Source organism: Pseudotabrizicola sp. 4114 (assembly GCF_031457365.1).
In the GTDB taxonomy this organism is placed as follows: domain Bacteria; phylum Pseudomonadota; class Alphaproteobacteria; order Rhodobacterales; family Rhodobacteraceae; genus Pseudotabrizicola.
Genome location: NZ_JAVDWP010000001.1, coordinates 224412 through 278611 on the forward strand (window position 1 = coordinate 224412; position 54200 = coordinate 278611).

The 54200-nt window shown below is 64.1% G+C and carries 63 protein-coding genes (2 of these 63 cut by a window edge); 40 read left to right on the top strand and 23 right to left on the bottom strand.

Annotated features, from left to right (window positions below; genetic code table 11):
- On the top strand, positions 1-533 hold the 3' portion of the coding sequence (locus tag J2X53_RS01090; RefSeq protein ID WP_349035640.1) for a glutathione S-transferase family protein. The gene continues 85 nt to the left of window position 1, outside the view; only the last 533 of its 618 coding nucleotides appear in the window; its start codon lies off the left edge, out of view; the stop codon is at positions 531-533.
- Here J2X53_RS01090 and J2X53_RS01095 read toward each other — a convergent pair.
- Both J2X53_RS01095 and cbiB read right to left on the bottom strand, forming a co-directional pair.
- Positions 530-1681 carry a lytic murein transglycosylase gene (locus J2X53_RS01095; RefSeq protein ID WP_349035641.1) on the bottom strand — a complete coding sequence of 384 codons (1152 nt, stop codon included), beginning with the start codon at positions 1679-1681 and terminating at the stop codon, positions 530-532. The two genes, J2X53_RS01090 and J2X53_RS01095, sit on opposite strands and share 4 nt — an antisense overlap.
- A gap of 9 nt (positions 1682-1690) precedes the next feature.
- Entirely contained in the window at positions 1691-2590 is a 900-nt protein-coding gene (gene cbiB / locus J2X53_RS01100) for an adenosylcobinamide-phosphate synthase CbiB (RefSeq protein WP_349035642.1), read from the bottom strand.
- Positions 2591-2813: 223 nt separating this feature from the next.
- Here cbiB and J2X53_RS01105 point away from each other — a divergent pair, with 223 nt between their 5' ends.
- Positions 2814-3164, top strand: coding sequence for a hypothetical protein (locus J2X53_RS01105; protein ID WP_349035643.1), 351 nt, complete (start codon positions 2814-2816; stop codon positions 3162-3164).
- Between the two features lie 42 nt (positions 3165-3206).
- Here J2X53_RS01105 and J2X53_RS01110 read toward each other — a convergent pair whose 3' ends face one another.
- The gene (locus J2X53_RS01110) at positions 3207-4379 is read right to left on the bottom strand and encodes a MalY/PatB family protein (protein ID WP_349035644.1); all 1173 of its coding nucleotides are present in this window, start codon (positions 4377-4379) and stop codon (positions 3207-3209) included.
- A 175-nt stretch (positions 4380-4554) separates the two neighbouring features.
- On the opposite strand from J2X53_RS01110, the gene def (J2X53_RS01115) reads away from it, so the two are divergent.
- The 5 genes from def (J2X53_RS01115) (at position 4555) to J2X53_RS01135 (ending at position 7264) form a co-directional block, all read left to right on the top strand.
- On the top strand, positions 4555-5070 hold the full coding sequence (gene def / locus J2X53_RS01115) for a peptide deformylase (RefSeq protein WP_349035645.1): 516 nt from the start codon (positions 4555-4557) through the stop codon (positions 5068-5070).
- A gap of 2 nt (positions 5071-5072) precedes the next feature.
- A complete protein-coding gene (gene def, locus J2X53_RS01120) occupies positions 5073-5573 on the top strand; it encodes a peptide deformylase (RefSeq protein WP_349035646.1) in 501 nt (166 codons plus the stop codon).
- A complete protein-coding gene (def, locus tag J2X53_RS01125) occupies positions 5570-6070 on the top strand; it encodes a peptide deformylase (protein WP_349035647.1) in 501 nt (166 codons plus the stop codon). Before def (J2X53_RS01120) ends, def (J2X53_RS01125) begins: the two co-directional genes overlap by 4 nt.
- A complete protein-coding gene (gene fmt / locus J2X53_RS01130; RefSeq protein ID WP_349035648.1) occupies positions 6067-6963 on the top strand; it encodes a methionyl-tRNA formyltransferase in 897 nt (298 codons plus the stop codon). Before def (J2X53_RS01125) ends, fmt begins: the two co-directional genes overlap by 4 nt.
- Positions 6964-7027: 64 nt before the next feature.
- Entirely contained in the window at positions 7028-7264 is a 237-nt protein-coding gene (locus tag J2X53_RS01135) for a GlsB/YeaQ/YmgE family stress response membrane protein (RefSeq protein ID WP_349035649.1), read from the top strand.
- Here J2X53_RS01135 and J2X53_RS01140 read toward each other — a convergent pair.
- From J2X53_RS01140 to J2X53_RS01170, 7 genes are all read right to left on the bottom strand, one after another.
- Positions 7257-7778, bottom strand: coding sequence for a transcriptional regulator (locus tag J2X53_RS01140; RefSeq protein ID WP_349035650.1), 522 nt, complete (start codon positions 7776-7778; stop codon positions 7257-7259). The two genes, J2X53_RS01135 and J2X53_RS01140, sit on opposite strands and share 8 nt — an antisense overlap.
- Before the next feature lie 21 nt (positions 7779-7799).
- On the bottom strand, positions 7800-8462 hold the full coding sequence (locus tag J2X53_RS01145) for a trimeric intracellular cation channel family protein (RefSeq protein ID WP_349035651.1): 663 nt from the start codon (positions 8460-8462) through the stop codon (positions 7800-7802).
- The gene (rnhA, locus tag J2X53_RS01150; RefSeq protein WP_349035652.1) at positions 8459-8920 is read right to left on the bottom strand and encodes a ribonuclease HI; all 462 of its coding nucleotides are present in this window, start codon (positions 8918-8920) and stop codon (positions 8459-8461) included. The genes J2X53_RS01145 and rnhA overlap by 4 nt, the downstream gene beginning before the upstream one ends.
- 59 nt (positions 8921-8979) lie before the next feature.
- The gene (locus J2X53_RS01155; protein WP_349035653.1) at positions 8980-9432 is read right to left on the bottom strand and encodes a DUF3429 domain-containing protein; all 453 of its coding nucleotides are present in this window, start codon (positions 9430-9432) and stop codon (positions 8980-8982) included.
- A gap of 106 nt (positions 9433-9538) precedes the next feature.
- Complete coding sequence (gene ispH, locus J2X53_RS01160; RefSeq protein ID WP_349035654.1) at positions 9539-10498, bottom strand: 4-hydroxy-3-methylbut-2-enyl diphosphate reductase; 960 nt, start codon at positions 10496-10498, stop codon at positions 9539-9541.
- A gap of 89 nt (positions 10499-10587) precedes the next feature.
- Positions 10588-11025, bottom strand: a complete 438-nt coding sequence (locus J2X53_RS01165; protein ID WP_349035655.1) for a VTT domain-containing protein — start codon at positions 11023-11025, stop codon at positions 10588-10590.
- A 151-nt stretch (positions 11026-11176) separates the two neighbouring features.
- Positions 11177-12019: an isocitrate lyase/phosphoenolpyruvate mutase family protein gene (locus tag J2X53_RS01170; RefSeq protein ID WP_349035656.1), complete on the bottom strand. Its 843-nt coding sequence runs from the start codon at positions 12017-12019 to the stop codon at positions 11177-11179.
- 169 nt (positions 12020-12188) lie between these two features.
- Here J2X53_RS01170 and J2X53_RS01175 point away from each other — a divergent pair, with 169 nt between their 5' ends.
- Complete coding sequence (locus J2X53_RS01175) at positions 12189-12653, top strand: GNAT family N-acetyltransferase (RefSeq protein WP_349035657.1); 465 nt, start codon at positions 12189-12191, stop codon at positions 12651-12653.
- Between the two features lie 41 nt (positions 12654-12694).
- Here the strand turns inward: J2X53_RS01175 and J2X53_RS01180 are convergent, their stop codons facing one another.
- The gene (locus J2X53_RS01180) at positions 12695-13273 is read right to left on the bottom strand and encodes an NYN domain-containing protein (RefSeq protein WP_349035658.1); all 579 of its coding nucleotides are present in this window, start codon (positions 13271-13273) and stop codon (positions 12695-12697) included.
- Between the two features lie 160 nt (positions 13274-13433).
- Between J2X53_RS01180 and folK the strand changes: the two genes are divergently transcribed.
- From folK to J2X53_RS01240, 12 genes are all read left to right on the top strand, one after another.
- On the top strand, positions 13434-13997 hold the full coding sequence (gene folK / locus J2X53_RS01185) for a 2-amino-4-hydroxy-6-hydroxymethyldihydropteridine diphosphokinase (protein WP_349035659.1): 564 nt from the start codon (positions 13434-13436) through the stop codon (positions 13995-13997).
- 87 nt (positions 13998-14084) lie between these two features.
- Positions 14085-14438, top strand: a complete 354-nt coding sequence (gene rpoZ / locus J2X53_RS01190) for a DNA-directed RNA polymerase subunit omega (RefSeq protein WP_118150331.1) — start codon at positions 14085-14087, stop codon at positions 14436-14438.
- Positions 14439-14479: 41 nt separating this feature from the next.
- On the top strand, positions 14480-16597 hold the full coding sequence (locus tag J2X53_RS01195) for a bifunctional (p)ppGpp synthetase/guanosine-3',5'-bis(diphosphate) 3'-pyrophosphohydrolase (RefSeq protein WP_349035660.1): 2118 nt from the start codon (positions 14480-14482) through the stop codon (positions 16595-16597).
- Between the two features lie 39 nt (positions 16598-16636).
- Positions 16637-17314: a DUF2062 domain-containing protein gene (locus J2X53_RS01200; RefSeq protein ID WP_349035661.1), complete on the top strand. Its 678-nt coding sequence runs from the start codon at positions 16637-16639 to the stop codon at positions 17312-17314.
- Positions 17315-17478: 164 nt separating this feature from the next.
- The gene (locus tag J2X53_RS01205; RefSeq protein WP_349035662.1) at positions 17479-18192 is read left to right on the top strand and encodes a DUF2062 domain-containing protein; all 714 of its coding nucleotides are present in this window, start codon (positions 17479-17481) and stop codon (positions 18190-18192) included.
- A gap of 46 nt (positions 18193-18238) precedes the next feature.
- Positions 18239-19006: a pyridoxine 5'-phosphate synthase gene (locus J2X53_RS01210; RefSeq protein ID WP_349035663.1), complete on the top strand. Its 768-nt coding sequence runs from the start codon at positions 18239-18241 to the stop codon at positions 19004-19006.
- Positions 19007-19080: 74 nt separating this feature from the next.
- Complete coding sequence (locus J2X53_RS01215; RefSeq protein WP_349035664.1) at positions 19081-19521, top strand: hypothetical protein; 441 nt, start codon at positions 19081-19083, stop codon at positions 19519-19521.
- 4 nt (positions 19522-19525) lie between these two features.
- On the top strand, positions 19526-19978 hold the full coding sequence (gene acpS, locus J2X53_RS01220) for a holo-ACP synthase (protein ID WP_349035665.1): 453 nt from the start codon (positions 19526-19528) through the stop codon (positions 19976-19978).
- A gap of 56 nt (positions 19979-20034) precedes the next feature.
- Complete coding sequence (gene lepB, locus J2X53_RS01225) at positions 20035-20823, top strand: signal peptidase I (RefSeq protein WP_349036272.1); 789 nt, start codon at positions 20035-20037, stop codon at positions 20821-20823.
- Entirely contained in the window at positions 20820-21506 is a 687-nt protein-coding gene (gene rnc, locus J2X53_RS01230; RefSeq protein ID WP_349035666.1) for a ribonuclease III, read from the top strand. Before lepB ends, rnc begins: the two co-directional genes overlap by 4 nt.
- On the top strand, positions 21503-22417 hold the full coding sequence (gene era, locus J2X53_RS01235) for a GTPase Era (protein ID WP_349035667.1): 915 nt from the start codon (positions 21503-21505) through the stop codon (positions 22415-22417). The genes rnc and era overlap by 4 nt, the downstream gene beginning before the upstream one ends.
- A 2-nt stretch (positions 22418-22419) precedes the next feature.
- Positions 22420-22758, top strand: a complete 339-nt coding sequence (locus tag J2X53_RS01240) for a DUF1491 family protein (RefSeq protein ID WP_349035668.1) — start codon at positions 22420-22422, stop codon at positions 22756-22758.
- Here the strand turns inward: J2X53_RS01240 and J2X53_RS01245 are convergent.
- Positions 22750-23343: a Pr6Pr family membrane protein gene (locus J2X53_RS01245; protein WP_349035669.1), complete on the bottom strand. Its 594-nt coding sequence runs from the start codon at positions 23341-23343 to the stop codon at positions 22750-22752. The two genes, J2X53_RS01240 and J2X53_RS01245, sit on opposite strands and share 9 nt — an antisense overlap.
- Positions 23344-23433: 90 nt before the next feature.
- On the opposite strand from J2X53_RS01245, the gene recO reads away from it, so the two are divergent.
- Together recO and J2X53_RS01255 are read left to right on the top strand one after the other, a co-directional pair.
- The gene (gene recO / locus J2X53_RS01250) at positions 23434-24159 is read left to right on the top strand and encodes a DNA repair protein RecO (RefSeq protein ID WP_349035670.1); all 726 of its coding nucleotides are present in this window, start codon (positions 23434-23436) and stop codon (positions 24157-24159) included.
- A gap of 89 nt (positions 24160-24248) precedes the next feature.
- A complete protein-coding gene (locus tag J2X53_RS01255) occupies positions 24249-25469 on the top strand; it encodes an MFS transporter (protein WP_349035671.1) in 1221 nt (406 codons plus the stop codon).
- 217 nt (positions 25470-25686) lie between these two features.
- Here J2X53_RS01255 and J2X53_RS01260 read toward each other — a convergent pair whose 3' ends face one another.
- On the bottom strand, positions 25687-27354 hold the full coding sequence (locus J2X53_RS01260) for an acyl-CoA dehydrogenase family protein (protein WP_349035672.1): 1668 nt from the start codon (positions 27352-27354) through the stop codon (positions 25687-25689).
- 226 nt (positions 27355-27580) lie between these two features.
- Here J2X53_RS01260 and J2X53_RS01265 point away from each other — a divergent pair, with 226 nt between their 5' ends.
- A complete protein-coding gene (locus J2X53_RS01265; RefSeq protein ID WP_349035673.1) occupies positions 27581-28342 on the top strand; it encodes a sulfite exporter TauE/SafE family protein in 762 nt (253 codons plus the stop codon).
- Between the two features lie 142 nt (positions 28343-28484).
- On the opposite strand, the gene J2X53_RS01270 is transcribed toward J2X53_RS01265, so the two are convergent.
- Complete coding sequence (locus J2X53_RS01270; protein ID WP_349035674.1) at positions 28485-30083, bottom strand: phosphoenolpyruvate carboxykinase; 1599 nt, start codon at positions 30081-30083, stop codon at positions 28485-28487.
- 362 nt (positions 30084-30445) lie between these two features.
- On the opposite strand from J2X53_RS01270, the gene J2X53_RS01275 reads away from it, so the two are divergent.
- From J2X53_RS01275 to J2X53_RS01305, 7 genes are read left to right on the top strand one after another with little or no spacing between them, the layout of a single operon-like run.
- Positions 30446-31147: a response regulator transcription factor gene (locus tag J2X53_RS01275; RefSeq protein ID WP_349035675.1), complete on the top strand. Its 702-nt coding sequence runs from the start codon at positions 30446-30448 to the stop codon at positions 31145-31147.
- Entirely contained in the window at positions 31144-32832 is a 1689-nt protein-coding gene (locus J2X53_RS01280) for a sensor histidine kinase (protein ID WP_349035676.1), read from the top strand. Before J2X53_RS01275 ends, J2X53_RS01280 begins: the two co-directional genes overlap by 4 nt.
- Before the next feature lie 9 nt (positions 32833-32841).
- The gene (locus J2X53_RS01285; RefSeq protein WP_349035677.1) at positions 32842-33264 is read left to right on the top strand and encodes a serine kinase; all 423 of its coding nucleotides are present in this window, start codon (positions 32842-32844) and stop codon (positions 33262-33264) included.
- Entirely contained in the window at positions 33248-34213 is a 966-nt protein-coding gene (gene rapZ / locus J2X53_RS01290; protein ID WP_349035678.1) for an RNase adapter RapZ, read from the top strand. The genes J2X53_RS01285 and rapZ overlap by 17 nt, the downstream gene beginning before the upstream one ends.
- A complete protein-coding gene (locus J2X53_RS01295) occupies positions 34210-34605 on the top strand; it encodes a PTS fructose transporter subunit IIA (RefSeq protein WP_118150349.1) in 396 nt (131 codons plus the stop codon). Before rapZ ends, J2X53_RS01295 begins: the two co-directional genes overlap by 4 nt.
- Before the next feature lie 2 nt (positions 34606-34607).
- The gene (locus J2X53_RS01300) at positions 34608-34877 is read left to right on the top strand and encodes an HPr family phosphocarrier protein (RefSeq protein WP_349035679.1); all 270 of its coding nucleotides are present in this window, start codon (positions 34608-34610) and stop codon (positions 34875-34877) included.
- A 5-nt stretch (positions 34878-34882) separates the two neighbouring features.
- Positions 34883-35791: a lysophospholipid acyltransferase family protein gene (locus J2X53_RS01305; RefSeq protein WP_349035680.1), complete on the top strand. Its 909-nt coding sequence runs from the start codon at positions 34883-34885 to the stop codon at positions 35789-35791.
- Positions 35792-35880: 89 nt separating this feature from the next.
- Here the strand turns inward: J2X53_RS01305 and J2X53_RS01310 are convergent, their stop codons facing one another.
- The gene (locus J2X53_RS01310) at positions 35881-36756 is read right to left on the bottom strand and encodes a 3-hydroxybutyryl-CoA dehydrogenase (RefSeq protein ID WP_349035681.1); all 876 of its coding nucleotides are present in this window, start codon (positions 36754-36756) and stop codon (positions 35881-35883) included.
- 186 nt (positions 36757-36942) lie between these two features.
- On the opposite strand from J2X53_RS01310, the gene J2X53_RS01315 reads away from it, so the two are divergent.
- Positions 36943-37770 carry a DUF6473 family protein gene (locus tag J2X53_RS01315; protein ID WP_349035682.1) on the top strand — a complete coding sequence of 276 codons (828 nt, stop codon included), beginning with the start codon at positions 36943-36945 and terminating at the stop codon, positions 37768-37770.
- Between the two features lie 54 nt (positions 37771-37824).
- Here J2X53_RS01315 and J2X53_RS01320 read toward each other — a convergent pair whose 3' ends face one another.
- From J2X53_RS01320 to J2X53_RS01340, 5 genes are all read right to left on the bottom strand, one after another.
- Positions 37825-38748 carry an electron transfer flavoprotein subunit alpha/FixB family protein gene (locus tag J2X53_RS01320; protein ID WP_349035683.1) on the bottom strand — a complete coding sequence of 308 codons (924 nt, stop codon included), beginning with the start codon at positions 38746-38748 and terminating at the stop codon, positions 37825-37827.
- Positions 38748-39509: an electron transfer flavoprotein subunit beta/FixA family protein gene (locus J2X53_RS01325; protein WP_349035684.1), complete on the bottom strand. Its 762-nt coding sequence runs from the start codon at positions 39507-39509 to the stop codon at positions 38748-38750. Before J2X53_RS01325 ends, J2X53_RS01320 begins: the two co-directional genes overlap by 1 nt.
- A gap of 116 nt (positions 39510-39625) precedes the next feature.
- Positions 39626-40198, bottom strand: coding sequence for a cob(I)yrinic acid a,c-diamide adenosyltransferase (locus tag J2X53_RS01330; RefSeq protein WP_349035685.1), 573 nt, complete (start codon positions 40196-40198; stop codon positions 39626-39628).
- A 3-nt stretch (positions 40199-40201) separates the two neighbouring features.
- Positions 40202-40408: a twin transmembrane helix small protein gene (locus tag J2X53_RS01335; protein ID WP_118150357.1), complete on the bottom strand. Its 207-nt coding sequence runs from the start codon at positions 40406-40408 to the stop codon at positions 40202-40204.
- A gap of 287 nt (positions 40409-40695) precedes the next feature.
- The gene (locus tag J2X53_RS01340; RefSeq protein WP_349035686.1) at positions 40696-41520 is read right to left on the bottom strand and encodes an SDR family NAD(P)-dependent oxidoreductase; all 825 of its coding nucleotides are present in this window, start codon (positions 41518-41520) and stop codon (positions 40696-40698) included.
- A gap of 88 nt (positions 41521-41608) precedes the next feature.
- On the opposite strand from J2X53_RS01340, the gene J2X53_RS01345 reads away from it, so the two are divergent.
- Together J2X53_RS01345 and J2X53_RS01350 are read left to right on the top strand one after the other, a co-directional pair.
- Positions 41609-41770 carry a hypothetical protein gene (locus J2X53_RS01345; protein ID WP_349035687.1) on the top strand — a complete coding sequence of 54 codons (162 nt, stop codon included), beginning with the start codon at positions 41609-41611 and terminating at the stop codon, positions 41768-41770.
- A 14-nt stretch (positions 41771-41784) separates the two neighbouring features.
- A complete protein-coding gene (locus tag J2X53_RS01350) occupies positions 41785-44001 on the top strand; it encodes a glycosyltransferase family 2 protein (protein ID WP_349035688.1) in 2217 nt (738 codons plus the stop codon).
- 17 nt (positions 44002-44018) lie between these two features.
- Here J2X53_RS01350 and J2X53_RS01355 read toward each other — a convergent pair whose 3' ends face one another.
- The gene (locus J2X53_RS01355) at positions 44019-44480 is read right to left on the bottom strand and encodes an SH3 domain-containing protein (RefSeq protein ID WP_349035689.1); all 462 of its coding nucleotides are present in this window, start codon (positions 44478-44480) and stop codon (positions 44019-44021) included.
- Positions 44481-44623: 143 nt separating this feature from the next.
- Between J2X53_RS01355 and parC the strand changes: the two genes are divergently transcribed.
- The gene (gene parC, locus J2X53_RS01360; RefSeq protein ID WP_349035690.1) at positions 44624-46927 is read left to right on the top strand and encodes a DNA topoisomerase IV subunit A; all 2304 of its coding nucleotides are present in this window, start codon (positions 44624-44626) and stop codon (positions 46925-46927) included.
- Positions 46928-46973: 46 nt separating this feature from the next.
- On the opposite strand, the gene bhcR is transcribed toward parC, so the two are convergent.
- Positions 46974-47789 (bottom strand): HTH-type transcriptional regulator BhcR, encoded by an 816-nt coding sequence (gene bhcR, locus J2X53_RS01365; protein WP_349035691.1) that lies wholly within the window; start codon positions 47787-47789, stop codon positions 46974-46976.
- 154 nt (positions 47790-47943) lie between these two features.
- On the opposite strand from bhcR, the gene bhcA reads away from it, so the two are divergent.
- From bhcA to J2X53_RS01395, 6 genes are all read left to right on the top strand, one after another.
- Positions 47944-49134, top strand: a complete 1191-nt coding sequence (gene bhcA / locus J2X53_RS01370; protein ID WP_349035692.1) for an L-aspartate--glyoxylate aminotransferase BhcA — start codon at positions 47944-47946, stop codon at positions 49132-49134.
- Between the two features lie 103 nt (positions 49135-49237).
- Positions 49238-50209 carry a beta-hydroxyaspartate dehydratase BhcB gene (gene bhcB, locus J2X53_RS01375; RefSeq protein WP_349036273.1) on the top strand — a complete coding sequence of 324 codons (972 nt, stop codon included), beginning with the start codon at positions 49238-49240 and terminating at the stop codon, positions 50207-50209.
- 3 nt (positions 50210-50212) lie between these two features.
- Positions 50213-51376 carry a 3-hydroxy-D-aspartate aldolase BhcC gene (bhcC, locus tag J2X53_RS01380; RefSeq protein WP_349035693.1) on the top strand — a complete coding sequence of 388 codons (1164 nt, stop codon included), beginning with the start codon at positions 50213-50215 and terminating at the stop codon, positions 51374-51376.
- Between the two features lie 94 nt (positions 51377-51470).
- Positions 51471-52430 (top strand): iminosuccinate reductase BhcD, encoded by a 960-nt coding sequence (gene bhcD / locus J2X53_RS01385; protein WP_349035694.1) that lies wholly within the window; start codon positions 51471-51473, stop codon positions 52428-52430.
- 84 nt (positions 52431-52514) lie between these two features.
- Entirely contained in the window at positions 52515-53489 is a 975-nt protein-coding gene (locus J2X53_RS01390; protein WP_349035695.1) for a glyceraldehyde 3-phosphate dehydrogenase NAD-binding domain-containing protein, read from the top strand.
- Positions 53490-53725: 236 nt separating this feature from the next.
- Complete coding sequence (locus J2X53_RS01395) at positions 53726-54163, top strand: GNAT family N-acetyltransferase (RefSeq protein ID WP_349035696.1); 438 nt, start codon at positions 53726-53728, stop codon at positions 54161-54163.
- A 19-nt stretch (positions 54164-54182) separates the two neighbouring features.
- Here the strand turns inward: J2X53_RS01395 and J2X53_RS01400 are convergent, their stop codons facing one another.
- Positions 54183-54200, bottom strand: the end of a protein-coding gene (locus tag J2X53_RS01400) for an ureidoglycolate lyase (protein WP_349035697.1). Its footprint extends 459 nt past the window's final position; the window shows 18 of its 477 coding nt (coding positions 460-477); the start codon falls outside the window, past its right edge; it ends in the stop codon at positions 54183-54185.

The following is a 54200-nucleotide window of genomic DNA, read 5'->3' on the forward strand; positions in this document are numbered from 1 at the left end:
AGATGGGCATTGCGGACCGGATCGTGGTGAAAACCACCGACATCCCCCGCATCGACGGTTCCGGTGCGCCCGATCCCGCCAATCCCCACCCCGAGGCCAAGGTACCCGCGCTGCTGCATGACGGCACGCTGATCACCGAAAGTGCGGCGGTGATCCTGTATCTGACCGACCTGTTCCCCGAGTCCGGCATGGCCCCCAAACCCGGTGACCCGGCCTATGGTGCCTATGTCACATGGCTGTTCTGGTACGGCAATGTGATGGAGCCGGTGCTGATCCATCAGGCCGCTGGCCTGAGCCACCCCATCCTCACCGCCACGTTCCGTGGTGTGCCGGAACTCGAGGCCCGCATCCATGCCGCGCTCACCAAAGGGAGGTGGCTGCTGGGCGACCGCTATTCCGCGGCCGATCTGCTGATCCATTCGCCCTATGCCTGGTTCGGCAACACCCCTGATGATCCGCTGATCGCCGATTGGGTGACGCGCTGTATGGCCCGGCCCGCAGTGGAAAAAACCAAGCTGAAAGACGCCGCTTAAAGCGCGTCCAGCAGCGCTTTGGTCGGCCAGGCATCGGCGGGCAGGCCAAGGCGCTGTTGTTCCTTTTGCACCGCCGCTCGGGTGCCGGACCCCAGAATTCCGTCGATCTTGCCCACGTCATGCCCGCGCGCCGCCAGCTTTTCCTGCAACTGCATCATCTGCGCGTCCTCCAGCCCCGGCTCCGGGTTGCCCGCGTCATAGACCGGCGCGCCTTCCAGCCGGGTCGCAAAATAAGCACCGGTCAGCACATAGGTAAAGCTTTGGTTCCAGTCGAACAGCGTGTGAAAGTTCGGATAGGCGAGGAAGGCCGGGCCGAACCGCCCCTGCGGCAGGATCAGCGCGGCGCTGCCCTCCGGCAGTGCCGCGCGCCCCGTGACCCCCATCGCCTGCCATTCGGCTACCGGCAGCCGCACCTCCAGCCCCGACAGCGCCCAATCCATCTGCGCGGGCACCACCACTTCGGCCAGCCACGGCTGCCCGGCCTGCCAGCCATGGTGCTGCAGCAGCCGCGCGCCAGACAGCAGCGCATCGGCGACAGAGGTTTTCAGTGTCACATGCCCGTCGCCATCGCCATCCACCCCCCGCGCCAGAATATCGGCGGGCAGCATCTGGACCATGCCAATCTCGCCCGCCCATGCGCCCGTGGTATCGGTCGGCAGATCACCCTTGGCATGCAGCGCAATCGCCGCCAGGATTTGCGGCTGAAATAGCTCAGGCCGCCTGCAGTCATGGCCCAGCGTCACCAGTGCATCGCGGGTGTTGAAATCGCCCTGCACCGCGCCGTAATCGGTCTCGAACGCCCAGAACGCCAGCAGGATGCCCTTCGGCACCCCATACTCCGCCGCCGCCCGGTCAAAGATCGCCGCATGTTGCGCGGCCAGAGCGCGCCCCTTTTCCAGCCGGTTCTGCGAGATCAGCCGCCGGGAAAAGTCGATGAAACTCATGCGGAACACGCCCTGCGAGCGATCCGCCTTCAGCACCCGCGCATCGATCTGCGCGCCCGCCAGATAGCGGCGCGCGGCATCTTCAGGCAGACCCGCAGCCACTGCCTCGGCGGTCATCGCGGTGGAGAAATCAGACAACGCGCCACCGCAGGGGGCAGCAAGGGCGGGGCCGCTCATCAGAGCCAGGGCAAGGGCAATACGCATGGCCAGACCCTAGATCAGCGCCACGCAGCCGACAAGCACCAGCATCAGCCCCCAGGTCCGCCACAGCGCCCGGCAGGCGGCGTCCACATCGGCAGGCCCGGCATCACGTCGCCCCTCGGGCCAGACCCATGGGAACTCCGACATCACCCCATGATAGGCGCGCGGCCCCGACAGCGAGACATTCAGCACCACCGCCATCGCCGCCTCGGGCCAGCCCGCATTCGGGCTGCGGTGCAACGGCGCGTCGCGCAGAATGGGCCGCGCATTCGTCCAGCCATGGGAGACCGCAATCAGCACCGCCGTCAGCCGCGCCGGGATCAGGTTCAAAAGGTCGTCAAACCGGGCCGAGGCCCAGCCGAATTGCTCGTGCCGGGGGGTGCGATGGCCGATCATGCTGTCGGCGGTGTTGGTGATCTTGTAGACCAGCATCAACGGCAAACCGCCGATCAGAAACCAGAACGCCGGGGCAATCACCCCGTCCGACAGGTTTTCCGCCGCACTCTCGATCGCCGCCCGCGCCACGCCGGGCGCGTCCAGCGCCGCCGTGTCGCGCCCCACGATCATCGCCACCGCCTGCCGCCCCGCAGGCAGCGACTGGCGCAGGCCGGTCGCCACCGCGCGCACATGATCGACCAGCGATTTCTGCGCCAGCAGGATTGCGGCCGCGATGCCCTCCAGCACCCCGAAATCCGGCACCAGCGCGATCACATGCCCCAGCCCGTAGGCCCCCAGCACCATCGCCACCAGCGCCACCACGCCCTTGGCCTTCCGCGCCCGCCCGGTGTTGAACCGCCGGTCCAGCGCGCCCACAACCCGGCCCATCAGCACTGCCGGATGTGGGAAACGGTCCCAGATCGCACGCGGTTCGCCAAACGCGGCATCCAGCAGCATCGCAAGGAACAGGGTCATACCGGCGCAATCCCTCTTACCGCAGGACAGGCCCTGCACTGTCAGCGCTTTACACCGCTGATTCGGCTGGCGACAGGGGGCAGCGCCGGGCGCGGGACATGAAACACCGGGAAAATCCGGGTGCAGCAGCCCGATTTCACACTTCTCTACGCCCAGTCACCTGTTTGACTTGATTTTAAGCGAATGTAGATCAGACTGTTAGCAGGCGGCTTGGGAGGGCGACGTGCTGGAATTTTTGCCTCAGGAGATCCGGGACGGGCTCGATGCCGCGCGCAAGCGCGAAGCAAAGCGCAAATCCCGTCTGCGGGTGCAGGTGGGTGAGGCTGTGTTTCCGGTGCTGCGCTTCTGGCATGACGGCTTTGTGCTCGATGGCGACCTGACCCCGCATCTGCGCGGGCTGGTCGATGTCTACGACGGGGCCAACCACATTTTCCAATGCCTGATCGTGGCCTCCACGCTGGAAAACGGCGAGCTGGTCTGCGATTTCAAACGCTCCACCGCCGTGACCGACAAGGCCCCGCTGGATTTCTGGCGCGATGAGAATGCGCCGGTGGCTTACCTGCCGCGCGCCTGACCCGCGACAGGGCAGGGGCCACGACGGCTCCCGCCTGTCGCTTTATTGCAGATCGCCAAAGGCGCTTTTCAACCGCGCCACCGCCTCTTCGACCCGCGCGCGGGGCGTGGCGATGTTGAACCGCAGGAAGCTTTCTCCCCCGGTGCCGAATGTCTCGCCATGGTTGGCACAGATCTGCGCCGCCTTTTCCACCCGCGCCTTGAACTCGGCCGGGGCCATGCCAGTGCCGGTGAAATCCACCCACGAAAGGTACGTCGCCTCCAGCGGCATTGACCGCAGGCCGGGAATGGCGTTCACGCTCGCGTCGAACAGCCGCCGGTTGCCGTCCAGATAATCCACCAGCGCATCGACCCAGACCGCGCCCTCGGGCGAATAGGCCGCCTCGGCCATATGCATGCCAAAGGAGTTGGGCGAAATGCCCAAGGCCATGATTCTGCCCGCAAACTTTGCCCGCAACGCCTCATCCGCGATGATCACGTTGCCGATATGCGCGCCTGCAATGTTGAAGGTCTTGGTCGTCGCGGTCAGCATGATCAGCCGGTCGGCGCAGTCGGGGGCGACCACCGGCATGGCAAGGTGCTTGTGCCCCGGCATCACCAGATCATGGTGGATCTCGTCTGACACCAGAATCAGATCGTGGCGCTCGCAGAAATCGGCCACGCCGCGCAGTTCATCGCGCGTCCAGACCCGCCCGCCCGGATTGTGCGGCGAGCACAGGATCAGCATCCGCTCGCCCCCGGTCATCTGCGCGTCCCAAGCCGCGAAATCCATCTCATAGCGCCCGTCCACCAGTGGCAGCGCGCATTCCACCAGCACACGCCCGGCCGCTTTGATGGTGCGGGCAAATGCGTGATACACCGGGGTCATCAGCACCACGCCATCGCCCGGCTGCGTAAAGGCATCAATCACCAGCCCGGTCGCATTCACCAGACCATGCGTGGTGAAAATATGCGCGGGGTCCAGCGACCAGCCGTGCCGCGTCTGCATCCACCAGCGGATCGACTCACGATAGGCGGCATCATCGCCGTAATAGCCGTAAACCCCATGCGCCGCCATTTTCTCGACTGCCGCCTGCACGCAAGCCGGCGGACGGAAATCCATATCGGCCACCCACATCGACAACCCCTTGTCCGCAGGCACGCCATACAGACGCTCCATCATGTCCCATTTCACGGAATGGGTGCCAAAGCGGTTGATCTGATCGTCGAAATCCATAAGCCAGCCTTTTCTTTCGGGGTGTTTGTTCCGGGTGCAGCGCTTAAGGCAGAAAGTCAGTCTGATCCGGTCCTGTCAACAGGGGCAATGATCCGAAAGCGTGGTATGAGCCGGAACATCCTTCCCTCCGCCTCAGCCTCTTGCGCGAACCCGGCCTGCGCCGTAAATCATCCCCATGATCCGCCCCATTCTGATCCATCCCGATCCGCGCCTCAAGAAGCCCTGTGAAACAGTGGCGGTCTTTGACGGTGAATTGCGCAAACTCGCCGAAGATATGTTCGAGACGATGTATGACGCCCCCGGCATCGGCCTTGCCGCCCCCCAGATCGGGGTGATGCAACGGGTTCTGGTGATGGACTGCATCAAGGATGGCCCGCCGCGCCCGATGGCACTGGTCAATCCGCGTGTGGTCTGGGCGTCGGAAGACCTGTCGAGCTATGAGGAGGGGTGCCTGTCGATTCCCGACCAATATGCCGAGGTGCGCCGCCCGGCCGAGGTACGGGTGGTGTGGCAGGCGCTGGATGGATCGGAGCAGGAAGAGCAGTTTTCCGGCCTGTGGTCCACCTGCGTGCAGCACGAAATCGACCATCTGAACGGCAAGCTGTTCATCGACTATCTGGGCCCACTCAAGCGCCAGATGATCACCCGCAAGATGGAAAAGCTGAAGCGTGAACGCGCGCGGCAGGGTTGAGGATGGCCCGCCTGCCGATCCTGACATGGCCCGATCCGCGCCTCGCCACGCCCTGCGACCCGGTAGGCGATGAGGATGTGGCCGGGCTTGCCGCTGACATGCTGGAGACCATGTATGCCGCCCCCGGTCGCGCGCTGGCGGCCCCGCAGGTCGGCGTGCTCAAGCGTTTGTTCGTGATGGATGTGTCATGGAAAGAGGGCACCCCCGCGCCTCGCATCATCATCAACCCGCAGATCCTCTGGCGTTCCGACAGCATGGCGACCGGCCCCGAAGGCTGCCTGTCGATCCCCGGTGTGACCACCGACATCACCCGTGCCACGCAGATCCGCATGTCATGGACCGATCTGCACGGTCAGGGGCATACCGAAATCCTGACCGGGTTCGCCGCGATCTGTGCCCAGCACGAATACGATCACCTTGACGGGCTTGTCACCTTTGACCGCCTGTCGCCCGATCTGCGCGCCGCGACCGAAGCGGCCTATCTGGATACCATGCCCACATGACCCGCCCCTGCATCCCTTGGCCCCACCCGGTGCTGCGCACCCCCGCCGCCGATGTGACGGAAATCACCGACGAGATCCGCGCGCTCTGGGCCGAGATGACCGAGGTGATGGATGCCATGCCCGGCTACGGCCTCGCCGCCGTGCAGATCGGGGTGCCGCTGCGGCTGGCGGTTGTCGATTGCTCCGACCAGCGCGGGCAGGCGATCCGCATGGCCAACCCCGAAATCCTGCACGCCAGCGGGCAATTGCGTGAGCATGAAGAGGCCAGCCCGAACCTTCCCGGCGTTTCTGCCGTCATCAAACGCCCCCGCGCGGTGACGGTGCGCTATCTGAACGATCAGGGCGTGATCGAGGATCGTGATTTCGTCAATCTCTGGGCCACCTCGGTCCAGCATCAGATCGACCATCTGGCGGGCAAGATGTATTTCGACCGCCTCTCACCGCTCAAGCGCAAGATGCTGATCGCAAGGGCGGAAAAGGCGCGCAAACGGCTATGAAACTTATTTTCATGGGCACGCCCGAATTTTCCGTGCCCGTCCTGCAAGCCCTCGCCGCCCGGCACGACATCCTCGCCGTCTACACGCAACCCCCACGCCCCGCCGGTCGCGGCAAGGCTGACCGCCCAAGCCCGGTACACCAGAAGGCGCTCGCGCTTGGTCTGCCGGTGCGCCATCCCGCACGGCTGAAAGACCCCGCCGATCAGGCCGACTTTGCTGCGCTCGATGCGGACATCGCCGTGGTGGTCGCCTATGGCCTGATCCTGCCGCAAGCGGTGCTGGATGCCCCCCGCCTCGGCTGTCTGAACATCCATGCCAGCCTGTTGCCACGGTGGCGCGGGGCCGCGCCGATCCACCGCGCGATCATGGCGGGCGATGCGACCACCGGCATCTGCATCATGCAGATGGCGGCGGGGCTGGATACCGGCCCGGTGCTGCTGCGTCAGGAAACCCTGATTGAGCCGCAGGACACCACCGCCGATCTGCACGACCGCCTGTCGGCGATGGGAGCCGCGCTGATCGTGCAGGCGCTCGACCAGCTTCCCGGCCTGACGCCCGAGCCGCAGCCGGAAACCGGCGTCACCTACGCCACCAAGATCGACAAGACCGAGGCGCGGATCGACTTCGCCCAACCTGCGGAAACCGTAGATCGCCAGATCCGTGGCCTGTCGCCCTTTCCCGGCGCATGGGTGCAGATCGGGGCCGAGCGGGTCAAACTCCTGCGCTCCCGCCTTGCCGATGGCTCAGGCGAACCGGGGCAGGTGTTGCACGGCTTTACCATCGCTTGCGGCAGCGGCGCGGTCGAGATCGTGGAGGCGCAACGCGAAGGCAAACGCCCGATGCCCGCCGCAGAGATCCTCAAAGGTCTGCGCCTGCCCGACCGGCTGGCGTAGCGTCTGGCCTAGCCATTCCGCCCCCGGCCCCCCATATGTATGCTGACGCAACCGGAGGCCCGCCATGCCCATCATCGCCCTGATCATCATCGGTGCCGCCGCCGGATTTCTGGCGACGCGGATGATGAAACTTGAAACCGATGTGCTGACCACCGTGGCCATCGGTGTCTTTGGCGCGCTGATCGGCGGCTTTGCGCTGCGCTTTCTGATCACCATCACCGGCTGGATGGCCGGTTTTGTCGGCGCGGTTCTGGGGGCCATGGTGTTGATCTGGCTATGGAAAACCTACATCGCTAAGTAAGCCGCTTCACCGCGTCTTTCAGCTTGAATGCCTTGTCGCCGACCGCCTGCCACAGCAACTGCCCCTGCCAGGCCGCAAACAGCAGCGCCGCCGCCTCGCGTCCCTTGGCGCCGCCGCCCAGACGCACCGCCAGCGCCTGTTCCACCCGCACCCGCCAGCCGATGGCCCGCAGCCGCAGCGTGGGGTCATCCAGATGCCGCACCAAAAGCGGCAGGCCCGCCGCATCGCCGCTCTCCTCACTCAGCGCCTTGAGCAGCATCTGCGCGCCCTTGACCGACAGGTCAGACGCGCCCTCGGCTTCATCCGCCGCCCGGTCCAGCGCATCCCAGCCATCCAGCAGCGCCGCGCGCACCATGCCTTCCTGACTGCCATAGCGCTGCACCAGCGTCGGCGCGGCCAGCCCGGTCGCGCGCGACACCGCGCCAAAACTGGCCGCCCGCTCGCCCGACAGCAGCATCAGGGCGCGGATACGGGCAAAAACCAGCGGGTCAGGGATAAGCTTGGTGCGTGACATGGCGCGAATATAAACGCCAGTTCACTTGTCGCGCAAGTCCTGACGCTTGGGCGGCAGGGTCCGTGCCGGGCGGGGCCGGTACACCGGCAAGCGCCAGCCCAAGAGCAGACTGCCCGCGCGCAGCGTAAGCGTTACCGCCGCACAGGCCAGCAGCTCCAGTCCGCCCGCCACCCCGGCGCGCTCGGCCAAAATCGCGGCCAATGCCCCGGCAAAGGCGCAAGTGACATACAACTCGCCCTGTTTCAGCACCAAGGGCACCTCGTTGCACACCACATCGCGCAGGAGCCCGCCCATGCAGCCCGTGACCATCCCCATGATCAGGATCACCGGCCAGCCCATGCCCGAGGCCGTTGCCGCCGCCACCCCGGCAGGCACCGCCACCGCCAGCGCGCAGGCATCCAGCCACAGGATCGCGCGATAGCGGCTTTCCAGCAGATGCGCGGCAAAGAACACGCTCACCGCCGCCAGCGTGGCCACGCCCAGCATCCACGGGTCCACGATCCAGAACACATCGCGGTCCAGCAGCACATCGCGCAGCGTGCCGCCACCCGTGGCGGTCAGGCTGGCGATAAAGATAAAGCCCACAATATCCAGCTGCGCCCGGCTGGCGACCAGCGCCCCGGTCAGCGCAAACACCGCGACCGAAGCGTAATCGAGGAACGGCAGCAGCCAGAGCAGGGTCATGGCTTGCCCGGCTTGAATGGGGCCATGCCCGCACGGGCCAGCGCATCGGCGCGCTCATTCTCGACATGGCCGGCATGGCCCTTGATCCAGCGCCATTCTACCTTGTGCCGCGCCTGCGCCGTCTCCAGCCGTTGCCACAGCTCGATATTCTTGACCGGCTTGTTGTCGGCGGTCTTCCAGCCCCGGCGTTTCCAGCTGTGAATCCAAGTGGTTACGCCGTTCTTCACATAGGCACTGTCGGTGACGATGATCAGATCCGACGGGCGCGACAGCGCCTCCAGCGCCGAAATCGCCGCCATCAGCTCCATCCGGTTGTTGGTGGTGTCGGCCTCGCCGCCGTACAACTCGCGCTCTTTCAGCACCGCCGCGTCGTCACGGGCGATCATCAGCACCCCCCAGCCACCGGGGCCGGGATTGCCGGAACAGGCACCGTCAGTATAGGCGTAAAGTTGTGGCATCGGACCCCTCATCTCGTCACGCCGGGATAGGCCGGGGCGGGGCAGGGGTCAACGCCCGATCAGCCGAGGATCGGCACCAGCAGGCAGATCAGCACCACGCCGGTCAGCCCGGCGCGGAACCGCAGCCACCAGTCCGGCGCGGTGCCCATCTTCCAGAAATGCCAGTCCAGCAGCAAAAGCCCGAGGAAACCGGCAAACAGGTTGACCGCCGCATCCCCCGCGCTGCCGTTCACCATGAAAAACGCCCACAAGGCCGGGGCCACCGACAGGATATAGCCCGTCGCCGCCTCTGGCCCGCTGGCCTTGGTGGCAAAGCCCCAGAGCACGCCGGACATGAACGACAGGATCACGGTGCCATAGGTCAGGCTGACGTAGCTGCCGATGAACAGCGGCCCCATGTATTGCGCGCCCCACCCGGCCAGCCCCGGCAAAAGCCCGGTCGCCGCACCCCAGACAAAGGGAAACAGCCCGGCCACCCCAAGGATCAGGGCCGTTCTCGGAATAGGCTCCACCGCACCACCTGCAACAACTTCTTGGCCGCAAGTGATAGCCCGCTCTGGTGCGGGGTCCAGCCATGCGCGGCAAAATGGCGGCGCTGTTGCCGCCCTGCCATGCGGCTCAGGTCTGAACCGGCTCGCGCAGAATGCGCGGCACCTTGAACTCGATGTTCTCCTGCGCGGTCTCGACCAGTTCCACCGTGGTCGCAAACCGGGCACGGAACGCGTCGATCACCTCGTTCACCAGCACCTCCGGCGCGGATGCGCCTGCGGTGATGCCCACCGACCGGATGCCGTCCAGCGCGCGCCAGTCGATATCCGTCGCCCGCTGGATCAGCTGCGAATAGCCGCAGCCGGCCGCTGACCCCACCTCGACCAGCCGCTTGGAGTTCGACGAATTCGGCGCGCCGATCACCAAGAGCGCATCAATGCGCGGGGCAATCGCCTTGACCGCCATCTGCCGGTTGGTGGTGGCGTAGCAGATATCCTCATGCGCGGGGGCATGGATCGCGGGAAACCGCGCCTTCAGCGCCGCTGCGATATCCGCCGTGTCATCGACCGACAGCGTGGTCTGGGTGATGAAGGCCAGCTTTTCCGGATCGCGCACGCTCAGCCCCGCCACATCGGCCACCGTCTCGACCAGAAGCACCTCGCCATCCGGCAACTGCCCCATGGTGCCCACGGTTTCCGGGTGGCCCGCGTGGCCGATCATGATCATCTGCAAGCCGGCCTCATGATGCCGCGCCGCCTCGTTATGCACCTTGGTCACCAGCGGGCAGGTGGCATCGACCGCAATCATCTCGCGCCGGGCCGCTTCGGCGGGCACGGCTTTTGGCACGCCATGCGCGGAAAACACCACCGGGCGGTCGGGCGGGCAATCGTCCAGTTCTTCGACAAAGACAGCGCCTTGGGCGCGTAGCGCATCGACGACAAACTTGTTGTGTACGATCTCGTGCCGCACATAGACCGGCGCGCCCCATTTGAGCAAAGCCAGTTCGACAATCTTGATCGCCCGGTCCACCCCGGCGCAAAATCCGCGCGGCGCGGCAAGGTAGAGATGGAGGGGCGGCAGATCGGTCATGGCAGGCCTACAGGGTCAGGGTCTGGTCCAGAGGTAAGGCGATGCAGCCCCGAGGTCCAGTCCCAGATACACCGGCCCCGCCAAAGTGATCAGCTCCAGATCCCCAGCCCGATCAGCGCCACCACCGTGTAGCGCACGGTCTTGGCGATCGTGACCAGCACCACAAACCGGGGCAGGGGCACCCGCAACGCCCCCGACAGCGCCACAATCAGATCGCCCCCCGGCGCCCAGCTGAACAGCAGCGCCCAGATCCCCCAGCGCCCGAACCAGCGCTCGGCCTTTGCCTGCCGCGCCGGGGTCAGCCCCAGCCACCGCGCGCCCCGGTCGCCGCCCAGACCTCGGCCCAACGCATATGTCACGCATGACCCAAGGATATTGCCCACCGATGCCACCAGAACCAGCGCGACCACCGGCACCGTGCCCTGCGCCATCAGCGCCAGAAATACCACCTCGGATTGAAACGGCACCGGCGTTGCCGCCAGAAACGCCGCCACAAACAGCCCGGCCAGCGAGGAGCCGGTCAGCATGCTGCACCCAGCCGTTGGCCGCAACGGCCCGGCACCCTATGACCCGTCATACGCATGATGCCCGCCCTAATGCGGTTTCGCGCGACCGTCTATCGAAAGCGGTGTTGGCGAAAGCGGTGCAGGCGCACCGCTCTGCGGCTCACCGTCGCGGTCACGCCCTGTCGCCGCCGCTATCACGCGCCATCAGATCTGCGATGACCTTCGCGGGCAGGGCATCCGCTGCATAACCGAACGTGCCACTGGTCCTGACTTCCACCGCCGCGCGCATCAGTGCACCCAGCGCTGCACGCGCAAAGGATCCGCCAACACTGATCCGCCGCACCCCCGCAGCTGACAGGTCTGCCACCGAATAGTGTGGCCCGCGCAAGCCCATGACCACATTCACCGGCCGGTCGACAGCGGCGCAAACCATGCGGATAGCATCAATATCCGGCAATCCGGGCGCATACAGAACCTGTGCCCCGGCTGCAGAAAACGCCTGAAGCCGCCGGATCGTGTCATCCAGATCGGGCTTGTCCCAAAGGAAATTCTCGGCCCGGGCGGTCAGCAGAAACGGCAGATCCCGCGCCGCCTCTGCCGCAGCGTGGATACGTTCAACCGATTGGGAAAAATCGTAAATCGGATGCAACGGATCGCCGGTCGCATCCTCAACCGATCCACCGACAAGACCGGCCGCACAGGCCAGACGCACGGTTTCGGCACAGGTTCCCGGTGCCGCGCCAAAACCATCTTCCAGATCGGCAGAGACCGGCAGGCCGGTGGCCGCGACAATTTCTGCGGCATTGGCCAGAATTTCAGCACGCGACAGGTTGGCGGATGAATCCAGCTTTCCCTTTGAAAACGCATATCCCGCGCTGGTTGTCGCCAGCGCCTCAAACCCCAGACTTGCAAGCAACCGCGCCGATCCCGCGTCCCAGGGGTTGGGAATGACAAACGCATGATCTCTGGCATGTAGCGCGCTGAAGCGCGCGAACTTATCCTGTTGATCCGACAAGATTGCCTCCTCAGCGGTGTGGTCAGATCATATCAGGTGAGAACAAAAAGGAAACATGAATTTTGTCAGACTCATTGCCACCTCACTACACAAAGTGTGCCTTGCGCGTCAGGCGAATTTGATCAAATTGTTCAGTCCTGCAGTCGTCACCCGGGCACAAGGAATTGATATGAAATCCGTTACCATTCACCGCGCGGGCCAGAATGAAACCGCAACCGTGGCCCGTTTTGTTCACGCTCTGCTTGATGAGTTGACCGCAGGTGCCCCGCCTTCGCTGCAAGATGTCACGGCGCGCGCGGGTTCTGTCCTTGCGGGCCCCGGCGTCATAGCGCTGATCGCATCGGTGGATGCAAAGCCTGTCGGCGTCATGACGTTGAACGAATGTGCCGCGATCTATGCCGGAGGCCGGTTCGGCGAAATTTCCGAGCTTTATATCCGCCCGGACATGCGGTCACAGGGTATAGCAAAACGCCTGCTGGACCATGCGCAGGCCGAAGGGATTGCGCGGGGGTGGCATCGCATCGAAGTCGGCGCACCCGGTCAGCCGGAATGGCACCGTACGCTTGCGTTCTATCGGTGCAACGGGTTCACTGAAGTCGGGCCGCGCCTGCGCCGTCTGTTGCAGGATCAATGACCCCGCAAAAAAAAAACGGGGCGCCGCTGCGCCCCGTTGTCTTACTTCACCATCTCGCCCGCGTCTTCCCGCTCGTTCAGGGCGCGCGGTTCGCGGGGCGGGCGGCCGATCACGTCGCGCAGCTCATCCAGCTCGATAAAGTTGTCGCACTGACGCCGCAACTCGTCGGCAATCATCGGTGGCTGGCTGCGGATGGTCGACACCACCGACACCCGCACGCCCTGCCGTTGCAGGCTTTCGATCAGCGGCCGGAAATCCCCATCCCCGGAAAACAGAACGATGTGGTCCACCCGTGGGGCCAGTTCCATGGCATCGACGGCCAGCTCGATATCCATGTTGCCTTTGACCTTCCGGCGGCCCTGACTGTCGGTATATTCCTTGGCGGGTTTGGTCACCATGGTAAACCCGTTGTAGTGCAGCCAGTCCACCAGCGGGCGGATCGGCGAATACTCGTCATTCTCCAACAATGCGGTATAGTAAAATGCCCGCAGCAACTTGCCCCGCCGCATGAATTCCTGCCGCAAGAGCTTGTAATCGATGTCAAACCCCAGCGATTTGGCCGCAGCGTAAAGGTTTGAACCATCAATAAACAACGCAAGCCGTTCGTCTTTGTAAAACATCTATAATTCCCCTCGAAAATCCTGTTCCGGCCGCGCCGTCTGCGAGTGGTCTGCTGGCGAACGGATATGGCGCGATCAAAACACAGGAGCTAGTATCAGGTCAGAACTTTGCGCTGCAAGCTGCTCTATACGAAAGTGTAAGATATTTATGACGAACAAAATGCAGGCTTTAGTAGCGTTTGGCGCCAACCTTCCCCATGGTGACACCTTGCCAGAGCAGACCCTCGCTTCAGCGATGGCAACTCTTGGCAACACTGAAGTCAGAGTTATGTTCCAGAGCCGACTATTCAAGACGCCCTGCTTTCCAAAAAATGCCGGTCCCGATTATGTGAACGCGGCAGCGGTGCTGGATCTGGCACCGTCGGTCACGCCACTCGCCCTCTTGCACCACTTGCACGCCGTCGAATCCCGCTTTGGCCGCAGCCGTGAGACCCGCTGGGGCATGCGCACGCTGGACATCGACCTGCTGGCGTTCGGCGATCTGGTGTTGCCTGACGCCGCCACCCAGACCCATTGGCGTGACCTGCCCCCGGGCGATCAGTCGCGGCTGACGCCAACCGAGCTGATCCTGCCGCACCCCCGGCTTCAGGACCGCGCCTTTGTGCTGGTGCCGCTGGCCGAGGTCGCGCCTGATTGGGTTCACCCCCTGTTGCAGCGCAGTGTTGCGCAGATGCTGGCCGCCCTTCCGGCGACAGATCGCGCCGAAGTGCAGGCGCTTTCCTGACTCCCGGCCGGAATCCGGGGTTGTCAAGGCCCGGCATCGCGCGTAAACACTCACTTTCCATGCCCCCAAGACCTACTGGAGTCGTCCATGGCCCGCGTGACGGTTGAAGACTGCGTTGACAAGGTTCCGAATCGGTTCGAACTGGTGATGCTCGCCGCCCACCGGGCGCGCGAAATCCAGTCCGGGTCGCCGCTGACCATTGATCGCGACAATGACAAAAATCCGGTCGTCGCCCTGCGCGAGATCGCCGATGAAACCCAGTCGGCAGAATCGCTGCGCGAGCGGATGATCGAAAGCCATCAGACCCAGATCGAGGTCGATGAGCCTGAAGATGATCAGATGGCGCTGCTGATGTCGGGCGAGATTGACCGCCCGATGCAGGACGATATGTCCGAAGAAAAGCTGCTGCGCGCCCTGATGGAAGCACAAGGCGAGCTTTGAGCAGCGAACTCTAAGGGGAGAACCCCGCATCAGGGGCGATGATGATCGACGTAGAAGACCTCATCGCCCTTGTCCGCAACTACAATCCGCGCACCAACGCCGATCTGATCCGCCGCGCCTATGCGTATGGCATGCAGATGCACGAAGGACAGATGCGCAAATCGGGTGAACCCTATTTCACCCATCCCGTCGCCGTCGCCGCCATCCTGACCGAACAACGGCTGGATGATGCCTCGATCGTGACCGCCCTGCTGCACGACACCATCGAGGACACCAAATCCACCTATTCCGAGGTCGAGCGTCAGTTCGGGCAAGAGGTGGCCGAACTGGTCGATGGCGTCACCAAGCTGACCAACCTGCAACTCTCCAGCACTGAAACCCAGCAGGCGGAAAACTTCCGCAAGCTGTTCATGGCAATGTCAAAAGACCTGCGGGTGATTCTGGTCAAACTCGCCGACCGCCTGCACAACATGCGCACGATCAAAAGCATGCGGGTGGAAAAGCAGGCGCAGAAGGCCCGCGAAACCATGGAAATCTATGCCCCGCTGGCCGGGCGTATGGGCATGCAATGGATGCGGGAAGAGCTGGAGGATCTGTCCTTCAAGGTGCTCAACCCCGATGCGCGCAACTCCATCATCCGCCGCTTTCTGACCCTGCAACGCGAAGCCGGCGATGTGGTTCACAAGATCACCGCCGACATCCGGCACGAGCTGGAAAAGGTCGATCTGGAAGCGACGGTTTACGGGCGCGCCAAGAAACCCTATTCGATCTGGCGCAAGATGCAGGAAAAGGATCTGGCGTTTTCGCGCCTGTCCGACATCTACGGGTTCCGCATCATCTGCAATTCGGTGGCCGATTGCTACCGCATCCTTGGCGTGATCCACCAGCGCTGGCGCTCGGTGCCGGGCAGGTTCAAGGATTACATCAGCCAGCCAAAGTCGAACGGCTACCGGTCGATTCATACCACCGTTTCAGGCCGCGATGGCAAGCGGGTCGAGGTGCAGATCCGTACCCGCGAGATGCACGAAGTGGCCGAAGCGGGCGTCGCGGCCCACTGGTCGTACCGCGAAGGCGTGCGCGCGCAAAACCCCTTTGCCATTGATCCCGGCAAGTGGATCGCGTCGATGACCGAACGCTTTGACGAAGGCAATCACGACGAGTTTCTCGAACACGTCAAGCTTGAGATGTATTCCGATCAGGTGTTCTGCTTCACGCCAAAGGGCGATGTGGTGCAGCTGCCGCGCGGGGCGACCCCGCTGGATTACGCCTATTCGATCCACACCCGCATCGGCAATTCCTGCGTTTCGGCCAAGGTCGATGGCATCCGCGTGCCGCTCTGGACCCGGCTGAAAAATGGCCAGTCGGTCGAGATCATCACCGCCGAAGGCCAGCGCCCGCAGTCCAGCTGGATCGACATCGTGACCACGGGCCGCGCCAAGGCCGCGATCCGCAAATCCCTGCGCGAAGAAGACCGGGGCCGCTTTATCAAGCTGGGGCAGGAACTGGCGCGCGCGGCCTTTGATCACGTCGGCAAAAAGGCCAGCGAAAAGGCCCTGCGCACCGCCGCCAAGATGCTGGGCCTGAACGATCAGGAAGATCTGCTGGCCCGGCTTGGCTCGGCCGAGCTGACTGCGCGCCGCGTGGTCGAAACGCTGTATCCCGAACTGGCCCGCGCCGATCTGGAGGTGGTCGATGCCACCCGCCCTGTGCTGGGCCTGTCCGATGATCAGGCGTTCCGCCGCGCGCCCTGCTGCCAGCCGGTGCCGGGCGAACGGATCGTCGGCATCACCTATCGCGGCAAGGGCGTGGTGGCCCATTCCATAGACTGCCCCGCGCTTGAGGAGTTCGAGGAGCAGACCGACCGTTGGGTTGATCTGGCCTGGCACTCCGGCCGCCATGCCGCAGTGCACACCGTGACCATGGAAATGACGATTGCCAATGATGCCGGTGTTCTTGGCCGCATCTGCACCTTGATTGGCGAGCAGCGCGCCAATATCTCTGATCTGCGCTTTACAGACCGCAAACCAGACTTTTATCGTCTGATTGTCGATGTTGACCTGCGCGATGTCGAACATCTGCATATGGTGATGACAGCGCTTGAAGCGGAAACCGATGTTGCGCAGGTGACGCGCTATCGTGATAAAACCCGCAAGCCATAGCGCAAGCGTGCGGCAGATGAGGGAAAAGGGAGCTGAAAGGTGGTGTTTCGTCGCCGCAACAAAAGGTCGTGGCCAGATCGGCTCAAGGCCTTGGTCTATCCGCAAGGCGGGTGGCTGCGCGCGGCGTATTACGTCTGGCACCGGCTGACCCGGCTGCCCGATCCGCCGCACCGGATCGCGCGCGGTATCTTTGCCGGGGTGTTCATCTCTTTTACCCCCTTGTTCGGCCTGCATTTCTTTGCCTCGGCCCTGATGGCGTTCCTGATGCGCGGCAATATGATTGCCGCGATCTTTGCGACGTTTTTCGGCAATCCGATCACCTTTCCCCTTATCGCGGTGAGCTCTGTTCAGCTTGGGCACTGGATTCTGGGCACCGGGGTGGATGCTGTGCCGGCGCGGCTGATCCTGTCGGCCTTTACCAATGCCGGGGGCGAGATCTGGACGAATATTGTCGCCATTTTTACCGATACCCCGACGCAATGGGCGCAGCTGCGGCACTTTTACTACGGGTTGTTCAAACCCTATCTGGTCGGCGGCATCGGCCCCGGCCTGATCGCGGCCACCGTATGCTATTACATCAGCCTGCCCATCATTCTTGGCTATCAGAAACTGCGCCAGAAAAAGCGCCGCGACCGGGCCGAAGCGTTGCGCGAACGCGCCGCCGCCCGCTTGCGCGCGCGCTCTGCGGCCGATGACGGCACTGCCGGAGAAAGCTGATGCTGCGACCGATTGTCCCGCGCCTCTGCGCAATCTTCACGAAACCCTGTCCGCCGCAGGTATTTTCTGACGTGCCAGTCATTGCCAAGTCATGTATTCCGGCACATGTCTGGCCAAGCCCTCCGCCGCTCTTTGGCGCGGCAGCGGCCTAAGCGAGGAAGAACGTGGTTTTCAAAAGGCGCGACCGGCGGGGCTGGCTGGCTTGGGTGCGGGAGATGTTCTACCCGACCGGGGGATTTCGCCGTGCGACCCAATATGTGATCCACCGCATGCGCCGCCTGCCAGACCGCCCGCACCGCATTGCGCGGGGCGTGTTCGCGGGCAGTCTGATCGGCTTTCTGCCGCTGCCCGGCCTGCAGTTCCTGGGGGCCTGGGGGCTGGCCTGGCTGATGCGCGGCAATGTGCTCGCGGCGCTGCTGGCCACCTTCAACTCCAACCCGATCACCACGCCATTCTTTGCAGTGGGGGCGATCAGCCTTGGCCACTGGATGCTGGGCATCGACACGCCGCTGAGCGCCGAGGCCATCGGCGATGGCTTTGCCCGCGCCGGAGTGGAACTGTGGCACAATTTCCATGCGATCTTTGGCCCTGCGCATATGCATTGGGACGGACTGGCGCAGTTCTGGTCCGATATTTACCTGCCCTATTTCATCGGCGCGCTGGGGCCGGGCATTCTGCTCAGCCTGATCTTTTATTACATCACCATCCCGTTGGTAGAGGCCTATCAGAAGGCCCGGGCCGTCAAGTTCAAGGAACGCAGCGACAAGCGGCTCTTGCTGCGCGAAAAGCTGGCGGCGCTTGCGCTGCGCGGTGACGGCGGCAAAACCTCTGTGCCGGGTACAAAAGAAGGGGATGACCTCCCCCCGTCTGCGCCGTAACCTCGGCGCGCGACGACAAGACGACGCTGACAGGAAAGACGGGGCCATGACACAAACCGGCAAGACCTATAGCGGCAAGCTGCGGCTCGGGATCAACATCGACCACGTGGCCACCTTGCGCAACGCGCGCGGGGCGGTCTGGCCCGACCCGCTGCGCGCAGCATTGCTGGCTGAAGCGGCAGGGGCCGACGGCATCACCGCCCACCTGCGCGAAGACCGCCGCCACATCCGCGATGCAGATATGGCGGCGCTGAAAGCGGGCATCGGCATCCCGCTGAACTTTGAATGCGGCGCTACCGCCGAGATGCAGGCGATCTGTCTGGCCACAAAACCGCATGCTGTCTGTCTGGTGCCCGAACGCCGCGAGGAACGCACCACCGAAGGCGGGCTTGATGTGGCGGGCGATGCGGCCCGGCTTGCCAGCTTCATCACACCCTTGCGCGACGCCGGCGCGCGGGTCAGCCTGTTCATCGGCCATGACGCCCGCCAGATCGAAGCCGCCGCCCGCATCGGTGCCGCCGTGATCGAACTGCACACCGGCCACTATTCCGACCTCCACGCCGAAGGCCGGATCGACGCGGCCGAAGCCGAACTCGACGCCCTGCGCCAGGGCGCGGCGCTGGCCGCCAGTCTGGGGCTGGAGGTGCATGCCGGGCACGGCCTGACCTATGACAACGTCGCCCCCATCGCCGCCATCCCGCAGGTGGTCGAGCTGAACATCGGCCATTTCCTGATCGGCGAAGCGGTGTTCCTGGGTCTTGGTCCGGCAATCGAAGAGATGCGTCGCCGGATGGACGCGGCACGGGGGCTGTGAGCGTGGCGCGCGGGGCGGATCGGGAAAAGATGAGTATTTGGAAAAGGTGCAAATGGCAGCGGCGGGGCACTTGGTTGCCCGCCGCGGGGCTGGGGCTGGCCTTGGCGCTCGCGTCACCTGCAGCGGCGCAGGATGTGGCGGAATGTGACTGGCGCGCCGCAGCGCAGGCGATTGCCGAGCCGTGGGAAGACAACACCGCCACCTTTGCCAATGGCGCGATCCGTCTGGCGGTGATGGATGTGCAGGAGCCCGCCGCCGGGGCTTATCATCTGCTGATCCTGTCGCCGCCCCGCAATGAACTGGGCGAGCGTCAGTGCCGGGTGATGTCGGCTGACGGGAGTTTTGGGTTTGCCGGGGTGTCGGTTGCGGGGGCCACCGCCCGCTATGACCCTGCCACAGGGCTGACCGTGTCCCTGTCGGCAAAGCGATCGTCTGGTGGGGATGTGTTCACTGACACCGTTTTGCATGTCACCATCAATCAGGCCACAGGGGCCATCACCGGACGGCTGGACTAGAGCGATGATCCTTGGCATCGGCAGCGATCTGGCCAATATCGACCGCATCGATGCCACCCTTGCGCGGTTTGGCGACCGCTTCCGCAGCCGAGTCTTTACCGACCATGAACAGCGCAAGGCCGCCAGCCGCCCGCATGGCGTGGCCGCCACCTATGCCAAACGCTGGGCCGCGAAAGAGGCCTGTTCCAAGGCCCTGGGCACCGGGTTGCGCATGGGCATAGCCTGGAAAGACATGGCGGTGACCAATCTGCCCACCGGCCAGCCGGTGATGCACCTCACCGGCTGGGCCGCCGAGCGGTTGCAGGCGATGACTCCGGCGGGGCATGCGGCGGTGATCCATGTGACGCTGACCGATGACCACCCCTGGGCGCAGGCATTTGTGGTGATCGAGGCGCGCCCGCTGGCGCACCTGCCCCCCGGTCTGCACCCGGACGCCCCCGCGCCGGGGCGAACTTGACTCGCGCAGGCGCAGGGCGCATGAAGCGGCCCGAAGAGCAGCAAGGTGGATACGGCATGGCCAGCACGGCAAAAAACGACGGCGGCATCGTCGAGACGATCAAGACAGTGGTCTATGCATTGTTGATTGCAGGCGTGTTCCGCACCTTGTTTTTTCAGCCATTCTGGATTCCCTCGGGCAGCATGAAAGACACGCTGCTGATCGGCGACTTTTTGTTCGTCAACAAGATGGCCTATGGCTACAGCCGCTATTCCTGCCCGTTCTCGGCCTGCCCGTTTGACGGCCGCCTGTTCTTCAGCGAGCCCGAGCGCGGCGATGTGGTGGTGTTCCGCCATCCGGTCAACGGATCGGATTTCATCAAGCGCCTGATCGGTCTGCCTGGGGATACCGTGCAGATGCGCGCGGGCGTGGTCTATCTGAACGGCGAAGCGGTGCCGCAGGAAGCCGCAGGCCAGTTCAGCGAGCTTTATGAGCAGCAGGGTCCGATGGGCCAGCTGCCGCGCTGCGAAAACGGCCCGGTGGGTCAGGGCGACATCTGCACCAAGTCGAAATCGCGCGAAACCCTGCCGGGGGGGCGCACGCATGACGTGCTCAACATCGACACCAATGGCGCGGGCGACAACACCGATGTGTTTACCGTGCCTGCGGGGCATTACTTCTTCATGGGCGACAACCGCGACAATTCTCAGGACAGCCGCTTTGTGCAGGCTGTGGGCGGCGTGGGCTTTGTGCCCGCCGACCACCTGATCGGCCGCGCTGACCGGATCATGTTCTCCTCTGCTGGCCGCTCGATGCTGTACTTCTGGACCTGGCGTTCGGATCGTTTCTTCAAGGCGGTGGAATGAGGCTGGCTGCGGACCTCAAGGCCTTTGAAGGCCGGATCGGGCACACGTTCCACACGCCCGAGCTGCTGGTCCGCGCCGTGACCCATGCTTCGCTGTCGTCGCAGACCCGGCCCGACAACCAGCGGCTGGAGTTTCTGGGCGACCGGGTGCTGGGCCTTGTGATGGCCGAGGCGCTGCTGGGCGCCGATGAGGCCGCGACCGAGGGGCAGCTGGCCCCGCGCTTCAACGCCATGGTGCGCAAGGAAACCTGCGCCGATGTCGCCCGCGCCATCGGTCTGGGCGAGGTGATGAAGCTGGGCCGGTCCGAGATGCTGTCCGGCGGCCGCCGCAAAGAGGCGCTTCTGGGCGACGCCATGGAGGCGCTGATTGCCGCCGTCTATCTGGACGGCGGGTTCGACGCCGCCCGCGCGCTGGTGCTGCGGCTCTGGGCCGACCGCATTGGCGCGGTGGACCACGACGCCCGCGACCCCAAGACCGCCTTGCAGGAATGGGCGCAGGCCCGCGGCATGACCCCGCCGTGCTATACACAGACCGGACGCACAGGCCCCGACCATCAACCGATTTTCACCGTCGAAGTGACCCTGGACAACGGCGCGCGCGAAACCGCCCGCGCAGGCTCCAAACGCATCGCCGAACAACAGGCCGCCCGCGCTTTGCTGGCCAGGCTGGAGCAAGAGACATGACAGACACCACCCGCGCCGGCTTTGTCGCGCTGATCGGCGAACCCAATGCCGGCAAATCCACCCTGCTGAACCGGATGGTCGGGGCCAAGGTCTCGATCGTGACCCATAAGGTGCAGACCACCCGCACCCGGATCAGGGGGGTCGCGATCGAGGGCATCTCGCAGATCGTCTTTGTCGACACCCCCGGCCTGTTCCGCCCCCGCCGCCGTCTGGACCGCGCCATGGTCAAGGCCGCCTGGGGCGGGGCATCTGATGCCGATGTGATCGTGCTGATGATCGAGGCGCATCGCGGCATGACCGAAGGCGTGTCTGCCATCATCGACCGCATGCGCGATGAGATGCCGCAGGGCCAGCCGGTGGCGCTGGCCATCAACAAGATAGACCGCGTGCAGGCCGAAGTGCTGCTGGCCCTGGCCGAAAAGCTGAACGAGGCGTTTCCCTTTGCCAAAACCTTCATGATCAGCGCCGAAAAAGGCTATGGCGTCAAAGACCTGCGCGAATGGCTGGCTGCTCAGATCCCCGAGGGGCCGTGGTTCTACCCCGAAGACCAGATCGCGGATGTGCCGATGCGGATGATCGCCGCCGAGATGACGCGTGAGAAACTGACCCTGCGCCTGCACGAGGAACTGCCCTACCAGCTCACGGTCGAGACCGAAAAATGGGAGGACAAGCCCGACGGATCGACCCGCATCGACCAGATCATCTATGTCATGCGCGACGGCCACAAAGGCATCGTGCTGGGCAACAAGGGCGAGACGATCAAGGCCATCGGCTCTGCCGCCCGCGCCGACATCTCGGAGTTTGTGGGCCACACCGTCCACCTGTTCCTGCAGGTCAAGGTCCGCCCGAACTGGCTGGACGAACCCGAGCGCTATTCCGAAATGGGGCTGGACTTCAAAGACGGTGACTGAAGGTGCCTTCTGACATCCGGCTCAAGGCCGACCTCTGGGTTTCGGCCTATCTCAACCGTCTGCGCCTTGCCGATATTCCGGCCTATGTCACCCGCAAGGGCGACCCCACCGCTGGCACTGTGCTGGTCAAGGTGGCGCTCCTGGACGGCACCGCCCGCGCCTATGAGCGCGGCTATGACCTGAACACCGGCAGCCGGCTCTGGCGGCTGATGTCCGAGGGGCCGGAGGTGGAGGTTGACGCGGCTCTGACCCGCGCCGGGCAGCGCGACCCCGACCTGTGGGTGATCGAGCTGGAACACAAGGCCGGGCGTACCCTCTTGGACGAAGACGGCCTAGCCTAGCCGCCGCTTCACCGCGATCAGCACCGCCCCCACGGCGGCAAAGGCCAGCACCATCCCGGCACAGTTGATCGCCACCCCGTCCCAGCCAAGCCGGTTCACATTCAGGAACGGATAGGGCCAGCGCCCATCGACCACCCCGCGCAGCACGGCATAGATCGCATAAGCCAGCGGCCAGATCATGCCATAGGGCAGCGCCCGCCACCCCGGCACCGGCGCAAAGGCAAGCCACCACCCCAGCCCCAGCAGCGGCACCACCGTGTGCAGTCCGACGTTCGCCCACCACCGCATGCCTGTCGGGCTGTGCAGCCCCGCCAGCAGCCCGTGATACACCAAACCCACCATCACGATCGCCAGCACCCCGGCAAAGGCCAGCCCGGCGGGCAGCCGCCAGCGCATCGCCACCAGACCCATCGCCACCGCGACCAACAGGTTGGTCAATATCGTGAAAAACCGCGCCAGACCCCAGAGAACCTGCGCCAGCGAATTGCCGCGCCCGGCGGCAAGGTTGGCGTCAAACTGCAACCGCAGCGACATCACGGCGACGACAAAGATGATCAGGGCGGTCAGGCGGGGCGCAAGCGGCATGGCAACTCTCATGCCCCCCAATCTGCACTCCAACACCGCGACGGCAACCCCCCCTTGCAGCCGCGCCCCTCCGCCTGCAAAGATCAGTGCATGGATTGGCGCGAAGACGGCATCCTTCTTTCCATGCGCCCGCATGGCGAAGGCTCCGCGATCATCGAGGTGTTTACCCGCGGCCATGGCCGCCATTTCGGCGTGGTCCGGGGCGGCGCCTCGCGCAAACGCGCGCCCTTGCTGCAACCGGGCGCGCAGCTTGACCTGAGCTGGCGCGCCCGGCTTGATGATCAGATCGGGGTGTTTCTGGCCGAACCCGTGCAATCGCGGGCCGCGGTGCTGGAAAGCCCGCTGGCGCTCGCGGGCCTCACCGCCGCCTGCGCGATGCTGCACATCAGCCTGCCCGAACGCGACCCGCACCCGCTGCTTTACGCCCGCACCCTGTCGCTGATGGATGCCATGGCGGGCGGCGCCGACTGGGTGGGCGATTACCTGCGCTGGGAACTGCTGCTGCTCGACGAGATCGGCTTTGGCCTTGATCTCTCGCGCTGTGCGGTGACCGGACAGCGCGACGATCTGGCCTTTGTCAGCCCGCGCACCGGCCGCGCCGTCTCGCGCAATGGGGCCGGAGATTGGGCCCCGAAACTGTTGCCGCTGCCACAGGCGCTGATGGGGCAGGGGCCCGCGACCCCGGCCGAGGTGGCCCAGGCCCTTGCCATCACCGGACATTTCCTCGCCCGCGAACTGGCGTCGGACACGCGGCCAACCCCCTTGCCCGAGTCCCGCAACCGCCTGCTGGCCCGGTTGGCCCGCGCCAACGGCTAAATCTGCCCGCAGCAGACAAGCGACGCGAAATGTCGCGGCCAGATCAGACCCGGCGCCCAAAACTTGGGCAGATGGCAGATGAGAGTGACATGGCCAACAGATACATCCCCCTTTACCTGAAGCATGCGCCGACCCCCCGGGTCGAAAGCTTTGCCCTGCTCACCGGTCTCGAATCGGCGGTGCGCGGGATGCTGGTCTCGGCGATGCCGCTGGCGGTCTATGACGCGCTTGGCAGTGCCGAGGCGACCTCATCGGCCTATTTCACCGCCGGGATCGTGTCGATGATCTGGGGGCTGATGGTGCCATGGGCCACCCGCCACATTCCCCGGCGCTGGATGTATACGCTGGGCTGCGGGCTGTACTTCATCGGGATGACGCTGGCGATCCTCGGCAGCGGCTGGTCGCTGCCGCTGGCGCTGATGTGTCTGGCGATGGCGACGGCCACCACCTTTGTCTGCCTGAACGCCTATATCCTCGACTACATCGACCGCCAGAATCTGGGCCGCAGCCAGTCGCTGCAGATGGTGTTCTCGGCCGGGCCATGGGCGGTCGGGCCGCTGCTGGGCGTCTGGCTGCGCAGCCTTTGGGCGCCCTTGCCCTTTATCGTGGCGGGGGTGTTTGCGGTGCTTCTGCTCACCGCCTTCTGGGTGCTGCGTCTGGGCAATGGCAAACAGATCAGCCGCGCCCGCGGCCCCGCCGCCAACCCGCTGGCCTATCTGGGCCGGTTCTTTGCCCAGCCGCGCCTGATCGCGGGCTGGCTGTTCGCGGTGATGCGCTCCTGCGGCTGGTGGGTCTATGTGGTCTATCTGCCGATCTTCTGCATCGAGGCTGGCTTGGGCGACAAGGTCGGCGGCGTCGCTCTGTCCCTGTCCAACGCGCTCCTGTTCGCCTCGCCGTTGATGCTGCGCTACGCCCGCGCGGCGAGCGTGCGCCGCACGGTGCGCTTTGCCTTCGGAATTTCCGGGGTGCTGTTCGTGGCCGCCGCACTGGTCGCGCCGCTGCCCTGGGCCACGGTGCTGTGCTGCATGCTGGCTGCGGTGTTTCTGGTGCTGCTCGACATCGTTGGTGGCCTGCCGTTCCTGATGGCAGTCAAACCGTCAGAGCGCACCGAAATGTCGGCGGTCTATTCCAGCTTCCGCGATGTGTCGGGCATCCTGACCCCGGGTGCGGCCTGGCTGGTGCTGCTGGCGGCCCCGCTAACCGGCATCTTCGCCGCCTCCGGCGCGGGGCTTTTGCTGGCCTGGGCCATCTCGGGCCGTCTGCACCCCCGGCTTGGCGTACCCCGCCCGTCGCGCGGCCAACCGGCCTGACTGCCCCGGCGCGGCTCCTGCGGTCAAGGGCAGCAAGATGAGTATTTTTGCCAAGATGAAATCAAAAGCGCAGCGCTTTGCCCATTCATCTTGGAAAAAATACTCAAAAAGCACCCTTTGCTCCGGGAGAAAAGGTTAAAGATCTGTAAAAACGGCAGGGTCAAGGCTCTGATATCAGACGATACCTTGTCCTGACCCCCTGTGTCACATTCTGAAGTCAGTCCAGCAGCCGCCGGGCAATCACCTGCGCTTGAATCTCGGCAGCACCCTCAAAGATATTGAGGATGCGGGCATCGCACAGGATGCGGCTGATCTGATACTCCAAGGCAAAGCCGTTGCCGCCATGGATCTGCAGCGCATTGTCCGCCGCGGCCCAGGCCACCCGCGCGCCCAGCAGTTTGGCCATCCCGGCCTCAAGATCGCAGCGCTTGTCATGGTCCTTTTGCCAGGCACTGAAATAGGTCAGCTGACGCGCCACCATGATCTCCACCGCCATCATGGCGAGCTTCCCCGCCACGCGCGGGAATTCGATCAGGGCCTTGCCGAACTGCTTGCGGTCCTCGGCATAGCTCATCCCCACATCCAGCGCGTTCTGCGCCACGCCGATGGCGCGGGCAGCGGTCTGGATGCGGGCGGATTCAAAGGTCTGCATCAGTTGCTTGAAGCCCTGGCCCTCGACCCCGCCCAGCAGGTTGTCGCCCTTCACCTTGAAGTCGTCAAAGTTGACGGTGTATTCCTTCATGCCGCGATACCCCAGCACCTCGATCTCGCCGCCCGACAGGCCGGGATCGACAAACGGGGCTTCATCGGTGCCGGGGGTCTTTTCGGCCAGGAACATCGACAGCCCGCGATAGTCGGAGGTGGCATCGACCGAGCGGGCCAGCACGGTCATCACATGGGTCCGGGCGGCGTGGGTGATCCAGGTCTTGTTGCCGGTGATGGTCCAATCCCCGCCCTCGCGCCGCGCGCGGGTGCGCAGCGATCCGAGGTCCGAGCCGGTATTGGGCTCGGTGAACACCGCCGTCGGCAGAATTTCCCCGCTCGCCAGCTTTGGCAGCCACTGCGCCTTTTGCTCTGCCGTGCCACCGCACAGGATCAGTTCCGCCGCGATCTCGGAGCGGGTGCCAAGCGAGCCCACGCCGATATAGCCGCGCGACAGCTCTTCCGACACCACCACCATGCTGGCCTTGGACAGGCCAAAGCCGCCGAACTCCTCGGGAATGGTCAGGCCGAACACGCCCATTTCCGCCAGCTGGTCGATCACCGACATCGGGATCAGCTCGTCCTTCAGGTGCCACTCATGCGCGAACGGCGCGACCTGTTCGGCGGCAAAGCGGCGGAACTGGTTGCGGATCATCTCCAGCTCGTCATCCAGGCCCGTCGCGCCAAAGGTGGCATTGGCGCGGCCATCGCGCATCAGCGCGACCAGAGCCGCGCGGGCGGCGGCGGTGTTGCCTTGCGCCATCAGCCGCTGCGCCGCAGGCCCCCATGCGGGCGCGTCAAGCTCCAGATCCTGCAACCGGGCGATTTCGCCCTGGCTCATCGGGATGCCGCCCTGGATCTGGCTCAGATACTCGGCATAGGCGATCTGCAGGATCAGCCCCTCCATCTCGCCGAACCTGCCGTCTGCCTGCAGACGGAGCGCCCAGGCCTGCATCTGGCGCAGGGCTTCGGTATAGGTGGCCAGCCAGGACAGCGCATGCGCGGCATATTGGTGCGCCTCCATCGCCGGGGCCGATACCTTGCCGCTGACCGTCACCAAAGCCCGCAAATTCTCCCGCCCTTGGGTGAACAGGGCCTCTGCCTCGGGCAGGGCCTGCGCTGTGAGGTCGAGAAGCCCGCCAAGCAGGGGCGAGGGGGGGAGGGTCTGTCCGTCGTGGGCCATGGCGCGATTCCTGTCCTTGGATTCTGCGAGTGCATTGGAGCTAATCACTTTGCAAGTGCAGCGCAACTTAATTTCAACGCAAACCGGGTCAAGTGACTGAAAGTGTCGCAGGCGAATTGCCGGTCTGGTCTGGCAGCGACATGTGTTTGCCAAAGCCATTCAAGGGGTTTTCATTTCCGGTGCCGCGCGCGATGCAGGGCGGATGATTGAAAACATGATCCTTTCTGTGTCTGCGGGACAGGGCCTGTGGCCGCTGATTGCCGCTGTGATGGTAACCCTTTTTGCCGGATTTGTGAAAGGCGCGGTTGGCTTTGCCATGCCGCTGATCATGATTTCGGCGTTTTCCGCCTTTCTGCCGCCCGAGGTGGCGCTGGCCGGGCTGATCCTGCCGACGCTGATCACCAACCTGAGCCAGGCCTTTCGTCAGGGGGTTGGCCCGGCACAGGCGACGGCCTGGCAATACCGGCGGTTTCTGATCGGCACGGTGGTGTTCATCACGATTGCGGCGCAGTTTTTCGATCTGATCCCGCGTGTGGCCTATCTGCTGCTGCTGGGGGTGCCGGTCACCGCCTTTGCGGCGCTGCAACTGGCGGGGGTGCCGCTGGCCCTGCGGCTGGAGCATCGCACCCGGGCGGAATGGGGGCTGGGGGTGATCGGGGGGCTCTATGGCGGCGTTTCGGGCATCTGGGGGCCACCGTTGCTGGTGTATCTGCTGTCGGTCAACGCTCCCAAGCTGGAGGCGATCCGGGCGCAGGGCGTGGTGTTCCTGATCGGGGCGGTGGCCTTGCTGGCGGCGCATCTGGGCACGGGGCTGGCCAATGCGCAGACACTGGCATTTTCTGCCGCGCTGGTGGTGCCGGCGCAGATCGGCATGGTGCTGGGCTACCGATTGCAGGACCGGCTGCCACAGGCGCAGTTCCGGCAGTGGACGCAGGCGCTCTTGGTGGTGTCGGGGCTTAATCTGGTGATGCAGGCGCTGGTGACATAGGACGGAAGCGCTCCGCGCGGGAGTATTTTGAAAGCAGCAAATGCACAGCGCCCGCGTGGGGGGGCACGCGGGCGCTGAGTATGGTCACTGTATGATCACCGTATGCTTCACGTATCGCAAACGTCGGGCTGTCTGTGCGCAATCAGCCGATGGCGGCGGCTTTGATGTCGTCGTCGATGTAAGGCACGTATTGGCCGAAGTTTTTCGAGAACATGTCGACCAGCTTTTGGGCCTGCGCATCATAGGCGGCAGTGTCGGCCCAGGTGGCGCGCGGGTTGAGCAAGGTGGCATCGACGCCAGCCAGCGCCACCGGCACCTCGAAGCCAAAGTTCGGATCGCGGCGGAATTCGACGCCCGCCAGCGAACCGTCAAGGGCGGCTGTCAGCAGGGCGCGGGTGGCCTTGATCGGCATCCGCTTGCCGGTGCCATAGGCGCCGCCGGTCCAGCCGGTGTTGACCAGCCAGCAGGTGGCACCCTGTTTGAGGATCTTTTCCTGCAACAGCTTGCCATAGACCTCGGGGCGGCGCGGCATGAACGGCGCGCCGAAGCAGGTCGAGAACGTCGGGGTCGGCTCTGTGATCCCACGCTCGGTGCCCGCCACTTTGGAGGTGAAGCCGGACAGGAAGTGATACATCGCCTGCGCTGGTGACAGCCGCGCGATGGGGGGCAGCACGCCGAAGGCGTCACAGGTCAGCATCACCACATGTTTCGGATGGCCGCCAAGCCCGGTGTCGGATGCGTTCGAAATTGCATCGAGCGGATAGGCGCAGCGGGTGTTGTCGGTCAGCGAATTGTCGGAAAAGTCCAGTTCCAGCGTTTCGGGATCATAGACCATGTTTTCCACCACGGTGCCAAAGCGCGAGGTGGTGGCGTAGATCTCCGGCTCGGCCTTGGGGTCCAGATTGATGGTCTTGGCGTAGCAACCGCCTTCGAAGTTGAAGATGCCACGGTCGGACCAGCCATGTTCGTCATCGCCGATCAGGGTGCGGTCGGGGGCGGCGGACAGGGTGGTCTTGCCGGTGCCGGACAGGCCGAAGAACACCGCCGCATCGACCGGATTGCCGATGGCGTGGTTGGCCGAGCAATGCATCGCCATCACGCCCTTGCCGGGCAGGATGTAGTTGAGGATGGTGAACACTGACTTCTTGTTCTCGCCAGCATAGGCGGTGTTGGCGATCAGCACGGTCTTTTCATCAAAGTTCAGCGCGATCACGGTTTCCGAGCGGCAGCCGTGGCGGGCCGGGTCGGCCTTGAAGCTGGGAACGTTGATGATGGTCCATTCCGGGGTGAAGCTGTCCAGCTCACTTGCCGCCGGGCGGCGCAGCAGATGGCGGATGAACAGGCCGTGCCAGGCCAGTTCCGCGATCACCCGCACATCCAGCCGGTGCAGCGGGTCGGCCCCGGCATAAAGGTCCTGCACGAACAGGTCACGCCCGGCCAGATGCGCCAGCATGTCGGCTTTCAGAACCGCATAAGCGTCGGGCGTCATCGGCGCGTTATTGTCCCACCAGATGGTCTTTTCGACCGAAGGCGTGCGGACAACGAATTTATCCTTGGGCGAACGGCCGGTAAACTGGCCGGTGGAGCACAGGAAGGCACCGCCTTTGCCCAGACGCCCTTCGCCCCGCGCAACGGCTGCTTCGACAAGGGCAGGCTCGATCTGGTTGTAATAGACGTTGCCCAAACCTGTGATGCCTTGCGCGTCGAGGGTTTGATCGGGGTTCACGCGTCCGTGGTTCATTCTGCAAGCTCCCGTTGCCCACGCAGTGGCGCGGGCTGAATTTCGGTCAGAATTCGGTATCCAGACCAATAGGATACCGGTGGCAACCCAGGGCCATTGGGTATCCACACCGCGCATATAACATAGGGATGACACATCGGAACAGGTCGCATTGGCGCAGTTAGCGCAACCATCTTCAGGTTAGCGCAACCATTTCCGCTCGATTTGCGGAACTGAGGCAAATTAGTCATTCCTTGGCAATTTTCTTGCCAGATGGGACTCCAAAACCGGGTGATTCGCAGTTCGTTGTTGATTCCGTGACCGGTTCCACAGATCATGATAGAAAAATAAGAGTACCGGGCAGTCACAAGGAAACGCACATCATGGCAAGGATCGCCCTTGTTGACGACGACAGGAATATCCTGACGTCTGTATCAATGACACTCGAAGCCGAAGGCTTTGAGGTTGAGACTTATAACGACGGCCAGTCCGCCTATGATGCGTTCACACGCCGCATGCCCGACATGGCTGTGCTCGACATCAAGATGCCGCGCATGGATGGCATGGATCTGCTGCAGCGCATCCGTCAGAAAACCAGCATGCCGGTGATCTTCCTGACCTCCAAGGACGACGAGATTGACGAGGTGCTGGGCCTGCGGATGGGCGCGGATGACTACGTCAAGAAACCGTTCAGCCAACGCCTGCTGGTCGAGCGGATCCGCGCCCTGTTGCGGCGTCAGGATGCCATCGTCACCGGCGAGGTGGCGGTGACCGAAGAAACCAAGATCATGGAGCGCGGCCATCTGCGGATGGACCCGCTGCGCCATTCGGTGTCGTGGAAGGGGCTGGATGTCTCGCTCACCGTGACCGAATTCATGCTGCTGCAGGCGCTGGCCCAGCGTCCCGGCTTTGTGAAATCGCGCGATCAGTTGATGGACGTGGCCTATGACGATCAGGTCTATGTCGATGACCGCACCATCGACAGCCATATCAAACGTCTGCGCAAGAAAATGCGCTCGGTGGATGATGAGTTTTCCGCCATCGAGACGCTGTACGGCATTGGCTATCGCTACAACGAAGCATGACCGCGATGCCCCAGATCGGCCTCCGGGATCCGCGCACCGCAAAGGGCGCAAACGTCCTTTTGGGCGAGGATTGGGTATCGTCTGACGGGGCGGAGGATGCTCTGCGCGAGCCCCGCAGCAAACGCGGCCTGTTGTCGCTGAAGCACTCGCCGCTGGCGCGCAAGATCGTCATTTTCAATCTGATGGCGCTTGTGGTGCTGGTTGCGGGTGTGCTCTTCCTTAACCCGTTCCGCGACAGTCTTGTGGTGCAGCGCGAGCAGGGCTTCGTGACCGAGGTGAAGCTGATCGCCGATGTGTTTGAGGCGCGGCTGCCGGCAACAGGCGTGGTTGACATGGGGCCGGACAGTGCCTTTGCGCAAGCTGTGGGCAATATCAGCCTGAGTGGTGGCACCTCGATCTTTGTCTTTGACAAGGATGCCCGCTTGATCGGCACCGCCACCGGACAGACATCAAAGACGCCGCAGGACCAGTCCACCGTGATCACCGGCTTTCTGAATGCGGTCTGGGATGGCGCATCGCGCCTGTTTTCCTCGGGCAGCGGGCGTGGGGCCAGTGTCGATCCGGAAAGTCTGGCGCGGGCGCTGTTTGACCGGGCCATCGCCGGGGAAACCGCGGTCAAGCTGGGCAAAGGCGCCGAAGGTGGCGCGCTGTTTTCCGTGGTCAGCCCGCTGGAGCGGGCGGGCGAAGTGCTGGGCGTGGTCGCGCTGATCAGCGCCGAAGGCGAGATTGACGCGCTGGTCCGCAACGAGCGGGAACAGATCCTGCAAATGTTCATGCTGGCGCTGCTGGTGTCGATTGGCCTCAGCCTTGTGCTGGCCTCGACCATCGCCAACCCGTTGTCGGATCTGGCGGCGGCGGCAGAGCTGGGCGACGCGCGCAAGATGCAGCCGGGGCGCATCCGCATTCCCGATCTGGCCGGTCGCCCGGATGAAATCGGCCGACTGTCGGTGGCGGTGCGCGGCATGGTGGCCGCCCTGTATGAACGCATTGATGCCAATGAACAATTTGCCGCCGATGTGGCCCATGAAATCAAGAACCCGCTGGCCAGCCTGCGCTCTGCCGTGGCCTCGATGCATCTGACCAAGCGTGATGAGCAGCGCACCCGGCTGCTGGAGGTGATTGATCATGATGTACGCCGGCTTGACCGGCTGGTCAGCGACATTTCAAACGCCTCGCGGCTCGACAGCGAACTGGTCAAGGAACAGGAAGAGGTTTTCAACCTGACCAAGACCCTGACCAACCTGTGCGACTATCTGGGTCAGCAGGCCGGAGAAAAAGGTGTTGAGCTGATCACCGATTTCCCCGCCGAACCGATCATGATTTCCGGGCTGGAGGCGCGGCTGGCGCAGGTTTTTGTCAACCTGGTCTCCAACGCGGTGTCATTCTGCGAAGAGGGCGATGCGGTGCGGGTCTGGACCCGCAAGCGCGATAACCGCGTGCTGGTCGTGGTCGAAGATACCGGCCCCGGCATTCCCGAAGAGGCGCTCACCAAGGTGTTCAAGCGCTTTTACTCCGAACGCCCGCAGGGCCAGTTCGGCAACAACTCCGGCCTTGGACTGTCGATCTCCAAGCAGATCGTCGAGGCGCATGGCGGCGTGATCTGGGCAGAAAACATCCGCCCGACCCATGCCGATGCCACCTCTGATCCGCTGGGGGCGCGGTTCATTGTCGGCCTGCCGGTGTGATGCCGCGCCATGACGGCGCCGCTGACCCTGCACGCCACCACCGTCGCCTTTGAGGGCCGGGCGATCCTGCTGACCGGGGCCACGGGCCGCGGCAAATCCGCACTGGCCCTGCAACTGATGGCGATCGGGGCCGGGCTGGTGGCCGATGACCAGACCATTCTGACCTTGCAGCGCGCGCAGATCATTGCCACCTGCCCCCCCGCCATCGCCGGACTGATCGAGGCGCGGGGTGTCGGCCTGCTCAACGCGCCGAATCTGCCACAGGCTAGCCTTGCCCTTGTGGTCGATCTTGACCGGGTTGAGGCCGCTCGGCTGCCCGATCACCGCACGATCACCATATTGGGACAGCCGCTTTCCCTTGTACTTGGCAGCAATTCGGCCCATTTTCCTTCTTCGCTCAAGCACTATGTTTTGTATGGGCGAGGTGGGTAGCAGGCTGGAAAACGTGACAGAAAGCGCTCCTCTTCAACCACAGGGCCATCAGCTGGTTCTGGTCACCGGCCCTTCGGGTGCCGGGCGGACCACTGCGATCAACGCGCTGGAGGATCTGGGGTATGAGGTGATCGACAACCTGCCGCTGACGCTGGTGCCCCGGCTGATCGAAGGGCCGCCGACAGTGCAGCCGATTGCCCTCGGCCTTGATGTGCGCAACCGTGACTTTGCCGCCTCCAACCTGATCGAGCTGATCGACCGCCTGACCCGTGATCCCGGCGTGCAGCTCAGCGTGCTGTATATCGACTGTCACCCAGCCGTTCTGGTGCAACGCTACAGCGAAACCCGCCGCCGCCATCCCCTCGCGCCCAGCGACAGCCCGGAAGAGGGGGTTGACCGTGAGATTGACCTGCTCGCCCCGATCAAGGCGCGGGCCGATCATCTGATCGACACCACCGATCTGACCGTCCACGGCCTAAAGGCCGAGGTGACGCGCTGGTTTGGTCAGGGGCAGGGGCCAAGCCTTGCGGTCTCGGTGCAGAGTTTCAGCTACAAGCGCGGTGTTCCGCGCGGCGTTGATATGGTGTTCGACTGCCGGTTCCTGCGCAATCCGCACTGGGACGCTACGCTGCGCACCAGCGATGGCCGCGACTCACAGGTTGTAGACTTCATTCATCAGGATGCCCGGTTTGAAGAGTTCTATCAAAAGTTGAGCGACATTATCACTTTTCTCCTGCCAGCCCATCTGGCCGAGGGGCGGTCGCATGTCAGCATTGCGTTTGGATGTACCGGGGGGCAACACAGATCGGTTGCCGTAGCGGAAATGATGGCTGACACCCTTGCGAACGCCGGCTGGGCGGTGTCAAAACGACATCGGGAACTCGAACGGCGGGCGGCTGCCGGGCCAGCGGGACCGGGTGCGCAACCAACAAGGATGGACGGCCTGTGATCGGAATCGTGATCGTGGCACATGGGGGGCTGGCGCGCGAATACCTCGCCGCGGTCGAGCATGTCGTCGGCCCACAATCTGCCATGCGCGCGATCTCGATCGAGGATGATCACGACCGCGCCGCCAAACAGGCCGAAATCTGTGGTGCGGCAGACGCGGTTGATCGCGGCGCCGGCGTGGTCGTGGTGACCGACATGTTCGGCGGATCGCCGTCAAACCTGTCGCTGATGGCCTGTTGCGGCCCGGACCGGCGCATCATCTACGGCGCAAACCTGCCGATGCTGATCAAGCTGACAAAATCGCGTGAGGTGCCGGTGGCCGATGCCGTCGCGGCAGCACTGGATGCAGGCCGCAAATACATTAACAGCCTGGATCTGGGCGGAGGTGCCTGAATTTGGCTGATAAAACCCTGTCCATCATCAACGAAAAGGGCCTTCATGCCCGCGCCAGCGCCAAATTTGTCGAAGTGGTCGAGGCGTTTGATGCCCAGGCCCAGGTCACAAAAGACGGCATGACCGTCTCGGGCGACTCGATCATGGGGCTTTTGATGTTGGCAGCCTCCCGCGGAACCTCTATTGAAGTGCGGACCACGGGGGCCGAGGCGGACCTATTGGCTGAAGCGCTTTGCGCGCTTGTGGCCAATCGCTTCGGGGAAGATTACTGAGCCACATGGTGGTGCAGAAAGGCCGACGGATCGTGACAGAACATCCGCAGATCGACACGCGCATCGGTGATGGGACAGATCTTGTGCCGCGCGATCGTCCGTATGACATGCGCCGGCTGTCCTATGCCGGCAGTTTTTCCAACCCGGTCAAGGCCGGGGCAATCCGCGCCATTGAATGGGCGACCGCCAAGATCACCCTGCTGCTGCTGATCCGCGAATTTGAACGCGCCGGCGCGCCGTTTGGCTCGCCGTTCTGGCCAAAGGCCCTGCGGCACATGGGCATCCGTATCGACACCCCGCCGGAAGAGGTCGCGCATATTCCGCCGACCGGGCCGGTGGTGGTGGTCTCGAACCACCCGCATGGGCTCGTCGATGGCATGATTCTGGCCGAGATCGTCAACCGGGTGCGGTCGGATTTCAGGATCCTGACCCGGTCCCTGCTGACCGGCATTCCCGAGGTCGAGGAATTCATGATCCCGGTGCCGTTCCCGCATGAGGAGAACGCGCGTGAGGCTGGGTTGGTGATGCGCAATCTGACAATGGAACACCTGCAGCGGGGCGGGGTCATCATCCTGTTCCCGGCGGGCAAAGTCGCGATGTCCGAAGGATTTTTCGGCCCGGCGGTCGAGGCGGAGTGGAACCTGTTCACCCACAAGATGATCCAGCGCTCGGGCGCGACCATCGTTCCGGTGCATTTCACCGGGCAGAACAGCCGTCTGTTCCTGATCGCCAACAAGCTGTCAGATACGCTGCGGCAGGGCTTGCTGCTGTATGAAATCAAGCGCGCCCTGTTCAAACCGCAGCGCCCGTTCATCGGGGCCGCCATCCCGGCCTCGGAACTGACTAAATGGGAAGGCAATCCGCGCGGCTTTCTGGCCTGGCTGCGCCAGCACACGCTGGATCTGGGGCGATAACGCCAACGGAACGACGGCATTGACCCGTCGATTTTTCTGCGAAAAATCAGCCGCGCCTGCCGGATTTTTCGCAGAAAAATCGTGGCGGGTCAGCGCGTCGGCACCGGCGTTTCACCGCGATAGTCATAAAACCCGCGCTGCGTCTTGCGGCCCAGCCACCCGGCTTCGACATATTTGGTCAACAGCGGGCAGGGGCGGTATTTGGTATCCGCCAGCCCGTCATGCAGCACGTTCATGATCGCAAGACAGGTATCCAGCCCGATGAAATCGGCCAGTTCCAGCGGCCCCATCGGGTGATTGGCCCCCAGTTTCATCGATTCGTCGATCGACTTCACCGAGCCAACCCCTTCATACAGCGTATAAACCGCCTCATTGATCATCGGCATCAGAATGCGGTTGACGATAAAGGCCGGAAAATCCTCGGCGCTCGCCGCCGTCTTGCCCAGCTTGCGCACCACCGCATGCATCGCATCCCAGGTTTCCTGATCGGTCGCAATGCCCCGGATCAGCTCGACCAGTTGCATCACCGGCACCGGGTTCATGAAGTGGAAGCCCATGAATTTTTCCGGCCGGTCAGTGCGGCTGGCCAGCCGGGTGATCGAGATCGACGAGGTGTTCGAGGTCAGGATCGTATGCGGTTTCAGGTGCGGCAGCAGGTCATCAAAAATCGCCTGTTTGACGGTTTCCCGCTCGGTCGCGGCCTCGATGATCAGATCGCAGGGGCCGACCTCGGCCAGTTTCAGGGTGGTCCTGATCCGGGCCATGGCGGCGGCTTTGTCGTCTGCGCTGACCTTCCCACGGGAGACCTGGCGTTCGATATTGCGGTCGATGGTGGCGATGGCATTGGACAACGCGGCTTCATTCACGTCGGTCAGAACAACGTCATAGCCTGCAAGCGCAAAAACATGGGCAATCCCATTGCCCATCTGCCCGGCCCCGACCACGCCCACGCTGCGAATGTCCATCTGAGATTTCCTTCTCTGTCGTCCGCGCCAACCTTATGCGCCGGGCCACGGCGGGGCAAGAGCGCTGCGTCGCAGCGCCATCGCACGCGACCGGATCGGCAGGATTTTCGGCGAATGCGCAAGTTAGCGGTTTCGTAACGGGAATCGGAAAATCTGATTACGGGTGACTGAACTGTGGTGGGTGTGATGGCTTTCGAAGATCCGGGCGATGGGTCGCTCGACTATTATCCATGCCGATATGGCATGTCGCGGGTGCTGTTCCGGGGCCCGCGCCGGGATCTGGACCGTCCCTATGTGGTGACACTCGGCGGCACCGAAACCTATGGCAAATTCGTGCCTGAACCCTTTCCGGCGCTGATCGAGGCGGCGACGGGGCTGCGTATGGTCAACCTGGGCTTTGTGAATGCCGGGCTGGATCTGTATCTCAAAGACCCCGATGTGCTCGAAACCGCGTCGCGGGCGCGGCTGGCTGTGGTGCAGATTGTCGGCGCGCAGAACCTGACGAACCGGTTCTATTCGGTGCATGCCCGGCGCAATGACCGCTTTCTGCGCGCGTCGTCTTATCTGCGCAACATCTACCGTGAGGTGGATTTTACCGAATTCAGCTTTACCCGCCATATGCTCAGCACGTTGCAGGCCGTCTCTGAAAACCGGTTCGAGGTACTGGCCGAAGAGCTGCGCGCTGCATGGGTCACGCGGATGAAAACGCTGATCGCCTCGCTGCCGTGCAAAACCCTGCTGCTCTGGGTCGCCAACACCCCGCCGCCCGCGCCGGGGCGGCGGTCCGATCTGGCGCATGATCCTCTGCTGGTCGATGCCGAGATGGTTGCGGTCCTGCGCGCGCAGGTGACCTGCTACGTCGAGGTTGTGGCCTCGCCTGATGCGGTGCTGCGCGGCACCTCTGGCATGGCCTATGCGCCGTTTGATGCGCCCGCAGCACAGGGCCTGCCCGGCCCGGCCGTGCATCGCCAGATCGCCGACCAGCTGGGGCCAGAGCTGCTGCGCCTGTTCTGAACGCAAACGGGCGCCCGGTCAGGGGCGCCCGTTGCCGTACATCGTGAGAGCAGCTTACAGCTTTTCCGTCAATTCGGGCACCAGGGTGAACAGATCACCCACCAGCCCGTAATCGGCCACCTGGAAGATCGGGGCCTCTTCATCCTTGTTGATCGCGACGATGACCTTGGAATCCTTCATCCCCGCAAGGTGCTGAATCGCCCCGGAAATTCCGACAGCGATGTACAGCTTCGGTGCCACGACCTTGCCGGTCTGGCCCACTTGCCAGTCGTTCGGCGCATAGCCCGAATCGACTGCCGCACGGCTTGCACCCACCGCAGCGCCCAGCTTGTCGGCCAGCCCTTCGATCAGTTTGAAGTCCGCTTCCGACCCGACGCCGCGTCCGCCCGACACCACAATCCCGGCGCTGGTCAGATCAGGCCGGTCAGATGACGCCACCTTGTCCTCAACCCAGGACGACAGCGCCTCAACAGGCCCCGTCACCGGTTCCACCGCAACCGACCCACCCGAGCCCACGCCGGTAAAGTTGGCGGTACGGATGGTCATCACCTTGGTCGCATCCGACGATTTCACGGTCTGGATCGCGTTCCCGGCATAAATCGGGCGCTCGAAGGTGTCGTCGTCAATCACCGCCGTCACATCCGACAGCACCATCACGTCCAGGAGTGCCGCAACCCGAGGCATCACATTCTTGCAAAACGCGGTCGAGGCGCCGGCAATGTGGGAATAGTCCCCCGCCAAAGACACGATCAGCGCCGCGGTCGATTCCGCCAGCCCGTGGCAATAGGCGTGGTCATCGGCGAACAGCACGCGGGCCACGCCATCCAGTTTTGCCGCCTCGGCCGCAGCGGATTCACCGCCCTGACCCGCGACCAGGATATGCACATCGCCCAACGACTTCACTGCCGTTACAGTCTTGGCCACCGCATCGGTGGCAAGTTGCCCGTCATTCACATCGGCCAGAAGGAGAACAGCCATCAGATCACCCCCGCTTCGTCTTTGAGTTTCGCAATCAGCTCATCCACCGACCCGACCTTGATCCCGGCCTTGCGGCCTGCGGGTTCCACGGTTTTGACCACCGACAGGCGCGGGGTGACATCCACGCCGTAATCGGCGGGGGTCTTGGCGGCCAGCGGTTTGGCCTTGGCCTTCATGATATTGGGCAGGCTCGCATAGCGTGGCTCGTTCAGGCGCAGGTCGACCGTGACAATCGTCGGCATTTTCACCGAAATCGTCTGCAACCCGCCATCCACTTCGCGCGTGACCTTTGCCGTGTCGCCGTCAATCACCAGCTCGCTGGCAAAGGTGGCCTGCGACCAGCCCAGCAGCGCCGACAGCATCTGCCCGGTGGCGTTCATGTCATTGTCGATCGCCTGTTTGCCACACAGCACCAGACCGGGCGCTTCTTCCTTGACCACAGCCGCCAGCAGCTTGGCCACGGCCAGAGGCTCGATGTCGGTCTGCACCGTGTCGGTCGCCTCGATCAGGATGGCGCGGTCCGCCCCCATCGCAAGTGCTGTGCGCAGCGTTTCCTGAGATTGCTTGACGCCGATCGACACCACGACCACCTCAGTCGCAATGCCCTTTTCCTTCAACCGGATCGCCTCTTCGACGGCAATCTCGTCGAACGGGTTCATCGACATTTTCACATTGGCCAGATCGACACCGCTACCGTCCGCTTTCACGCGCACCTTCACGTTGTAGTCGATCACACGTTTGACAGGCACAAGCACCTTCATCGACGCAAATCTCCCATATGTTCAAGCTCTCTGCATGGGTACCTAACGGGTCTTTCCCCACCATGACAGTGCAAAATCGACGCGCGGCGCGCCCGGAACGCCACGTTGCACCGCACTCAGCGGGTCAGACCGGGCACCCAGAGCACATCGGCTTTGCCATCATCATTGGCGATCCGCCCGGCGACAAAGAACCAGTCCGACAGCCGGTTCAGATATTTGACCGCCTCGGCGTTGACCTCTTCCAGCGTGCCCAGTTCCACCACCAGCCGCTCGGCGCGGCGGCACACGGTGCGGCACAGATGCAGCTGCGCGGCCAGCGGGCTGCCACCGGGCAGGATAAAGCTGCGCAGCGGCGTCAGCCGCGCGTTCCAGATGTCGATCTCCTGCTCCAGCCGGGCGACCTGCCCCGCGATCATCCGCAGCGGGGTATAAGACAGGTCCTTGTCCTTGTGCATGTCGGGGGTGCACAGATCCGCTCCCAGATCGAACAGATCGTTCGAGATCCGGGCAAGGGCTGCATCCATCTCTGCACTGGCATGCAACCGCGCCAGACCCACGGTCGCGTTGGTTTCATCCACCGTGCCATAGGCCGACACCCGCAGGCTGTGCTTGGCCACGCGCGCGCCATTGCCCAAGGCGGTTTCCCCGGCATCGCCGGTTTTGGTATATATTTTCGACAGAACAACCATGTCTCAGCCCCCTTTGCTGCGCAGATAGGCGAAGCCCACGATCAGCAGCACCGCCAAAGCCTGCGCTGCGATGCGGTAACGCATCAGCCGGTTGGCGTGTTTGCGGTTGAAATCACCGCCCTTGGCAAAGCCCCCGATCCCGATCATCAGAATGATCAGAACCCCAAGGCTGGCCACGGCAGCCAGAATGAACAGCGGATCGTTGAGCATGGGTATCCCCTTCCTGTCCGCATGACTTAGGCGGCAATCGGGCAAAAGCGAAGGCGAAATTTGCGCGCCGGTCAACGGCAGAACCGCTCCGCGGGGAGTATTTGCAAAGCAGCAATGGCAAAGGCCGCGCTTTTGCAGTTGCAGCTTTTGAAAATACTCCCCGCGGAGCGTCCGCCCCCACAGCCGCGCACCGCCGCAGAGCTGCGGGTACGGCCCCGCATCCCGTGGTAACGCCACCGAGCGGGGGCTCGATGCCCCCCGAGGTGGCTCCTTTTGTCGCAGGCGCCTCAGCCCTTGGCGATCAGCCAGTCCAGCGTGCGCGTCGGCAGAATGCGCCGCAAGGCCCCCATCAGCCGGGTCGGCGTGGTCACGTAATAGCGCGCGCGCGGCCTGCGGCTTTCCAGCGCATGGATCAGCTTTTGCGTCACCGCCTGCGCCGGCAGCTCAAACCGGTCTGGCCCCCGGCTTTCATAGAGCCGCCCGCGCAAGGCGGCGTATTCCGGGGCGCGGGCCGAGGCTTCCCAGTCGATCCACTTCTCGAAATGCGGGATCGCATTGGCCCGGATCCGGCTGGTGATCGGGCCGGGCTCGATCAGGCTGACATGGATGCCGGTGCCCTGCATCTCGATCCGCAGCACATCGGTCAGCCCCTCCAGCGCGAATTTGGTCGCAACGTAGGCCCCGCGCCATTTCATGCCCACCAGACCCAGCACCGACGAGCAGTTGACGATCCGGCCATGGCCTTGCGCCCGCATCACCGGAATCACCCGCCGGGTCAGGTCATGGGTGCCAAACAGGTTGGTCTCGAAAATCTCGCGCAGCGCACCGCGCGGCAGGTCTTCCACCGCGCCGGGGCAGGCAAAGGCCCCGTTGTTATAGAGCGCGTCCAAGGTGCCGCCGGTCGCCTCCAGCACCTGCGCCAGCGCCGCCTCAAGGCTGGCCTCATCGGCGTAATCCAGCCGCGGGCTGTCAAAGCCCTCGGCGATCAGCCGGTCGCAATCGGCCTGCTGACGGCAGCTGGCAAACACCCGCCAGCCCCGCGCCCGCAACCCGCGTGCGGCATCCAGCCCGATTCCCGACGAACAGCCGGTGATAAGCACATTGCGCTGCATGAAACGGTCCTGCCTGCCTGCATTGTTTCGATTTTGGATGAGAAACTCATCAGTCTGCACGCATTGTCGTCTGCGTCTTTTGACATGATTGACATGCCTGAGCATTTTCTTCAAGTTTCTGGAATGTTTTGGTGAAAGGTATGCAGCGGTGGAACTTTTCTTGGTGTTGCTGGCGGCGCTTGGTTTGTTGGGGGCTGGTTTTTCCGCCTCGGCAGATGACCCGGAGCCTGATAATCCGGAAAGTCTCTGACGGGCCAGACCATCGTGTCAGACAACCGGCTGGCGGTTATCGTTCCGTTCTACAATGAAACGGCCTATATCGGGCTCGCGCTGAATTCCATTCTGTCGCAGGGCATCCCCGACACCGAAATCATCGTCGTCAATGACAACCCGGCGGTCTATGACGAAGCGGCGTTTGACCGCATGGGTTTGCCCGCATCGGTGCGGGTGTTGCACCATCCTGAAAACCTTGGCCTCTCAGCCGCGCGAAACACCGGCATCGCGGCCACGCAAGCCCGCCGAATCGCCTTTCTCGACGCGGATGACTACTACCTTGCCGAAGGTCTGGCGGCGCAGCTGACCTTTGCCGAACAGACCGGGGCCGACATCACCCATGCCAATTGTTGCCTCAGCAATGTGGGGTCACCGGCATTGACCCTGTTGCCGCGCGACAAAAAGCTGTTCTCGCAGGAAAAGACCGGGGCCGGTCTAAAAGGCGTGGAACATGCTCAGTTCATCACGTCGTCCTGGTCGTCGATCTATCGGCGTGATTTTCTGGTGGCGCGCGATCTTTTGTTCGACGAGGCGCAGGCCAAATTCGAAGACCGCCTGTTCGTTCTGCAAACCGTGACCGCGGCCGAGCGTATTGCCTGTCTGGCAAAGCCTGTCCGCGTCTGGCGGCGGCGGGCCGGGTCCATTTCGGTGACAAAGCCGGATCTGTTCATTCACCGTCTGCAAATCCAGCTTCTGGAAAAATGCATGGCGCACATGCGCGGATACGCAGCCCAAACCGATGTGCCCCCGCGGTTCCTGCGGCGCGAGCTGTTCAACACCCTGTCGCGCCTGATCTGGGATCTGGACCTGTTGCCGCTGGTCGCGCGGGGCGATGATCCTGCCTATGTCGATCTGGGCCAGCGGATCACGGCCCTGTTGGGAGAGGATCGGTTCGGCCAGCAGATCTTTGACGATCCGGTGCTGAAGCTGGTGTCGCGGGTCGGCATGCAAACCCGCAAGCTCAACATCCGGCGACTGGATTTCTTTGACATTCACCGGCAGTTGCGCGCTGGCGACATGCCGGGGGCGGTTGCCAGCATAGAGGCACGCCGGACGGTCAGCGCAGCACCTGCGGTGTTGTCGGGGGTGCGGGGGCGGCATCTGGTCCTGCATGTCGGCATGCACAAGACCGGGTCCACCTATTTGCAGCGTGCGCTTCTGGCCCGTCAGGGCCGCCTGCGGGCCGCTGGGGTCCTGTTTCCCAAAACCGGCCTTGCCGGAGATAGTTTCTTTGCCGTGCGTCAGGGCGGGTTTCCCGGCCACCTTGGTCTGCTGGTCGCCGCGCGCAACCGTCAGGACGAAGTCTGGAGCGAACTGGCCGCTGAAATAAAGGCATCCAGGGCCAGGACCGTGATCCTGTCTTGTGAAAACATGCTGGCCCCGATCACCGATGACCGCGACGCCTTGCTTGCGGCCCTGTTCCACCGGCTGGCCGATTTTGAAACCTGTCAGGTCGTGGCCTTTGCCCGCCGCCCCGATCACTGGGCCGAGATGTTCTATCGCGAAATGGTGTGCAACGGCCAACGGCGTGGCGCGCGCAGCCTGCAGGAGTTTCTGGTTGATTACGGGGCGGCGCTGACGGATTTTCCGGCCCTGTTCGCGCCGTTCGAAGCGTTTTCCGGTCGTCCGGTGATCTTGATGGATCACGACAGAATGGCGCGGGAAAACGGGCATTGGCCAGCGTTTGTGGCGGCCGCCGGCCATGAAGCGCTCGCCAATGACCCGCCCGAGCTTGCGCCGAACCAGAGCTATCCGACACCTGACCGGGATCAGGTCGCGGCGGCGCGCTTGCTCAACAGCATGCTGACCTCCGAGGAACAGCGCATGCTGGTGCTGCGTGGCTTCTTTGCAATCCATCCGCCCGCCCGTGACGCCCGGTCCGCGATTTCCCCGCAAGACCGGGCGGCGCTGGTCGATGCCTTTGCCGCAGGTTCAGCGGCATGGGCGGCGCAGCGTGGCTTTGCCCCCGACCTTGCCGCCATCCGCGCGGCCCTTGCGGCCGAAGTCTGGGAACCGCCCAGCGCCCTTTCGGGCGATACGCTGGAACGGCTGCTGCAAGCCCGTCTGCAAGTCGAACGCCCCGCAGCCGAGGCAGGCGCCCCGCCTGCAAACCGGTTCGAACTTGGGGATCGTGGCAATGGCGGGCTGACAATCCGGATCAGACCCCGGCCTTGGCTGTCACGCCTGCTGGGGTGGGTTGCGACCTGACACGTGCCGCCAGCGGTTCAGGGTGCGTCCGCAAGGAAAGAGATCGCCATATAGCCGTCGATGCCATCGCCTTCGACCCGCACGCGCGCCCAGCCATTCCCCTCGTCAGAGATCACACTCACCGCCTCGCCCCGCGTCAGCCGCCCCACCACAGCGTTCTGCGTGGACGGGCCAGAGCGCACGTTGACCGAGCGGCCGGTCACATATTTCACATCCTCGGCAACCGTGACCGCCGCTTCGACCGCCTTTGGCTGCGCAACCGGCGTGATCAGCGGCTGGGCCGGGGCAAAGACCGCCGGCACGATGCCGGCACCGCTTGCCGCCTGCACCGGTGCAGGTTCGGCCACACGGACCATCGGGGTCCGCACCGGCTGCCGGTCGTCCGCCATCAGGCCAAAGCGGGTCTGACCGCGATCCTGCCCGACAATCTGAAGTGTGACAAAAATTCCGGCGCAAAGCAGCAGCAGCAGACGGATCATGTGGGCACCCGATTCACCTATACACATATGGATATTAGCATAGCGCCCAACGCGGCAAAGGTGAAAACAGTTCCCGCCTTCCCCCTCTGCTTTCTGCGAATTTCGGTCTGGACCGATCCCGCCCCGCGCATTACACCACATCCATGTCAGATAAAGCCAATCCCCCCAAGATAGAGCCTGTCGAAATCGCCGAACCCCTGTCGCGCGCCATTGGGGAGCGGTATCTGACCTATGCGCTGTCCACCATCATGCACCGCGCGTTGCCCGATGCACGTGACGGGCTCAAACCCGTGCACCGCCGCATCCTCTATGCCATGCGCGAGCTGCGGCTGTCGGCCACCAGTGCTTTTCGCAAATCGGCCAAGATCGCCGGTGACGTGATGGGCAACTACCACCCGCATGGCGACTCGGCGATCTATGATGCGATGGCGCGTCTGGCGCAGGATTTCAACGTGCGCTACCCGCTGGTCGACGGGCAGGGCAACTTTGGCAACATCGACGGCGATAACCCGGCCGCCAGCCGCTATACCGAGGCGCGGCTGACTGCGATTGCCGAAACCCTGATGGAAGGGTTGACCGAAAACGCGGTCGATTACCGCCCGAACTATGACGGCACGCTCGAAGAGCCGGTGGTCATGCCCGCCGCCTTTCCGAACCTGCTCGCCAACGGGTCCAGCGGCATTGCCGTCGGCATGGCCACCAACATCCCGCCGCACAATCTGGATGAGCTGATCCAGGGCTGCCACGCCATGCTGCGCAACCCCGACATTACCACCTCCGAACTGGTCGACCTGATCCCCGGACCCGATTTCCCGACCGGCGGCGTCATGGTGGAGCCGCGTTCGGTGATGCTCGACGCCTACGAGACCGGTCGCGGCTCGTTCCGCACCCGCGCCAAGTGGGAGGTGGAGGATCTGGGCCGGGGCACCTGGCAGATCGTCGTCACCGAAATTCCCTATCAGGTCGCCAAATCCAAGCTGATCGAAAAGCTGGCCGAGCTGATCCAGACCAAGAAAATCCCGCTCTTGGCCGATGTGCGCGACGAATCGACCGAAGATGTCCGCATCGTGCTGGAGCCCCGCGCCAAAACCGTGGACCCCGATGTGCTGATGGGCACGCTGTTCCGCAATTCCGATCTGGAAACCCGGTTCAGCCTGAACATGAACGTGCTGATCGACGGCAAGGTGCCAAAAGTCTGCAGCCTCAAGGAAGTGCTCAAGGCCTTCCTCGATCACCGCCGCAACGTGCTGCGCCGCCGGTCCGAACACCGGGTCGAAAAGATCGACCACCGGCTGGAGATTCTCGAAGGCTTCATCATCACCTTCCTGAACCTCGACCGGGTGATCGACATCATCCGCTACGACACCGACCCCAAGGCCGCGCTGATGCGCGAAGACTGGGGCAAGCCCCACGCCCGCGCCGTGTCGGAAAAAGACTACGTCACCCCCGCTCCGGGTGAGGGCGAGCTGACCGAGGTGCAGGCCGAGGCCATCCTCAACATGCGCCTGCGCAGCTTGCGCAAGCTCGAAGAGATGGAGCTGATCGCCGAACGCGATGCGCTGATGAAGGAACGCGCCGGGCTGGCCGATCTTTTGGAAAGCGACCGTCTGCAATGGAAGCAGATCGGCGTCGAGCTGGAGGCGGTCCGCAAGCAATTCGGCAAGGGCACCAAACTGGGCGACCGCCGCACCAAATTTGCCGAGGCGGGCGTGATCGAGGATGTGCCTTATGAGGCGATGATCGAACGCGAACCGATCACCGTGATCTGCTCCAAAATGGGTTGGATCCGGGCGCTGAAAGGCCATGTCGATCTGACAGCGGACCAGAAGTACAAGGACGGCGACGGCCCGCGCTTTGCCTTCCACGCCGAGACCACGGACAAGATTTTGCTCATTGCCGCCAATGGCCGATTCTACACGCTGATCGGGGCCAACCTGCCCGGCGGGCGTGGCATGGGCGAGCCGGTGCGGCTGATGGTTGATCTGCCCAATGATGCCGAAATCGTCTATCTGACCGTGTTCAGACCGGGGCAGAAGCTGCTGGTTGCCTCCTCCGCCGGCGATGGCTTCATCGTTCCGGGCGAAGAGGTGCTGGCCCAGACCCGCGCGGGCAAACAGGTGCTGACGGTGCGCGAAGGGGTTACCACGGCCGTGGTCACGGTGGCGCGCGGCGATCACGTGGCCGTTGTGGGCGAAAATCGCAAAGTTCTGGTGTTCCCGCTGTCCGAGCTGCCGGAAATGGCCCGGGGCAAGGGCGTGCGGTTGCAAAAGTACAAGGATGGCGGCCTGTCCGATGCCATCACCTTCACGCTGGCCGATGGTCTGACATGGAAAGACCCTGCCGGTCGCACCCGGTCGGAACCGGACCTGACTGAATGGCTCGGCCCCCGTGCCGGTGCGGGCAAGATGGCCCCGCGCGGCTTCCCGCGCGACAACAAGTTCGCCTGACACCACCCGCTCATCGCGCCCTCCGGGGCGCGAGGGGCGCGGCGTTTCAGGGCTGCTGGCCGCCCGTCGCCTCTGTCACCTGATCCGCCGCCGCCCGCACCAGCGCGCCGATGCGTGCGGTGTCCGTCAGGGCGATGCGGAACGCAGGCCCCGACACCGACAGCCCGGCCACCGGCTCGCCATGGCTGTTGAAAATCGGCGCCGCCACACAGCGCATACCTGTCGCGCGCTCCTGATCGTCAATCGCATAGCCCCGCGCCCTCGTGGTGGCCAGATCGCGCAAAAGATCGGCCTCGGTGCCCAGCGTCGCGTCGGTAAACCGCTCCAGCCCCTTGCGCTCGATCACCCGCCGCACCCTGATCTCGCCATACCAGGCCAGCAGCGCCTTGCCGATGCCGGACACATGCATCGGGGCCTTGGTGCCGGGCGGAAAAAACGCGCGGATCGCCTCATGGGTTTCGACCTGGCTCAGGAACAGCACCTCATCCCCGGCCTCGATGCCCAGATTGGCAGTCTCGCCGGTGTCGCGCATCAGTGCATCCATGGGTTGCCGCGCCCGTTCGACCACCTTGGTCCGGCGCAGAAAACTGTTGCCGACCCGGAACGCGCCCGGCCCGACATACCACAGCTGCCCGCCTTCCTCGTCTTCGACCATGTTGTGCCCGGCCAGAGTGACCAGCGCGCGAAACACCGTCGCCACCGCCTCGCCACTCTCGGCCGCCAGTTCCGACAGCGACAATCCGGGCCGCGCCGCCACCAGTTCCAGCAGCGTCAGCCCCCGGTCCAGCGCCTGCACCGTGTTCTGATCGGTCTTGTCGTGAAACGCCTTCGGGCGACCACGGGGGCGGGGGGTATCGGCCATGTCTCACACCTGCGGGTTCTGATGAAAAACGCTTACCAGCTGATATAGCAGAAAAATAGCGACCTCCCAATAAAATGAAAAACCTTTTCGAAAAAATTGTCCCACTGTGTTACATCGCCTAAGATCAGCTCAATCAAAGCTTGGAGGAGCCGTCATGCAGTCCCAGAACCCCGTCTTCATCCCCGGCCCGACCAATATCCCCGAGGGGATCCGCAAGGCCTGCGACATGCCCACCCTCGACCACCGCTCCCCAGCCTTTGCCCGGCTGTTCCGGCCAGCGGTGGCAGGCGTGCGCCGGGTGCTGAAGATGACCGAGGGCGAGGTCATCATCCTGCCCTCCACCGGCACCGGCGGGTGGGAGGCCGCGATCACCAACACCCTGTCGCCCGGCGACACCGTGCTGGCCGCGCGGTTTGGCATGTTCAGCCACCGCTGGATCGACCTGTGCCAACGCCACGGGTTGCGGGTGCAGATCATCGAGACCCCTTGGGGGCAGGGCGCACCGCTGGGCAAGATCGAAGCCGCGCTGAACGCCGACACCACCGGCACGATCAAGGCGGTGCTGGCCACCCATAACGAGACCGCCACCGGCGTGCGGTCCGACATCGCAGGACTGCGCCGCGCGATGGATGCGGCGGGCCACAAGGCGATGCTGATGGTTGACGGCGTGTCCTCGATCGGGTCGATGCCGTTCGAGATGGCCGCATGGGGCGTCGATATCGCGGTGGCGGGCAGCCAGAAGGGGTTCATGTTGCCCGCCGGCCTTGCGATCCTCGGCGTCAGCCCCAAGGCGCTGGCGGCGATGGAGAGCGCCACCCTGCCGCGCACCTTCTTTGATTTCAAGGACATGCTGAAAAGCTACGCCGCAGGTGGCTTTCCCTATACCCCGCCGGTCGGCCTGATTGCCGGGCTGGCCCGCGCGGTTGAGATGCTGGAGGATGAGGGGCTGGACGCGGTCTACGCCCGCCACCACCGCCTTGCGACAGGCGTCCGCCGCGCTGTTGCGGCCTGGGAGATGACCCCCTGCGCGGTGTCGCCCGACCTGTACTCCGACACCGTAACTGCCGTGGTGGTGCCCGAGGGCTGCAACGGCACCGATCTGGTGAAGCTGGCGGCGGATAAGTACGACGTGGCCTTTGGCGTCGGCTTGGGCGAAGTGGCAGGAAAAGTGTTCCGCATCGGGCACTTGGGCATGCTCACCGATGTGATGGTGCTGTCCGGCCTTGCGACCGCAGAGATGTGCATGGCCGACCTGGGCTGGCCGGTTACGCTGGGGTCGGGTGTGGCGGCGGCGCAGGAGTATTATCGCGGGTCGTCTGTCGCGATGGCCATGGCGGCGGAGTGAGGCGTGACCGCCCGGGGCGCTGCCCGTCGCCGGCTGGTTCTCGAACCAGTGGCGCACCATCCGGCGACCCCGGAGTATTTGGGCCAAGATGAAAGACAAGACCATGAAGGATCTGGAGCCGATGTATATTCCGACATTTGACGATGTGATCGCGGCGCATGACCGTATCCGCCCGCATATCCACCGCACGCCGGTGCTTACGTCGAGCTATTTCAATGAGTTGGTGGGCGCGGAGCTGTTCTTCAAATGCGAAAACTTTCAGAAGGCCGGGGCGTTCAAGGTGCGTGGGGCCTGCAATGCGGTGTTCGGGCTGACCGAAGATCAGGCGCGGCTGGGGGTCTGCACTCATTCCAGCGGCAACCATGCGCTGAGCCTGTCTTATGCGGCGGGACGGCGGGGGATCCCGTGCAACGTGGTGATGCCGCGCACGGCCCCGCAGGCCAAGAAGGATGCGGTGCGGGGCTATGGCGGGGTGATCACCGAATGCGAACCCTCGACCAGCAGCCGCGAGGCGGTGTTCGCGCAGGTGCAGGCGCGGACGGGGGGAGAGTTTGTGCACCCCCACAATGACTCTCGCGTGATTGCCGGACAGGCGACCTGTTCGCGCGAACTGCTTGAACAGGTTGAAGAATTGGATTGTGTGATCGCGCCGATTGGCGGCGGCGGCATGATCTCGGGCACCTGCCTGACCATGAGTGCGATGGCACCGGGGGTGGATGTTTATGCCGCCGAGCCGCAGAATGCCGATGACGCCTATCGCAGCTTCAAGGCAGGGCGCATCATTGCCGATGACGCGCCCGAGACGGTGGCCGACGGGCTGAAGGTGCCGCTGAAAGACCTGACGTGGCATTTCGTGTCGAACCACGTGGCCGATATCTTCACCGCGACGGAAGGTGAGATCATCGAGGCGATGAAGCTGACGTGGCAGCGGATGAAGATCGTGATGGAGCCAAGCTGTGCCGTGCCGCTGGCCACCATACTGAAAAACAAGGATGTTTTCCGGGGGCGGCGCGTCGGCGTCATTATCACCGGGGGGAACGTCGATCTGGACACTTTGCCTTGGATGAAAGGGTAACACATGAACACGCACGCAGAACTCAAGGGCCTTGACGTGGGCTATGACATTCCGGCCCTGCCGGGGATGGATGAGGCGGATATCCAGACCCCTTGCCTTGTGCTAGATCTGGACGCTTTGGAGCGTAATATCAAGAAGATGGGCGACTATGCCCGCGCCCATGGCATGCGGCACCGGGTGCATGGCAAGATGCACAAATCGGTCGATGTGGCGAAGTTGCAGGAGGCCCTGGGCGGCTCTTGCGGGGTGTGTTGCCAGAAGGTGTCTGAGGCCGAGGTTTTTGCCCGGGGTGGCATCAGGGATGTGCTGGTTTCCAATCAGGTGCGCGACCCGGCCAAGATCGACCGGCTGGCACGGTTGCCGAAATTGGGTGCAAGAACAATCGTTTGCGTTGATATGCTGGACAACGTGGCCGACCTGTCAGCGGCGGCGGTGCGGCATGGGACCACGATTGAGTGTCTGGTGGAGATTGACTGCGGCGCCGGGCGCTGCGGGGTCAAGACCACGCCGGAGGTGGTGGCGATTGCGCAGGCGATTGACGGCGCGCCGGGGCTGAAATTCGCCGGGTTGCAGGCCTATCAGGGGGCGATGCAGCACATGGACAGCTACGAGGATCGCAAGGCGAAGATCGACCTTGCCGTGGCGCAGGTGAAGGATGCGGTGGACGGGCTGAAGGCCGTGGGGTTGGAGTGCGACATCGTGGGCGGCGGCGGTACCGGCAGCTATTATTTTGAAAGCAATTCAGGGGTTTACAACGAGTTGCAATGCGGCAGCTATGCGTTCATGGATGCCGACTATGGCCGGATTCTGGACAAGGACGGCAAGCGGATTGACCAGGGCGAGTGGGAGAATGCGCTGTTCATCCTGACCTCGGTCATGTCCCATGCAAAGCCCGACAAGGCGATTGTGGATGCCGGGTTGAAGGCGCAATCGGTGGATTCCGGGCTGCCGGTGATCTTTGGCCGGACCGATGTCACATATGTCAAATGCAGCGATGAGCATGGTGTGGTCGATGACCCGCAGGGCGTGCTGAAGGTCAATGACAAGCTGCGGCTGGTGCCCGGACACTGTGACCCGACCTGCAATGTGCATGACTGGTATGTGGGCGTGCGGGGGGGCCGCGTGGAAGTGGTCTGGCCGGTTTCTGCGCGGGGCAAGGCGTATTGAGGATGCAAATTGACCATAGGGTTTGCGTCTGGCCCGCGTCTGGCGCGGGTATGGCAAACGTCATGACGTGGGTGCGGGCATGTGGGGTGCGGGCATGAGGATTGTACCGGAAGCGCTGATTGCGGGGCTGGTGTCGGCTGAGGATGCCTTTGCGGCGGTCGAGGCGGTGTTCGCGGCCATGGCGCGCGGCGAGGCGTATAACTTCGACGTGGTGCGCGAAGCCTTGGGCGAGGGGCGGCAGTACGGGTTCAAGTCGGGGCTGGACCGGGTCGGCGGGCAGCTGGGGGTGAAAGCCGGGGGTTACTTTCCCGGCAATGCGGCGCGCGGGATCATCAACCATCAGTCAACGGTGTTTCTGTTCGACCCGGAGACCGGGCGGCCCACCGCCATGGTCGGCGGTGGCTTGCTGACCGCGTTGCGGACGGCGGCGGCAAGCGCCATTTCCATCGACCGGCTGGCGCGGCGCGATGCGCGGGTGCTGGGCATGGTGGGGGCCGGGCATCAGGCCGGGTTTCAGCTGCGCGCGGCGGCGCGGGTGCGGGCGTTTGAGCGGGTGATCGGCTGGAACCGGAACCCGGAGCGGCTGGACCGGCTGGGCGCGATTGCCGCCGAGCTGGGCCTGCCGTTCGAGGCGGTGCCGCTGGAGCGGATGGTCGAGGCGGAGGTGATCGTGACCATCACCTCCTCCCCCGTCACTAGCCTGCTGGACCGGCATGTTGGCCCCGGCACCCATCTGGCGTGCATGGGCACCGACACACGCGGCAAGCAAGAGGTGGAACCGGCGCTGCTGGGCCGGGCTGCGGTCTTTGCCGACGAGATCGCGCAGGCGGTGTCGATTGGTGAGGCGCAGCATGCGGTGGCTTTGGGCCTGCTGGATGCGACGGCGATCACGCCTTTGGGCGATGTGATCACCGGCAGGCATCCGGGGCGGAAGACGGCGGAAGAGGTGACGCTGTTTGATGGCACCGGCGTTGGCTTGCAGGATCTGGCGGTGGCGGCGATGGCGGTGCGCCGCGCGGTGGAGCGCGGGCAGGGCGCGGTGGTTGAGATCTGAGCGGGAAACCTTGTCCGGGTGACAAAGCTGCGCTTGCGTGTGGCGCGGGCGCGTGGTGATCCTGCGACACGTCAAGGGGGCATCATGCGGGTTTTCATCAACGGATTTGGCCGGATCGGGCGCTCGGTCCTTCGGGCATGGGCCCTGGCCCCGGCGCAGTGGCCGGGGCTGGAGGTGGTGGGGATCAACGATATCGCAGCGCCCGAGATGTGCGCCCATCTGTTCGAATATGACAGCGTGTTCGGCCCCTGGCGCGGCACGATTGGCCTTGAAAACGGGGATTTGGTTGTAAACGGGAAAGCGATCCCGCTGCACCGGGCGGGGGATCTGTCGGGCCTGGATCTGCGTGGCGTCGATGTGGTGATGGAATGCACCGGGCGGGCAGACAGTCATGACGTGGCCGCACGCGGCCTGCGCGCCGGGGCGCGGCGGGTGCTGGTCTCGGGGCCGTCGCAGGCGGCAGAGGTGACGGTGGTGCTGGGCGCGAATGATGAGGCGCTGGAGGATCAGGCCATCGTGTCGAATGCGTCCTGCACCACCAATGCGCTGGCGCCGCTGGTGCGGCTGATCCAGCGCGAGTGGGGCGTGGTCACCGGGTCGATGACGACGATCCATTGCTATACCGGCAGCCAGCCGACGGTCGATGCCCCGGCGGCGGATTATGCGCGCTCGCGTGCGGCGGCGCTGTCGATGGTGCCGACCACCACCAGCGCCTCGCGTCTGCTGGATCACGTTCTGCCCGACATCGCCGGGCGGATCGAAGGCTCGGCGGTGCGGGTGCCGGTGGCCAGCGTGTCCTGCATTGATCTGGCGGTGATGACGGCGCGGCCGGTGACGGCGGCGGCGGCGAATGCGGGGTTTCACGCGGCGGGGGGTGTCATCGGCGTGACCGACCGGGCGCTGGTCTCGACCGACCTGCGCGCCCGGCCCGAAAGCATCATCATGGCCACGCCGGAGACGCGGGTGACGCGGGGCGGGATGCTGCGGGTGTTTGGCTGGTATGACAACGAATGGGGATTCTCGAACCGGATGCTCGATGTCGCCCTGCGGATGGGGTGATCCCGGCGGGATCTGCCCTGACGTGATCTGATTGAGCGCGCCTGAGCGCGCAAGCCTTTGTGTCGCCTGCGGGCCCTTTGGCCCTTGGCTCCGCTGATGGGGGCGCTGCCCCCAAACCCCCGGAGTATTTGGCAAGCAGCAATGCCTGACAGGTTTTGCTGCTTGCCAAATACTCCCGCCGGAGGCGTCCGCCTTTTGGGCCGGGGACTGTTCGCTACGTGAAAAAGGAGAGGATGATGCAGATCCGCAAGCCTGAACCCGCCGACTTTGCTGCGTGGTCGGTGCTTTATGCCGGTTACGCCGGGTTTTACGGGGTTGAGCAGACCGAGGAGATGCGCGCGCGGGTCTGGGGCTGGATCCATGATCCGGGCCATGAGGTGGGCGCGTTGGTGGCGGAGCGGGCGGGGCAGGTGCTGGGGCTGGCGCATTTCCGCGCCTTTGCGCGGCCGCTTGCCGCCAGCACCGGCGGCTTTCTGGATGATCTGTTTGTCGATCCGGGCGCGCGGGGCAGCGGGGCTGCGGCGGCGCTGATCGCCGGGGTCGAGGCCGAGGGCCGTCGCCGGGGCTGGACGGTGATCCGCTGGATCACGGCAGAGACCAACTACCGCGCGCGGGGGCTTTATGATCAGGTGGCCACGCGCACGCCGTGGGTCACCTATGATCTGAAGCTGTAGCGCAGGGGCGTTGCCCGCGTCAGGGCGCGAGAACCGT

What these genes read in the sequence shown, in the direction of transcription:
- J2X53_RS01395 (WP_349035696.1), top strand. Translation starts at nt 53,726, where the DNA reads ATGCAGATCCGCAAGCCTGAACCCGCCGACTTTGCTGCGTGGTCGGTG.
- bhcA (WP_349035692.1), top strand. Translation starts at nt 47,944, where the DNA reads ATGCAGTCCCAGAACCCCGTCTTCATCCCCGGCCCGACCAATATCCCC.
- bhcB (WP_349036273.1), top strand. Translation starts at nt 49,238, where the DNA reads ATGAAGGATCTGGAGCCGATGTATATTCCGACATTTGACGATGTGATC.
- J2X53_RS01270 (WP_349035674.1), bottom strand. Translation starts at nt 30,083, where the DNA reads ATGAACCACGGACGCGTGAACCCCGATCAAACCCTCGACGCGCAAGGC.
- bhcC (WP_349035693.1), top strand. Translation starts at nt 50,213, where the DNA reads ATGAACACGCACGCAGAACTCAAGGGCCTTGACGTGGGCTATGACATT.
- J2X53_RS01390 (WP_349035695.1), top strand. Translation starts at nt 52,515, where the DNA reads ATGCGGGTTTTCATCAACGGATTTGGCCGGATCGGGCGCTCGGTCCTT.
- parC (WP_349035690.1), top strand. Translation starts at nt 44,624, where the DNA reads ATGTCAGATAAAGCCAATCCCCCCAAGATAGAGCCTGTCGAAATCGCC.
- rnc (WP_349035666.1), top strand. Translation starts at nt 20,820, where the DNA reads ATGAGGCTGGCTGCGGACCTCAAGGCCTTTGAAGGCCGGATCGGGCAC.
- J2X53_RS01210 (WP_349035663.1), top strand. Translation starts at nt 18,239, where the DNA reads ATGACACAAACCGGCAAGACCTATAGCGGCAAGCTGCGGCTCGGGATC.
- rnhA (WP_349035652.1), bottom strand. Translation starts at nt 8,920, where the DNA reads ATGCCACAACTTTACGCCTATACTGACGGTGCCTGTTCCGGCAATCCC.
- J2X53_RS01095 (WP_349035641.1), bottom strand. Translation starts at nt 1,681, where the DNA reads ATGCGTATTGCCCTTGCCCTGGCTCTGATGAGCGGCCCCGCCCTTGCT.
- J2X53_RS01340 (WP_349035686.1), bottom strand. Translation starts at nt 41,520, where the DNA reads ATGCAGCGCAATGTGCTTATCACCGGCTGTTCGTCGGGAATCGGGCTG.
- bhcD (WP_349035694.1), top strand. Translation starts at nt 51,471, where the DNA reads ATGAGGATTGTACCGGAAGCGCTGATTGCGGGGCTGGTGTCGGCTGAG.
- ispH (WP_349035654.1), bottom strand. Translation starts at nt 10,498, where the DNA reads ATGACCGATCTGCCGCCCCTCCATCTCTACCTTGCCGCGCCGCGCGGA.
- J2X53_RS01335 (WP_118150357.1), bottom strand. Translation starts at nt 40,408, where the DNA reads ATGCTCAACGATCCGCTGTTCATTCTGGCTGCCGTGGCCAGCCTTGGG.
- J2X53_RS01310 (WP_349035681.1), bottom strand. Translation starts at nt 36,756, where the DNA reads ATGGACATTCGCAGCGTGGGCGTGGTCGGGGCCGGGCAGATGGGCAAT.
- cbiB (WP_349035642.1), bottom strand. Translation starts at nt 2,590, where the DNA reads ATGACCCTGTTCCTTGCGATGCTGCTGGATGCCGCGTTTGGCGAACCG.
- J2X53_RS01260 (WP_349035672.1), bottom strand. Translation starts at nt 27,354, where the DNA reads ATGGCCCACGACGGACAGACCCTCCCCCCCTCGCCCCTGCTTGGCGGG.
- J2X53_RS01305 (WP_349035680.1), top strand. Translation starts at nt 34,883, where the DNA reads ATGGTGGTGCAGAAAGGCCGACGGATCGTGACAGAACATCCGCAGATC.
- J2X53_RS01280 (WP_349035676.1), top strand. Translation starts at nt 31,144, where the DNA reads ATGACCGCGATGCCCCAGATCGGCCTCCGGGATCCGCGCACCGCAAAG.
- J2X53_RS01320 (WP_349035683.1), bottom strand. Translation starts at nt 38,748, where the DNA reads ATGGCTGTTCTCCTTCTGGCCGATGTGAATGACGGGCAACTTGCCACC.
- J2X53_RS01140 (WP_349035650.1), bottom strand. Translation starts at nt 7,778, where the DNA reads ATGTCACGCACCAAGCTTATCCCTGACCCGCTGGTTTTTGCCCGTATC.
- J2X53_RS01110 (WP_349035644.1), bottom strand. Translation starts at nt 4,379, where the DNA reads ATGGATTTCGACGATCAGATCAACCGCTTTGGCACCCATTCCGTGAAA.
- lepB (WP_349036272.1), top strand. Translation starts at nt 20,035, where the DNA reads ATGGCCAGCACGGCAAAAAACGACGGCGGCATCGTCGAGACGATCAAG.
- J2X53_RS01245 (WP_349035669.1), bottom strand. Translation starts at nt 23,343, where the DNA reads ATGCCGCTTGCGCCCCGCCTGACCGCCCTGATCATCTTTGTCGTCGCC.
- acpS (WP_349035665.1), top strand. Translation starts at nt 19,526, where the DNA reads ATGATCCTTGGCATCGGCAGCGATCTGGCCAATATCGACCGCATCGAT.
- J2X53_RS01195 (WP_349035660.1), top strand. Translation starts at nt 14,480, where the DNA reads ATGATCGACGTAGAAGACCTCATCGCCCTTGTCCGCAACTACAATCCG.
- J2X53_RS01255 (WP_349035671.1), top strand. Translation starts at nt 24,249, where the DNA reads ATGGCCAACAGATACATCCCCCTTTACCTGAAGCATGCGCCGACCCCC.
- def (WP_349035647.1), top strand. Translation starts at nt 5,570, where the DNA reads ATGACCCGCCCCTGCATCCCTTGGCCCCACCCGGTGCTGCGCACCCCC.
- folK (WP_349035659.1), top strand. Translation starts at nt 13,434, where the DNA reads ATGCAGGCTTTAGTAGCGTTTGGCGCCAACCTTCCCCATGGTGACACC.
- fmt (WP_349035648.1), top strand. Translation starts at nt 6,067, where the DNA reads ATGAAACTTATTTTCATGGGCACGCCCGAATTTTCCGTGCCCGTCCTG.
- bhcR (WP_349035691.1), bottom strand. Translation starts at nt 47,789, where the DNA reads ATGGCCGATACCCCCCGCCCCCGTGGTCGCCCGAAGGCGTTTCACGAC.
- J2X53_RS01325 (WP_349035684.1), bottom strand. Translation starts at nt 39,509, where the DNA reads ATGAAGGTGCTTGTGCCTGTCAAACGTGTGATCGACTACAACGTGAAG.
- J2X53_RS01175 (WP_349035657.1), top strand. Translation starts at nt 12,189, where the DNA reads ATGAAATCCGTTACCATTCACCGCGCGGGCCAGAATGAAACCGCAACC.
- J2X53_RS01275 (WP_349035675.1), top strand. Translation starts at nt 30,446, where the DNA reads ATGGCAAGGATCGCCCTTGTTGACGACGACAGGAATATCCTGACGTCT.
- J2X53_RS01315 (WP_349035682.1), top strand. Translation starts at nt 36,943, where the DNA reads ATGGCTTTCGAAGATCCGGGCGATGGGTCGCTCGACTATTATCCATGC.
- J2X53_RS01180 (WP_349035658.1), bottom strand. Translation starts at nt 13,273, where the DNA reads ATGTTTTACAAAGACGAACGGCTTGCGTTGTTTATTGATGGTTCAAAC.
- J2X53_RS01330 (WP_349035685.1), bottom strand. Translation starts at nt 40,198, where the DNA reads ATGGTTGTTCTGTCGAAAATATATACCAAAACCGGCGATGCCGGGGAA.
- recO (WP_349035670.1), top strand. Translation starts at nt 23,434, where the DNA reads ATGGATTGGCGCGAAGACGGCATCCTTCTTTCCATGCGCCCGCATGGC.
- era (WP_349035667.1), top strand. Translation starts at nt 21,503, where the DNA reads ATGACAGACACCACCCGCGCCGGCTTTGTCGCGCTGATCGGCGAACCC.
- J2X53_RS01285 (WP_349035677.1), top strand. Translation starts at nt 32,842, where the DNA reads ATGACGGCGCCGCTGACCCTGCACGCCACCACCGTCGCCTTTGAGGGC.
- J2X53_RS01135 (WP_349035649.1), top strand. Translation starts at nt 7,028, where the DNA reads ATGCCCATCATCGCCCTGATCATCATCGGTGCCGCCGCCGGATTTCTG.
- J2X53_RS01165 (WP_349035655.1), bottom strand. Translation starts at nt 11,025, where the DNA reads ATGCTGACCGGCTCCTCGCTGGCCGGGCTGTTTGTGGCGGCGTTTCTG.
- J2X53_RS01355 (WP_349035689.1), bottom strand. Translation starts at nt 44,480, where the DNA reads ATGATCCGTCTGCTGCTGCTGCTTTGCGCCGGAATTTTTGTCACACTT.
- def (WP_349035646.1), top strand. Translation starts at nt 5,073, where the DNA reads ATGGCCCGCCTGCCGATCCTGACATGGCCCGATCCGCGCCTCGCCACG.
- rpoZ (WP_118150331.1), top strand. Translation starts at nt 14,085, where the DNA reads ATGGCCCGCGTGACGGTTGAAGACTGCGTTGACAAGGTTCCGAATCGG.
- rapZ (WP_349035678.1), top strand. Translation starts at nt 33,248, where the DNA reads ATGGGCGAGGTGGGTAGCAGGCTGGAAAACGTGACAGAAAGCGCTCCT.
- J2X53_RS01145 (WP_349035651.1), bottom strand. Translation starts at nt 8,462, where the DNA reads ATGACCCTGCTCTGGCTGCTGCCGTTCCTCGATTACGCTTCGGTCGCG.
- def (WP_349035645.1), top strand. Translation starts at nt 4,555, where the DNA reads ATGATCCGCCCCATTCTGATCCATCCCGATCCGCGCCTCAAGAAGCCC.